At 58.1% G+C, this 57,671-nt stretch carries 49 protein-coding genes (1 of these 49 running past the window's edge); 24 read left to right on the forward strand and 25 right to left on the reverse strand.

Annotated features, from left to right (window positions below; all coding sequences use genetic code 11):
* Nucleotides 1-188 precede the first annotated feature (188 nt).
* On the forward strand, nucleotides 189-1,220 hold the full coding sequence (locus tag OKC40_RS10085; protein WP_270795035.1) for a DUF4917 family protein: 1,032 nt from the start codon (nucleotides 189-191) through the stop codon (nucleotides 1,218-1,220).
* Between the two features lie 72 nt (nucleotides 1,221-1,292).
* Here the strand turns inward: OKC40_RS10085 and OKC40_RS10090 are convergent, their stop codons facing one another.
* The 4 genes from OKC40_RS10090 to dapB form a co-directional block, all read right to left on the reverse strand.
* Entirely contained in the window at nucleotides 1,293-2,459 is a 1,167-nt protein-coding gene (locus OKC40_RS10090) for a DUF1615 domain-containing protein (protein WP_270795036.1), read from the reverse strand.
* 300 nt (nucleotides 2,460-2,759) lie between these two features.
* Nucleotides 2,760-5,984 carry a carbamoyl-phosphate synthase large subunit gene (gene carB / locus OKC40_RS10095; protein ID WP_270795037.1) on the reverse strand — a complete coding sequence of 1,075 codons (3,225 nt, stop codon included), beginning with the start codon at nucleotides 5,982-5,984 and terminating at the stop codon, nucleotides 2,760-2,762.
* A 20-nt stretch (nucleotides 5,985-6,004) separates the two neighbouring features.
* A complete protein-coding gene (carA, locus tag OKC40_RS10100; RefSeq protein WP_058054049.1) occupies nucleotides 6,005-7,141 on the reverse strand; it encodes a glutamine-hydrolyzing carbamoyl-phosphate synthase small subunit in 1,137 nt (378 codons plus the stop codon).
* Between the two features lie 669 nt (nucleotides 7,142-7,810).
* Nucleotides 7,811-8,623 (reverse strand): 4-hydroxy-tetrahydrodipicolinate reductase, encoded by an 813-nt coding sequence (gene dapB, locus OKC40_RS10105; RefSeq protein WP_042058198.1) that lies wholly within the window; start codon nucleotides 8,621-8,623, stop codon nucleotides 7,811-7,813.
* A 333-nt stretch (nucleotides 8,624-8,956) separates the two neighbouring features.
* Here dapB and OKC40_RS10110 point away from each other — a divergent pair, with 333 nt between their 5' ends.
* The 4 genes from OKC40_RS10110 (at nucleotide 8,957) to serA (ending at nucleotide 13,478) form a co-directional block, all read left to right on the forward strand.
* A complete protein-coding gene (locus OKC40_RS10110) occupies nucleotides 8,957-10,291 on the forward strand; it encodes a Na+/H+ antiporter NhaC family protein (RefSeq protein ID WP_270795040.1) in 1,335 nt (444 codons plus the stop codon).
* A gap of 217 nt (nucleotides 10,292-10,508) precedes the next feature.
* A complete protein-coding gene (locus OKC40_RS10115) occupies nucleotides 10,509-11,105 on the forward strand; it encodes a 5-formyltetrahydrofolate cyclo-ligase (protein WP_042057745.1) in 597 nt (198 codons plus the stop codon).
* Nucleotides 11,106-11,266: 161 nt separating this feature from the next.
* Nucleotides 11,267-11,920, forward strand: coding sequence for a ribose-5-phosphate isomerase RpiA (rpiA, locus tag OKC40_RS10120; protein ID WP_042656049.1), 654 nt, complete (start codon nucleotides 11,267-11,269; stop codon nucleotides 11,918-11,920).
* A gap of 325 nt (nucleotides 11,921-12,245) precedes the next feature.
* On the forward strand, nucleotides 12,246-13,478 hold the full coding sequence (gene serA / locus OKC40_RS10125; RefSeq protein WP_075113090.1) for a phosphoglycerate dehydrogenase: 1,233 nt from the start codon (nucleotides 12,246-12,248) through the stop codon (nucleotides 13,476-13,478).
* A gap of 204 nt (nucleotides 13,479-13,682) precedes the next feature.
* On the opposite strand, the gene OKC40_RS10130 is transcribed toward serA, so the two are convergent.
* The gene (locus OKC40_RS10130) at nucleotides 13,683-14,063 is read right to left on the reverse strand and encodes a diacylglycerol kinase (protein WP_075112066.1); all 381 of its coding nucleotides are present in this window, start codon (nucleotides 14,061-14,063) and stop codon (nucleotides 13,683-13,685) included.
* Nucleotides 14,064-14,207: 144 nt separating this feature from the next.
* Here OKC40_RS10130 and OKC40_RS10135 point away from each other — a divergent pair, with 144 nt between their 5' ends.
* The gene (locus OKC40_RS10135; protein ID WP_270795043.1) at nucleotides 14,208-15,275 is read left to right on the forward strand and encodes a 3-deoxy-7-phosphoheptulonate synthase; all 1,068 of its coding nucleotides are present in this window, start codon (nucleotides 14,208-14,210) and stop codon (nucleotides 15,273-15,275) included.
* A gap of 237 nt (nucleotides 15,276-15,512) precedes the next feature.
* On the opposite strand, the gene OKC40_RS10140 is transcribed toward OKC40_RS10135, so the two are convergent.
* From OKC40_RS10140 to OKC40_RS10150, 3 genes are all read right to left on the reverse strand, one after another.
* Entirely contained in the window at nucleotides 15,513-16,310 is a 798-nt protein-coding gene (locus OKC40_RS10140) for an ATP-binding cassette domain-containing protein (RefSeq protein ID WP_234604186.1), read from the reverse strand.
* Nucleotides 16,311-16,375: 65 nt separating this feature from the next.
* Entirely contained in the window at nucleotides 16,376-17,383 is a 1,008-nt protein-coding gene (btuC, locus tag OKC40_RS10145) for a vitamin B12 ABC transporter permease BtuC (protein WP_270795045.1), read from the reverse strand.
* A 99-nt stretch (nucleotides 17,384-17,482) separates the two neighbouring features.
* The gene (locus tag OKC40_RS10150; protein WP_234604176.1) at nucleotides 17,483-18,214 is read right to left on the reverse strand and encodes a substrate-binding periplasmic protein; all 732 of its coding nucleotides are present in this window, start codon (nucleotides 18,212-18,214) and stop codon (nucleotides 17,483-17,485) included.
* 113 nt (nucleotides 18,215-18,327) lie between these two features.
* Here OKC40_RS10150 and OKC40_RS10155 point away from each other — a divergent pair, with 113 nt between their 5' ends.
* Complete coding sequence (locus OKC40_RS10155; RefSeq protein ID WP_075112061.1) at nucleotides 18,328-18,684, forward strand: DMT family protein; 357 nt, start codon at nucleotides 18,328-18,330, stop codon at nucleotides 18,682-18,684.
* A gap of 58 nt (nucleotides 18,685-18,742) precedes the next feature.
* Nucleotides 18,743-19,882 carry a type IVa pilus ATPase TapW gene (gene tapW, locus OKC40_RS10160; protein ID WP_042057762.1) on the forward strand — a complete coding sequence of 380 codons (1,140 nt, stop codon included), beginning with the start codon at nucleotides 18,743-18,745 and terminating at the stop codon, nucleotides 19,880-19,882.
* Between the two features lie 97 nt (nucleotides 19,883-19,979).
* Here tapW and OKC40_RS10165 read toward each other — a convergent pair whose 3' ends face one another.
* Nucleotides 19,980-20,429 carry a methyltransferase family protein gene (locus tag OKC40_RS10165; RefSeq protein WP_234604178.1) on the reverse strand — a complete coding sequence of 150 codons (450 nt, stop codon included), beginning with the start codon at nucleotides 20,427-20,429 and terminating at the stop codon, nucleotides 19,980-19,982.
* A 173-nt stretch (nucleotides 20,430-20,602) separates the two neighbouring features.
* Here OKC40_RS10165 and alr point away from each other — a divergent pair, with 173 nt between their 5' ends.
* Entirely contained in the window at nucleotides 20,603-21,829 is a 1,227-nt protein-coding gene (gene alr / locus OKC40_RS10170; protein ID WP_270795048.1) for an alanine racemase, read from the forward strand.
* Between the two features lie 66 nt (nucleotides 21,830-21,895).
* On the opposite strand, the gene OKC40_RS10175 is transcribed toward alr, so the two are convergent.
* The 9 genes from OKC40_RS10175 to OKC40_RS10215 all read right to left on the reverse strand — a co-directional run bounded on the left by OKC40_RS10175 (nucleotide 21,896) and on the right by OKC40_RS10215 (nucleotide 29,915).
* Nucleotides 21,896-22,030, reverse strand: coding sequence for a hypothetical protein (locus OKC40_RS10175; RefSeq protein WP_270795076.1), 135 nt, complete (start codon nucleotides 22,028-22,030; stop codon nucleotides 21,896-21,898).
* Nucleotides 22,027-22,161 (reverse strand): hypothetical protein, encoded by a 135-nt coding sequence (locus tag OKC40_RS10180; protein ID WP_267967795.1) that lies wholly within the window; start codon nucleotides 22,159-22,161, stop codon nucleotides 22,027-22,029. Before OKC40_RS10180 ends, OKC40_RS10175 begins: the two co-directional genes overlap by 4 nt.
* Nucleotides 22,158-23,102: a TerC family protein gene (locus tag OKC40_RS10185; protein ID WP_005353134.1), complete on the reverse strand. Its 945-nt coding sequence runs from the start codon at nucleotides 23,100-23,102 to the stop codon at nucleotides 22,158-22,160. The genes OKC40_RS10180 and OKC40_RS10185 overlap by 4 nt, the downstream gene beginning before the upstream one ends.
* 302 nt (nucleotides 23,103-23,404) lie before the next feature.
* The gene (gene oppF, locus OKC40_RS10190; RefSeq protein ID WP_270795050.1) at nucleotides 23,405-24,400 is read right to left on the reverse strand and encodes a murein tripeptide/oligopeptide ABC transporter ATP binding protein OppF; all 996 of its coding nucleotides are present in this window, start codon (nucleotides 24,398-24,400) and stop codon (nucleotides 23,405-23,407) included.
* Nucleotides 24,401-25,381 (reverse strand): ABC transporter ATP-binding protein, encoded by a 981-nt coding sequence (locus tag OKC40_RS10195; protein ID WP_033137998.1) that lies wholly within the window; start codon nucleotides 25,379-25,381, stop codon nucleotides 24,401-24,403.
* Between the two features lie 54 nt (nucleotides 25,382-25,435).
* Nucleotides 25,436-26,347 carry an oligopeptide ABC transporter permease OppC gene (gene oppC / locus OKC40_RS10200; protein ID WP_005337670.1) on the reverse strand — a complete coding sequence of 304 codons (912 nt, stop codon included), beginning with the start codon at nucleotides 26,345-26,347 and terminating at the stop codon, nucleotides 25,436-25,438.
* Nucleotides 26,348-26,361: 14 nt separating this feature from the next.
* Complete coding sequence (gene oppB / locus OKC40_RS10205; RefSeq protein WP_042057779.1) at nucleotides 26,362-27,282, reverse strand: oligopeptide ABC transporter permease OppB; 921 nt, start codon at nucleotides 27,280-27,282, stop codon at nucleotides 26,362-26,364.
* Nucleotides 27,283-27,380: 98 nt separating this feature from the next.
* Nucleotides 27,381-29,000, reverse strand: a complete 1,620-nt coding sequence (locus OKC40_RS10210; RefSeq protein WP_042656042.1) for an ABC transporter substrate-binding protein — start codon at nucleotides 28,998-29,000, stop codon at nucleotides 27,381-27,383.
* Between the two features lie 279 nt (nucleotides 29,001-29,279).
* A complete protein-coding gene (locus tag OKC40_RS10215; protein ID WP_005337678.1) occupies nucleotides 29,280-29,915 on the reverse strand; it encodes a YchE family NAAT transporter in 636 nt (211 codons plus the stop codon).
* A gap of 840 nt (nucleotides 29,916-30,755) precedes the next feature.
* On the opposite strand from OKC40_RS10215, the gene adhE reads away from it, so the two are divergent.
* Nucleotides 30,756-33,428: a bifunctional acetaldehyde-CoA/alcohol dehydrogenase gene (adhE, locus tag OKC40_RS10220; RefSeq protein ID WP_270795054.1), complete on the forward strand. Its 2,673-nt coding sequence runs from the start codon at nucleotides 30,756-30,758 to the stop codon at nucleotides 33,426-33,428.
* Between the two features lie 590 nt (nucleotides 33,429-34,018).
* Here adhE and OKC40_RS10225 read toward each other — a convergent pair.
* From OKC40_RS10225 to OKC40_RS10235, 3 genes are all read right to left on the reverse strand, one after another.
* Nucleotides 34,019-34,759: a YebC/PmpR family DNA-binding transcriptional regulator gene (locus OKC40_RS10225; RefSeq protein ID WP_270795055.1), complete on the reverse strand. Its 741-nt coding sequence runs from the start codon at nucleotides 34,757-34,759 to the stop codon at nucleotides 34,019-34,021.
* A 102-nt stretch (nucleotides 34,760-34,861) separates the two neighbouring features.
* A complete protein-coding gene (aspS, locus tag OKC40_RS10230; RefSeq protein WP_270795056.1) occupies nucleotides 34,862-36,628 on the reverse strand; it encodes an aspartate--tRNA ligase in 1,767 nt (588 codons plus the stop codon).
* A gap of 32 nt (nucleotides 36,629-36,660) precedes the next feature.
* Nucleotides 36,661-36,912 carry an FmdB family zinc ribbon protein gene (locus OKC40_RS10235; RefSeq protein ID WP_005337686.1) on the reverse strand — a complete coding sequence of 84 codons (252 nt, stop codon included), beginning with the start codon at nucleotides 36,910-36,912 and terminating at the stop codon, nucleotides 36,661-36,663.
* A gap of 162 nt (nucleotides 36,913-37,074) precedes the next feature.
* On the opposite strand from OKC40_RS10235, the gene OKC40_RS10240 reads away from it, so the two are divergent.
* The 6 genes from OKC40_RS10240 to OKC40_RS10265 all read left to right on the forward strand — a co-directional run bounded on the left by OKC40_RS10240 (nucleotide 37,075) and on the right by OKC40_RS10265 (nucleotide 43,271).
* On the forward strand, nucleotides 37,075-37,923 hold the full coding sequence (locus OKC40_RS10240) for a DUF72 domain-containing protein (RefSeq protein ID WP_042656039.1): 849 nt from the start codon (nucleotides 37,075-37,077) through the stop codon (nucleotides 37,921-37,923).
* 275 nt (nucleotides 37,924-38,198) lie between these two features.
* A complete protein-coding gene (gene cmoA, locus OKC40_RS10245; RefSeq protein WP_042656038.1) occupies nucleotides 38,199-38,945 on the forward strand; it encodes a carboxy-S-adenosyl-L-methionine synthase CmoA in 747 nt (248 codons plus the stop codon).
* On the forward strand, nucleotides 38,942-39,919 hold the full coding sequence (gene cmoB / locus OKC40_RS10250) for a tRNA 5-methoxyuridine(34)/uridine 5-oxyacetic acid(34) synthase CmoB (RefSeq protein ID WP_042656037.1): 978 nt from the start codon (nucleotides 38,942-38,944) through the stop codon (nucleotides 39,917-39,919). Before cmoA ends, cmoB begins: the two co-directional genes overlap by 4 nt.
* A 52-nt stretch (nucleotides 39,920-39,971) precedes the next feature.
* Nucleotides 39,972-40,760 (forward strand): ATP-dependent zinc protease family protein, encoded by a 789-nt coding sequence (locus OKC40_RS10255; RefSeq protein ID WP_040067873.1) that lies wholly within the window; start codon nucleotides 39,972-39,974, stop codon nucleotides 40,758-40,760.
* A gap of 3 nt (nucleotides 40,761-40,763) precedes the next feature.
* Nucleotides 40,764-42,302 carry an inactive transglutaminase family protein gene (locus tag OKC40_RS10260; protein WP_040067874.1) on the forward strand — a complete coding sequence of 513 codons (1,539 nt, stop codon included), beginning with the start codon at nucleotides 40,764-40,766 and terminating at the stop codon, nucleotides 42,300-42,302.
* 3 nt (nucleotides 42,303-42,305) lie between these two features.
* A complete protein-coding gene (locus tag OKC40_RS10265; protein WP_040067876.1) occupies nucleotides 42,306-43,271 on the forward strand; it encodes an alpha-L-glutamate ligase-like protein in 966 nt (321 codons plus the stop codon).
* 402 nt (nucleotides 43,272-43,673) lie between these two features.
* Here the strand turns inward: OKC40_RS10265 and OKC40_RS10270 are convergent, their stop codons facing one another.
* Nucleotides 43,674-44,276: a peroxiredoxin C gene (locus tag OKC40_RS10270; protein WP_005337701.1), complete on the reverse strand. Its 603-nt coding sequence runs from the start codon at nucleotides 44,274-44,276 to the stop codon at nucleotides 43,674-43,676.
* 146 nt (nucleotides 44,277-44,422) lie between these two features.
* Here OKC40_RS10270 and OKC40_RS10275 point away from each other — a divergent pair, with 146 nt between their 5' ends.
* The 3 genes from OKC40_RS10275 to OKC40_RS10285 all read left to right on the forward strand — a co-directional run bounded on the left by OKC40_RS10275 (nucleotide 44,423) and on the right by OKC40_RS10285 (nucleotide 46,463).
* Nucleotides 44,423-45,331, forward strand: a complete 909-nt coding sequence (locus tag OKC40_RS10275) for a hydrogen peroxide-inducible genes activator (RefSeq protein ID WP_042057802.1) — start codon at nucleotides 44,423-44,425, stop codon at nucleotides 45,329-45,331.
* A gap of 195 nt (nucleotides 45,332-45,526) precedes the next feature.
* Complete coding sequence (locus tag OKC40_RS10280; protein WP_234604188.1) at nucleotides 45,527-45,976, forward strand: NlpC/P60 family protein; 450 nt, start codon at nucleotides 45,527-45,529, stop codon at nucleotides 45,974-45,976.
* Nucleotides 45,977-46,286: 310 nt separating this feature from the next.
* A complete protein-coding gene (locus OKC40_RS10285; protein ID WP_005337704.1) occupies nucleotides 46,287-46,463 on the forward strand; it encodes a hypothetical protein in 177 nt (58 codons plus the stop codon).
* Nucleotides 46,464-46,631: 168 nt separating this feature from the next.
* On the opposite strand, the gene dsdC is transcribed toward OKC40_RS10285, so the two are convergent.
* Nucleotides 46,632-47,576 (reverse strand): DNA-binding transcriptional regulator DsdC, encoded by a 945-nt coding sequence (dsdC, locus tag OKC40_RS10290; protein WP_042656035.1) that lies wholly within the window; start codon nucleotides 47,574-47,576, stop codon nucleotides 46,632-46,634.
* A gap of 223 nt (nucleotides 47,577-47,799) precedes the next feature.
* Between dsdC and dsdX the strand changes: the two genes are divergently transcribed.
* From dsdX to OKC40_RS10305, 3 genes are all read left to right on the forward strand, one after another.
* Nucleotides 47,800-49,137 (forward strand): D-serine transporter DsdX, encoded by a 1,338-nt coding sequence (gene dsdX, locus OKC40_RS10295; RefSeq protein ID WP_270795062.1) that lies wholly within the window; start codon nucleotides 47,800-47,802, stop codon nucleotides 49,135-49,137.
* A gap of 19 nt (nucleotides 49,138-49,156) precedes the next feature.
* On the forward strand, nucleotides 49,157-50,488 hold the full coding sequence (locus OKC40_RS10300) for a D-serine ammonia-lyase (RefSeq protein WP_270795064.1): 1,332 nt from the start codon (nucleotides 49,157-49,159) through the stop codon (nucleotides 50,486-50,488).
* 309 nt (nucleotides 50,489-50,797) lie between these two features.
* Complete coding sequence (locus OKC40_RS10305; RefSeq protein WP_111805851.1) at nucleotides 50,798-50,974, forward strand: hypothetical protein; 177 nt, start codon at nucleotides 50,798-50,800, stop codon at nucleotides 50,972-50,974.
* Nucleotides 50,975-51,048: 74 nt separating this feature from the next.
* Here OKC40_RS10305 and icd read toward each other — a convergent pair whose 3' ends face one another.
* Nucleotides 51,049-52,302: an NADP-dependent isocitrate dehydrogenase gene (gene icd, locus OKC40_RS10310; RefSeq protein WP_033135246.1), complete on the reverse strand. Its 1,254-nt coding sequence runs from the start codon at nucleotides 52,300-52,302 to the stop codon at nucleotides 51,049-51,051.
* 156 nt (nucleotides 52,303-52,458) lie between these two features.
* Entirely contained in the window at nucleotides 52,459-53,334 is an 876-nt protein-coding gene (locus OKC40_RS10315; protein ID WP_033135247.1) for an AraC family transcriptional regulator, read from the reverse strand.
* A gap of 117 nt (nucleotides 53,335-53,451) precedes the next feature.
* Between OKC40_RS10315 and manA the strand changes: the two genes are divergently transcribed.
* Both manA and OKC40_RS10325 read left to right on the forward strand, forming a co-directional pair.
* Entirely contained in the window at nucleotides 53,452-54,642 is a 1,191-nt protein-coding gene (gene manA, locus OKC40_RS10320) for a mannose-6-phosphate isomerase, class I (protein WP_270795068.1), read from the forward strand.
* A 640-nt stretch (nucleotides 54,643-55,282) separates the two neighbouring features.
* On the forward strand, nucleotides 55,283-57,671 hold the 5' portion of the coding sequence (locus OKC40_RS10325) for a GH92 family glycosyl hydrolase (protein ID WP_270795070.1). It continues 308 nt past the right edge of the window; the window shows 2,389 of its 2,697 coding nt (coding positions 1-2,389); its start codon is at nucleotides 55,283-55,285; the stop codon falls past the right edge of the window.

The raw sequence follows: 57,671 nt of genomic DNA on the forward strand, positions 1-57,671 counted from the left end.
GGATGATTTTGTGAATGCGGCGCCGTTGTGGTCGTGGCAGGGGTGGTAGGATAGGCATCAACTCAGTCCTTTGGGTGCGGCTTGTTTTGTTTGGCGACTAATGAGATTGCACAAACTGGACTGAGTTCCCTTCCTCCAGTGATCTACTATTCGGAACAGTTATTTAGAGAGTACAGGTGGAGAATAGTATGAGCCAGAACCTAAAAACATATCAGCAAATAACAAGCGAGCTGAAAGCCAAACAACGGCAAATCCACTTACTTCTGGGTAACGGATTCAGCATGGCTTACAACTCTGAAATTTTTTCATATAACGCACTACATAATTTTATAAGCTCTCAAGATAACTTAAAGATCAAGTCTCTGTTTGACATAGTCAAGACCAAGAACTTCGAACTTGTCATGCAACAACTAGATAACTTCATTGATCTAGCCCGTGTTTTTGGTTGTGACAAAAACTTAGAAAGTGACATATTACAAACCAGTCAACAGCTAAAAGAGAGCCTAATTGATGCTGTTGAAGCATTACATCCTGAGCATGTATTCAAACTTTCTGACGATGAAATCAATACGTGCGCTAGGTTTTTATCTCCATTTATATCTAACAATGGCAATATATTCAGTACGAACTATGACATATTGTTATATTGGGTATTGTTGCGAAAAGGTACGTTCCACCATATAGATGGTTTCGGTAGAGATATCGAGGATAGTTCAGCTGATGAACCTGAATTTTCTGAACTACGGTGGGGATTGCATAGAGATAAACAAAACATCCATTACCTTCATGGTTCCCTTCTAATATTTGACCAAGGAATTCACATAACCAAAGAACAATACACACCTAAGAAGTACATTCTTGAAAATATAAAAGATCGAATTCATAGTTCACAATACCCCATTTTTGTTGCATCAGGAAATGGCGACGAAAAGTTAAATCATATCCTTCACAATCGATATTTAACTTATTGCTATGATGCATTATGTGCTATTGAAGGCTCATTGATAACCTTTGGGTTTAACTTTGGCGAATATGATGAACACATTATAAATGCAATAAACATCGCAGCTAAGCCAGGTCGAAAAATGCCTGACAGATTATTAAGCATTTACATCGGCGTCTACTCGGAGGACGATAGGAAACATATTGAACGTATAAAAGGGAAGTTTAAGTGTAAAGTGAACTTGTTTGATGCAAAGACTGTCCCTGTTTGGCGTTAATATCCTGAGTGTTTTAGATAAACGATGAAATATATGGCGGCCAATTGGCCGCCCTTGATGCTTCTTAGCGAATTAGCGAATGGTCGCCATCTGCCGCACGCAGCGTTGTTCCCTGTCATCCACCCGCTTGGCAAACCAGGCGGTGGTGAGGTTGCGAGTGATTTTCGGGCTCTTTAGCACAATGCCGGGCAGGATGGCGCGGGGCTGCCGCTTGCCCGCTTGCTTGTCGGCCAGGGTAAAGATGCGATGGTAGAGGTCGGTCTCGGCAAACTCGGCGGTATCGCCAAGTTTGAGGCTCTGGTGGATCGCCTGTTTGCTCATATTGACCCGGTTGGCGAGGGTGTAGACGGCAAGCTCAGTGTTGCCCGGCAGATCCGAGTCATAGCGGATAAGATCCCCGTCCAGCGCCAGGGTTTTGCCACTCAAGCGGCTGACGGCGGCTTGAAAAGCGGCATTGCGACTGGCATACCAGCCGGCGTTGAAATCGGCGAAGCGGTAGAGGGTATCGGAGTACTCCGCCTCATAGCCGAAGATATGCTTGGTGCCAAACCAGATGCCGCCGCGACGGGTAAAGACTTCGTGGCGAATGGAGTCCTTGATTGAATAGGGGTAGCCACGGGTGTTGGCCTCGGCAAAGGCGATGCTCACCTGCATCGGGCCACCGGTATGCACCGGGTTCATGTTGCCAAACAGCGTCTTGCCCATCGGCAGCATGCTGATCATGTCTTCGAAAATTTCGCTCATCTCCCGCTCGGTACGCAACTTGTCGATCCGCTCGGCGTAGCTCTTGCCGGTCGGCGAGTTGATAGAGAGCGCGGCCCGCACCATAAATTCGGGGATCAGCAGCTTGGCCGCCCGCGAGTTGATTTCCTTCCAGGCGATCTTGCCAAGGCCAGGCACCACAGGGTCGGCCTGATAGGTCGCCTCCTGCTCCGCCACCGCCAGCACGGTACAGACGTTGTGGTCATTGACCGTCACCCCCTGGGTGGTGAGCGCCGTCACCACGTCGTTGGCCCACCCCTGTTTGTCAGGCACCTGACGGGGCAAGAAGCGCACGATGCGGCTCTTCATATCCGCCGGTTTGCGCGGCTGCATGGCCGGTGGTGTCGCTTTTTGGGCTGGAGTGGTTGTGCCCGTTGCGTCGCTCGGCGTAGGAGCAGAAGCAGGATCACTGGCACAACCGGCCAGCAGCAAGGCAGAGCAGAAGGCGAGAAGACGACAGGAAGGCAAAGCGGTCATAAGCATGTCCATTTTTGTAGGCCCTACAGGCAGTGCCTCGGCACTGCACTGACAAGCAAAGTGGCGCCATTGTAGAGGATTGCCTGCGGCAGTTGAAACCCGCGCTCGCGACATCCCCTCCCCTTGCCTGCTTTTGCCACCTCACGCGCAATCCGCTGTCTGCGATGCAGCACTCATCACCGTCATCAATGACTCACCCGGCCCGAACTGAACGGTTAGCGACAGATAAAAAGAAACCCCCGCCATCACTGGCGGGGGTTGGTCGTCTGGCGAGTCGGGCTGATACCCGATGCAAACCGCTTAGCGGTTTTTCACCTTCTGGTGCAGCTCCTGCACCGAGTTGACGTTGGCGGTGGCATCCACGCTGATGGCCATGCAGGTGGCAAACGCCTCATTCATGGTGGTGGTATAAGCCACCTTGTTCTGCAAGGCGGCGCGGCGCAGCTGCTTGGAGTCCTGGATCGCTACCCGCCCTTCGGCGGTGTTGACGATGTAGGTGTACTCGCCATTCTTGATGCGGTCGAGAATGTGCGGGCGACCTTCATGCACCTTGTTGACCAGGCGCGGGTTGATGCTCGCTTCACCCAGTGCGACTGCGGTGCCGTGAGTGGCATCCAGCTCGTAGCCCAGCTCCAGCAGCTTGGCGGCCAAGTCGACCACTTGCGCCTTGTCACTGTGACGCACCGACAGCAGGGCTCGCCCCTCTTTCGGTACGGCGTGGTTGGCACCCAGCTGCGCCTTGGCATAGGCCTCGGCAAAGCTGTTGCCCACCCCCATTACCTCACCGGTAGAGCGCATCTCTGGCCCCAGCAGCGGGTCAACCCCAGGGAACTTGGCGAACGGCAGTACCACCTCTTTCACCGAGTAGTAGGGCGGGATGATCTCTTTGGTAAAGCCCTGTGCTTGCAGCGACTGACCGGCCATCACGCGGGCGGCAATCTTGGCCAGCGGCGCACCGGTCGCCTTGGAAACGAACGGCACGGTACGGGCGGCACGCGGGTTCACCTCGATGAGGTAGATGTCATCGCCCTTGACCGCGAACTGCACGTTCATCAGGCCGATAACGCCGAGCTCCAGCGCCAACTTGCGCACTTGCTCGCGGATCTCGTCCTGAATTTTCCTGGACAAGGTATAGGGAGGCAAGGAGCAGCCGGAGTCACCGGAGTGGATACCGGCCTGCTCGATATGCTCCATGATGCCGCCGATGACCACATCGGTGCCGTCGCAGATGGCATCCACGTCCAGCTCGGTGGCATCGTCCAGGAAGCGGTCCAGCAGTACCGGCGATTCGTTGGAGACGCTCACCGCCTCGGCGAAGTAGCGACGCAGGTCGGTCTCGTCATAGACGATCTCCATGGCGCGGCCACCCAACACGTAGGAGGGACGCACCACCAGCGGGTAGGTGATCCGCTCGGCGGTCAGTACCGCCTGCTCCAGCGCGGTGACTGTGCCATTTTCCGGCTGCTTGAGGCCGAGGCGCTCAACGGCAGACTGGAAGCGCTCGCGGTCTTCGGCGCGGTCGATGGCATCCGGGCTGGTACCGATAATCGGCACGCCGTTGGCTTCCAGCGCGCGAGCCAGTTTCAGCGGGGTCTGGCCACCATACTGGACGATGACGCCCTTGGGTTTTTCGATGCGCACGATTTCCAGCACATCTTCCAGGGTCACCGGCTCGAAGTAGAGACGATCCGAGGTGTCGTAGTCGGTGGAGACGGTCTCGGGGTTGCAGTTGACCATGATGGTCTCGTAACCGTCTTCGCGCAGGGCCAGCGCCGCGTGTACGCAGCAGTAGTCGAACTCGATACCCTGACCGATACGGTTCGGGCCGCCGCCGATGATCATGATCTTGTCGCGGTTGCTCGGCGCCGCTTCGCACTCCTCGTCATAGCTGGAGTACATGTAGGCGGTGTTGGTGGCGAACTCGGCGGCGCAGGTATCGACCCGCTTGTAGACCGGGAAGATGTTGTGGCGGGCACGCAGCTTGCGCACTTCGCCTTCGGCCACACCGAGGATCTTGGCCAGACGCGCATCGGCAAAGCCTTTGCGCTTCAGGGCGCGCAGGAAGTCGGCATCGAGACCGGCCATGCCGCGCTCTTTCACCTCTTCTTCCAGCTTCACCAGATCTTCAATTTGCACCAGGAACCAGGGGTCAATCTTGGTCAGCTTGAAGATGCCATCCATGGAGAGACCGGCGCGGAACGCATCGGCGATGTACCAGATACGGTCGCAACCGGCGTCCTGCAGCTCGTGACGGATGCGGGTCAGGGAGTCCGGGGCATTGAGGTCAACCATGGGGTCGAAGCCGGTTTTGCCGGTCTCGAGGCTGCGCAGCGCCTTGTGCAGGGACTCCTGGAAGTTGCGGCCAATGGCCATCACTTCACCGACCGACTTCATCTGGGTAGTCAGACGGTCGTTGGCACCGGCGAACTTTTCAAAGTTGAAGCGCGGCACCTTGGTGACCACGTAGTCGATGGCCGGCTCGAAGGAGGCCGGGGTGCGGCCGCCGGTGATGTCGTTCATCAGCTCGTCGAGGGTGTAACCGATGGCGAGCTTGGCCGCAATCTTGGCGATGGGGAAGCCGGTCGCCTTGGAGGCCAGCGCAGAGGAGCGCGACACCCGCGGGTTCATCTCGATGATGACCATACGGCCATCTTTCGGGTTGATGCCGAACTGGACGTTGGAGCCGCCGGTCTCGACGCCGATCTCGCGCAGCACCGCCATCGAGGCGTTGCGCATCAGCTGGTACTCCTTGTCGGTCAGCGTCTGGGCTGGCGCGACCGTGATGGAGTCACCGGTGTGGATACCCATGGGGTCGAAGTTTTCGATGGCGCAGACGATGATGCAGTTGTCGTTGCGATCGCGCACCACCTCCATCTCGTACTCTTTCCAGCCGATCAGCGACTCATCGATGAGCAGCTCTTTGGTCGGCGACAAGTCCAGACCGCGCTCGCAGATCTCGACGAACTCTTCGGTGTTGTAGGCGATGCCGCCGCCCGAGCCGCCCATGGTAAAGGAGGGACGGATGATGCAGGGGAAACCGACCATCTGCTGCACGCCCCACGCCTCTTCCATGTTGTGGGCGATACCGGCGCGCGGGCACTCGAGGCCGATGCTCTTCATGGCGATGTCAAAGCGACGGCGATCTTCGGCCTTGTCGATGGCATCGGCAGTGGCGCCGATCATCTCGACACCGAACTCGGCCAGCACGCCGTGCTTCTCCAGATCCAGTGCGCAGTTGAGCGCAGTCTGGCCACCCATGGTGGGCAGGATGGCGTCCGGGCGCTCTTTCTTGATGATTTCGCGCACCACTTCCCAGGTAATGGGCTCGATGTAGGTGGCGTCCGCCATCTCCGGGTCGGTCATGATGGTGGCCGGGTTGGAGTTGACCAGAATGACGCGGTAGCCCTCCTCACGCAGGGCTTTGCACGCCTGGGCGCCGGAGTAGTCAAATTCGCAGGCCTGGCCGATGACGATGGGGCCGGCGCCGAGGATCAGGATGCTCTGAAGGTCGTTACGTTTTGGCATGAAACTCTTTCCTCTATTCCTTAGGCGCGATACTGCTTAATCAATTCAATAAAGTGGTCAAAGAGACCGGCACAATCGTGCGGGCCCGGGCTCGCTTCGGGGTGACCCTGGAAGCTGAAGGCCGGACGGTCGGTGCGATGGATGCCCTGCAGCGACCCGTCGAACAGGGAGACGTGGGTGGCACGCAGGCAATCCGGCAGGCTGTTCTCGTCTACCGCAAAGCCGTGGTTCTGGGCAGTGATCATCACGGTGTTGTCATCGAGGCTCTTCACCGGGTGGTTGGCACCGTGGTGGCCAAACTTCATCTTGACGGTCTTGGCACCGGAGGCCAGACCCAGCAGCTGGTGGCCCAGACAGATGCCAAATACCGGCGTGTTGGTATTGAGGAAAGCCTTGATGGCCTCGATGGCGTAGTCGCAGGGCTCGGGGTCGCCTGGGCCATTGGAGAGGAAGATGCCATCCGGGTTCATCGCCAGTACCTCGGCGGCCGGGGTCTTGGCGGGCACCACGGTCAGGCGGCAGCCACGGTCAACCAGCATCCGCAGGATGTTGCGCTTGACGCCAAAGTCATAGGCCACCACGTGGTATTTCAGCTGGTCGGCATCCGGGGTGACGTGCCCCTTGCCAAGCTGCCAGCTGCCTTCTGTCCAGTTGTACGCCTCACCAACCGTCACCTCTTTGGCCAAGTCCATCCCCTTCAGACCGGGGAAGGCGCGGGCCTGCTCGAGGGCGAACGCTTCATCTATCTGCTTGCCAGCCAGAATGCAGCCAGCCTGAGCGCCTTTCTCGCGCAGGATGCGGGTCAGTTTACGGGTGTCGATGTCGGCGATGCCAACGATGTTGTGAGACTTGAGGTATTCGGAGAGGGATTGCTGATTGCGGAAATTGGAGGCAAGTATCGGAAGGTCCCGGATGATCAATCCCTGAGCGTGGATTTGACTGGACTCTTCATCTTCGCTGTTGGTGCCGGTGTTGCCTATATGGGGGTAAGTGAGGGTGACTATCTGACGGGAATAAGAGGGATCGGTGAGGATTTCCTGATAGCCCGTCATCGACGTATTGAAAACCACTTCACCAACGGAACATCCCTCGGCGCCTATCGACACGCCTTTGAACACAGTTCCATCTTCCAGCACTAGCAATGCAGTGTGATTCAAGACAACCTCCAGTTATTTAGCTTTAAATTCAGCAATTTACCTGGGTGTTGCGGGCTCGGTTCCGGTCTTGGACAGGACTCGAACCCGGCAGATTTCTGGCAAATTGGGCGCATTCTACTTAAAAAAAGTGGCATTTCAACGTCTTTTCTCAGATGAAATGCATCTAAATTCAATAAACAAGCAACATTACCCATTATCTATGCACTCCATCGCTTTGCAACCCCCTCTCGCGAAAGAAAAGGAAAAACCACTACCAAAAGACGCGCCCAAGCCCGCAATAGCGACAAAAACCAACAAAAAACCCAATAAAAACAATTAGTTTATTTTTAAAATAAAAATGATTGTTGATGAATTTGACTTCTTTTTGGCGACAAAGCTGAACGGGAAAAATAGAAAACGTTTTTCTGTGTTTGAATTTTTAGTCTTTTTCGTGATGTGTAAAAAAATGGCTGCGCCAGCCATAAAGATGCTCAAATCCGTTACCTGGCGATGACATTCAGAAAGGAAAAATCTGGAGGATAAATCAATAATGCGATTTATAAGGCGTTTGGATGAAAAATTGCCACAAACCATCTTTTTACACAAACTCTGAACAGCAGACAGCAAAAACCCCGGCAAGCCGGGGTTCTTCACTGGATACAAGTCGCACAACCGTGCCGCACAGAGGCATCACTTGAGATTGAGCACGTCCTGCATGTCATAAAGACCGGCACCCTGCTGGCCAAGCCACTTGCCCGCCCGCACCGCACCGTTGGCGAAGGTCAGACGGCTGGAGGCCTTGTGGCTAATCTCCACCCGCTCGCCGATATCGGCAAACATGACGGTGTGCTCCCCCACCAGATCGCCGGCGCGGATGGTGGCAAAGCCGATGGTGTTGCGATCCCGCTCACCGGTGATCCCCTCGCGGCCATAGACGGCGCACTCCTTGAGATCGCGGCCCAGGGTTTTGGCGACCACTTCGCCCATGGAGAGCGCGGTGCCGGACGGCGCATCCACCTTGTGACGATGGTGCCCTTCGATGATCTCGATATCGGTATAGTCCCCCATCACCTTGGCAGCCTGCTCCAGCAGCTTGAACACCAGGTTGACCCCGACCGAGTAGTTGGAGGCGAACACGATACCGATCTGCTTGCCTGCCTCTTTCAGGGCGGCCTTGCCTGCCTCGTCAAAGCCGGTGGTGCCGATCACCATCTGCTTGTGGTGGGCCAGCGCAAAGGCCAGATTGGCCAGCGTCACCTCGGGGCGAGTGAAGTCGATGATAAGATCAAACTCATCGCGCACCTTGTCCAGGCTGTCGCTGATCGCCACCCCCAGATGGCCCAGCCCGTTGAGCTCACCGGCATCGAGACCGATCACCGCAGAGCCCGGCCGCTCCAGCGCTGCACCGACCACAACGCCATCGGCATGAGTAATGGCCTCCAGCAACACCTTGCCCATACGACCATTACAGCCCATCACGGCCACACGGATCGGATTGTCCATCTCCACCCTCTCATCTCTTTTATTATGGAAAGAGACCGTTTTACCAGCCCGCGCCCGCTTTGAAAAGCTCACTCTGCGCCACCACACCATCTCGACATATAAACGGAAATATTGGATAAATCAGAATATTTGACGGATTTAATCACACAGACAAAATCACCAAACAAAAACACCTATCCGTCTGGACGTCTATCTTGACCTTGCAGGGTTGACTCACTACTGTGGGCCCCCCAATGCGGCAGGATGCCCGCCCTGTTTTCCCCCCTATCTCTATCCGATACAGGTACAAAGCAGTTAATGACAGGAGGTCATTGTTCAATTTCAGAGGAACACATGATCCAGACTCAACCCAGTGCCAGGGCCTTGCTGCCACTTCTGGTTTTTCTCGCACTCTTTATCGGTACCGGTACCTGGCTGACCCTGCAGGGGGTCGAGTTCGCCTTCTATCAGCTGCCCGCCCCCGTGGCGGCACTGCCTGCCGTGATGCTCGCCCTGCTGCTTGGCAAAGAGGGCTTCAACAGCAATCTGGAGACCTTCTTCAAAGGGGTTGGCCACAGCAACATCATGGCGATGTGCCTTATCTATCTGCTGGCGGGCGCCTTTGCCAGCGTGGCCAAGGCCACCGGCGGGGTTGATGCCACCGTGGCGCTCGGTCTCTCCCTCATCCCCGGCTGGGCGCTGCTGCCCGGTCTGTTCCTTATCTCTGCCTTTATTGCTACCGCCATGGGTACCTCCATGGGCACCATAGGTGCCGTGGCCCCCGTTGCCCTGGGTGTGGCGCAGGCAGCCGGTATCGATCCGGTGCTGATGGCAGGTACCATTCTTTCTGGCGCCATGTTTGGCGATAACCTCTCCATCATCTCTGACACCACCATCGCTGCCACCCGCAGCCAGGGGTGCGAGATGAAGGACAAGTTCCGCGAGAACTTCAAGATTGCCGCCCCTGCTGCCATCGCGGTGATCCTGCTCTATCTGACCCTGGGGTCTGTGGGTGAAGCCCCTGCCAACGACACTGCCATCGAGCTGTTCAAGGTGATGCCTTACCTGCTCATTCTGGGGTTGGCGCTCGCTGGGGTGAATGTGTTCGTGGTGCTGGGGATCGGCATTCTGGCCGCCGGTGCGGTGGGCATGGTCAACGGCTACGCCATCGGTCAGTTCAGCAAGGATATCTATCAGGGCTTTACCGGCATGCAGGAGATCTTCCTGCTCTCCATGCTGATCGGCGGCCTCGGCGCCCTGATGGAGCGTCAGGGTGGTCTGGCCTGGATCAGCGAGCGCATCAGCGCCCTGATTGCACGTTTCACTCGAGAGCACAACGGCGAACAGAACGAGAAAGCGGCCGAGCTCGGCATCGCCGGGGTGGTGAGCCTCACCAACCTCTGCACCGCCAACAACACGGTAGCCATTATCGTCGCCAGCAAGGTGGCCCGGGATCTCGCCGAACACCACGGTGTAACCCCGCGCCGCGCCGCATCCATGCTGGATATCTTCTCCTGCGTGGTACAGGGTCTGATCCCCTGGGGCGCACAGGCGCTGCTGCTGGGCTCCATCTTCGCCCTGTCGCCGCTGGCGGTGGTGAGCATGAGTTTCTACCCGATGGCGCTCGCTGTGGCGGCACTGATTGCCGTGTTCGTGAAGCATCAGATGCGCAGCAAGGCTGACAAGTAACAGACCAGACGCTGGCGTGCTGAGATGCCATCAACAGGGGCCGCACCTTAGCCCTTGTTGATTCACTATCGGATACGCCAGCATTTATCCCACCGCCCCTTGGCATCAGCCGTTCGGGGCGAGTGTTCCCCTGTCACCCCCCCTTAACGTCCAGAGTGAATGTGCTAAGGTAGAGCGCGTTCAAGCCATCGATGCGCAGCTATACCAGAGGTTCCCCATGCATGAGTCCCAACCCGAACGTCAATCCCTGCGCCAACTGGTTCGTCAACGCCGCAAAAATCTGAGTCCGGCCGAGCAGCAAGCGGCGGCCCAACAGCTGCTGGCCCAGTTCAAGCAACACCCCGAGATCCTCGCCGCCAAGCGCATTGCCCTCTATCTGGCCAATGACGGGGAGATCAATCCCCTGCCCACCATCCACTGGCTGTGGGCCCAGCACAAAGAGGTCTACCTGCCGGTGCTCCACCCCTTTACCCCGGGTCACCTGCTCTTTTTGCGCTACACCGCCACCAGCCCCATGGTGCGCAACCGCTACGGCATCGAAGAGCCGGAGCTGGATATCCTGCAGGTGGTGCCCCACAGCACCCTTGACCTGATTTGCACCCCGCTGGTTGCCTTCGATGCCCAGGGCAATCGCCTTGGCATGGGCGGCGGCTACTACGATCGCACCCTCGCCATCTGGCATGAGCACAAACTGGGCCCCAAGCCACTCGGTATTGCCCACGACTGCCAGCAGGTGGATGCGGTCCCGCAAGAGGAGTGGGATGTGCCACTGCCCCAGATCATCACCCCGAGCTACTGCTGGCGCTTTGAATAGGCTGTTTTTGGCCGGCAACCCCGGCTTTGTGCGCGCAAACGCAGAATAAACAGGCAAACGATTTACCTATCACCGCTTTTTGCCCCGGAACGTGAGCAACAAGGTCGCGACGGGGTACAGGGTTGGATATAATGCGCCCGCTTTTTTCTTAAGGAACGATCATGACTCAAGATGAAATGAAGAAGGCGGCCGGTTGGGCTGCGCTCAAGTATGTGGTTCCCGGCACCATCGTCGGGGTGGGTACCGGCTCTACCGTCAACCACTTTATCGACGCGCTGGCGACCATGAAGGACGAGATCAAGGGGGCGGTATCCAGCTCCGTGGCCTCCACCGAGCGCCTCAAGGGCTTCGGCATCACCGTGTATGATCTCAACGAGATCGACGCCCTCTCCGTCTATGTGGATGGCGCCGACGAGATCAACGGCACCCGCGACATGATCAAGGGCGGTGGCGCGGCCCTGACCCGCGAGAAAATTGTTGCCGCCGTGGCTGACAAGTTCATCTGCATCATCGACAACACCAAAACCGTCGAGGTGCTGGGCCAGTTCCCGCTGCCGGTGGAAGTGATCCCGATGGCCCGCGAATACGTGGCCCGCGAAATCCGCAAACTGGGTGGCAACCCGGTCTGGCGTGAAGGGGTGGTCACCGACAACGGCAACCACATTCTGGATGTGAAAGGCATGGCCATTACCGACGCCAAGGCGCTGGAAGTGCAGCTCAACGCCATCGTAGGCACCGTCACCAACGGCCTGTTCGCCGCCCGTGGCGCCGATGTGGTCCTGATCGGTACGCCGGATGGCGTGATTACCCAGTAATCCCGACCCCGATGGCACAGTGCAGCGGCATAGTCCCTCGTCCGCCATCGCCACTCTGCCCGTTCTGGAGCAGCAGCGGCGTTGATTGGCCCCCGGGATGGGATACTGACCCAAACATTGCACTGTGAATAAATGACGGCGCCTGATGGCGCCGTTTTTATTTATCCCTCAACAAGTTGCATACGGATGTTTACAACAATCGTTGATAACTTCAAAGAATTTGACTTTCGTCACAAATATTCCCTCTCCCAAACGTTTTTGCTACTTTACGGTTTTCTTCGCACACCAAATCTGCACTTACGTTTGCACATACAGAGGGATCGTCATGACTGCCAAGTTTTCGTTGGACAAGGATAAAATCAAGGTTCTGCTGCTGGAGGGAGTCCATCCCAACACCGTAGAGACCTTTCGTGCCGCAGGTTACACCAGTGTGGAGTATCTGAAGACCTCTCTCTCCGAAGAGGAGCTGATCGAGCAGATCCGCGACGTTCATTTCATCGGGCTGCGCTCCCGCACCCAGATCACCGAGAAGGTACTCGACGCCGCCAACAAGCTGGTCGCCATCGGCTGCTTCTGCATCGGCACCAACCAGGTCGAGCTGGAAGCGGCCCAGATCCGCGGCATTCCGGTCTTCAACGCCCCCTTCTCCAACACCCGCTCGGTCGCCGAGCTGGTACTGGGTGAGATCCTGCTGCTGCTGCGCGGCATCCCCGAGAAAAACGCCAAGTGCCATCGCGGCGTGTGGGAAAAACTGGCCAATCGCTCGGTGGAAGCGCGCGGCAAGAAGCTTGGCATCATCGGCTATGGCCACATCGGTACCCAGCTTGGCATCATCGCCGAGAGCATCGGCATGAAGGTTTATTACTACGATATCGAGAACAAGCTCTCGCTGGGTAACGCCATTCAGGTGCCGAGCATGATCGAGCTGCTCAATATGTCTGACGTCATCAGCCTGCACGTGCCGGAGACCGCCTCCACCAAGAACATGATCGGTGCCGAGCAGCTGCGGATGATGAAACCGGGCGCCATCTTCATCAACGCCGCCCGCGGTACCGTGGTGGATATCGACGCGCTGGCAGACGTCATCAAGAGCGGCCATATCGCCGGCGCCGCCATCGACGTCTTCCCGGTCGAGCCCAAGTCCAATGACGAGGAGTTCCAAAGCCCGCTGCGTGGGCTGGAGAACGTCATCCTTACCCCGCACATCGGTGGCACCACCCATGAAGCGCAGGAGAACATCGGGCTGGAAGTGGCCAACAAGCTGGTCAAATACTCCGACAACGGCTCCACCCTCTCCGCCGTCAACTTCCCGGAGGTGTCGCTGCCGGGCCACAAGGGCTCCAGCCGCCTGCTGCACATTCACCGCAACCAGCCGGGCGTGATGAACAAGATCAACCAGATCTTCGCCGAAGAGGGGATCAACATCGCCGGTCAATACCTGCAGACCAGCAGTCATATCGGTTACGTGGTGATCGACGTGGAGACCGAGCACAGCGAGAAGGCGCTCGCCAAGCTCAAGGAGATCAGCGGCACCATCCGCGCCCGCATCCTGCACTGATTAACCTGCAGAGCCACCCAGCAAAAAGCCCGTCGTGATGACGGGCTTTTTTATGATGCGATGCTCAACGCACGTCCGCGTCTTGGCGCTTTTGCCCCCTTCTCCCCTCGCGGGAGAAGGGTTGGGGATGAGGGGCAGAAGATTCAACCCTCACCCTGCCCTCTCCCGGAGAGAGGGTGCAAACGCACCCGCAAGATATGTGATCTACCACCAGCCCAACAGATTGCGGCCTACCAGCGCGCCCCAAACCAGCGCATTGAGGGCCAGCGCGATAAACACCGCAGCAGAACCGAGATCCTTGGCGCGGCCGGAGAGCTCGTGATGCTCGGAGCCAACCCTGTCAACCACGGCTTCGATGGCGGAGTTGAGGATCTCGACGATCACCACCAGCCAGCTGATGACGATAAGCAGCAGGATCTGGTTGAGAGAATCCCCCAGCCAGAAGGCCAGTGGCATCAGCAACAGGATCAGCATCAGCTCCTGCCGAAACGCCGCCTCATTAATCCAGGCTGACTTGAGCCCCTTGATGCTGTAACCGGTTGCGTTGATGATGCGGGTGACCCCGGTTGCCCCTGGCTTTGCCACGCTATCTACCTCATTTGGAATCGATTTTGGCCTCACATCCTATCAGAGCCCCCCAAGGTTTCAATCAGGGGACTTTTGCTTTATTTTATCTCTTTGCTTTTTCGCCCCTTGCGGCTGACACCACCCACTCGAGACTTGAGTTGTATGTCCATTCACACAGATGAATTGCGCACCCGTCGCCTGGAGTCACTGATCACTCCGAGCGAGCTCGCACACGCGTTTCCGATCACCGATACCATTGCCCAGAATCTGCTGGATGCCCGTCGCGAAGTGGAAGCCATTCTGGCCGGAGACGATCAGCGCCTGCTGGTCATCGTCGGCCCCTGCTCTATCCATGATCCCGCTGCTGCTCGCGAGTATGCCCTGCGTCTCAATGCCCTGCGCGAGCAGTACAAAGAGAGCCTCTGCATCGTGATGCGCACCTACTTCGAGAAGCCGCGCACCATCGTCGGCTGGAAGGGGCTGATCAACGATCCACGCCTCGATGGCAGTTTCGACGTCAACGAAGGGCTGAAACTGGCGCGCAAGCTGCTGGTCGATATCAATGAGCTCGGCATGCCTACCGCCACCGAATTCCTCGATATGGTGACCGGCCAGTATATTGCCGACCTCATCACCTGGGGCGCCATCGGCGCGCGCACCACCGAATCCCAGGTACACCGCGAGATGGCTTCGGCCCTCTCCTGCCCGGTCGGCTTCAAGAACGGCACCGACGGCAATACCCGTATCGCCATCGATGCGGTGCGCGCCGCCCGCCACAGCCACATCTTCTATTCGCCGGACAAGGACGGCAAGATGACCATCTACCGCACCGCCGGTAACCCCTTTGGTCATGTGATCCTGCGTGGTGGCCACCGACCGAACTACGACACCGCCAGTGTCGATGAAGCGTGTGAAGCGTTGGCCGATGTGGGCCTGCCGGAGCGTCTGGTGGTCGATTTCAGCCACGGCAACAGCATGAAGGATCACCGCCGTCAGCTGCTGGTGGCGCAAGATATCTGCGATCAGCTGCGCCGCGGCCGCACCGGCATCGCCGGTATCATGGCCGAGAGCTTCCTGGTGGAAGGGCGTCAGGATGTGGAGAACGGCTGCGCCGCCACCTTTGGCCAGAGCATCACCGATGCCTGCCTGTCGTGGAACGACACCGAAACCCTGCTGGCCATGCTGGCAGAGGCGGCGCAGGTGCAGTTGAACAAAGCAAACCTGCGGTAACGGCTGCGTCATCACCCTTCGGCCAGAGCATCACAGATGCCTGCCTGTCAGGGAGCGACACCGAAACCCTGCTGGCCATGCTGGCAGAAGCAATGCCGGTACGTCTGAGCAAACAGGCTTGCACTGCGAAGAAAACCAAAAGGGGCCGGTATTGTTGATACCGGCCCCTTCTTCTTGCTGTCGGCCGATTACGCTTCGCTAATCGACCCTACACGCGCACTCTTTCCTATACCCCGCTTATAAACTGGGCATAAACCAGACTCGGCCAGCGGCTTCGATGCGGTCGGTGCGGATCTGGAATACCTGCGCCAGTAGCGCCTCATCCACCAGCTCGACGCCCCCTTCGCGCACCACGGCGCCCTGTTGCAGACAGAGGATGCGGTCGGCCCAGTCGATGGCCAGATTGATATCGTGGATGGCGAGCACTACCAACAAACCCTGAGCGGCGAGGGTTTTCAGCAACCGCAACAGCGCCAGCTGATGATGCAAGTCGAGCCCCGCCAGCGGCTCGTCCAGCAGCAGCACCTTGCCGGTCGGATTGAGGCTCGGCCACACCTGCAGCAGGGTGCGGGCAATCAGTACCCGCTGCTGCTCGCCTCCCGACAAGCGGCTGAAATCACGTGCCAGCAAAGCCTCCAGCTCCAGGGCCTCGCACAGCGCCCCGATCGCCTCGTTCTGTCTGGCGGACGCAACCCCCTGACCGAGCCCCAGGCTCAACACCTGAAACACCGGAATATGAAACAACTGAGGCTGGCGCTGGGGCAACATGGCACGCCGTTTGGCAAGCTCCGGCCAACTCAGGTCAGTGAGCACTTCCCCCCCCAGCAGCACGGCGCCATCGGCGGGCAAGATCCCCGCCAACGCGCCGAGCAGGGTCGACTTGCCACTGCCATTGGGGCCGAGCAGAGCCACCAGCTGGCCGCCATGCCAGCGCAGATCGAGGGGGGAGAGCCGCCCGGCAATGGCGAGTGCACGCGCCTCCAGCAACGTGTCAGCAGCAAGAGCAGCAACAGAGATGGGATCAGCAGGCGACATCGGCATCTAGCCTCAACAACGGGTAAATAAGGAGACTGCGCGCCCCGACCAAATCATGCAGATATTCATGCAGCACCATCGGCAGTTTGCCTCAATAGCAGGTAGATAAAGAGCGGCGCCCCCACCGAGGCGGTGATGACGCCGATGGGCAACTCACCGGCACTGAGTGCCGAGCGGGCTAACAGATCGGCCGCCAGCAGCAGGGCCCCGCCGCCGAGCGCCGAGGCGGGCAGCAGGAAGCGCTGATCGCTGCCGCCACAGAGCCGCAGCAGATGGGGCACCACCAGCCCGACAAAACCGATCACGCCGCACAGCGACACCGCCACACCGGTAAGCAGGCAGACCGCCAGCACCAGCCGCACCCGCATCCTGTCCACATCCATCCCCATCAGGCGGGCCTGGGTCTCCCCCAGCAGCAACTGTTGCAGCGCCTTGCCCTGCCAGCATAGCCAGCTCAGAGTGAGCGGCAGCACCAGCCACCACCAGCCGAACTGCTGGCTGCCGTAAGAGAGGCTGCCCATCATCCAGAACATGAATTCACGCAAGGAGCCGTCGTCGGCAAAGTACATCAGCCAGGTCATGGCGGCATTGGTGAGAATACCGATGGCCACGCCAAACAGCAGCAAGCGGGCATGGCCGAGACGAGCACGGCGAGCCAGCCGAATGAGCAGCATGGTGACCAGCAAGGCGCCACCAAAGGCCGCCAGCGACAGCCCCCAGCCTGGCAAATATAAGCCTAGGGATTTGGCCACCGCCATCGCCACCATAGCGGCCAGTCCTGCTCCGCTCGAAACGCCAAGTAGCCCGGGCTCCGCCACCGGATTGTGCAGCATCACCTGCAGCACGGCGCCGCCACAGGCGAGCGCTGCGCCTGCCAGCAGGGCCAGCAGGGCACGCGGCAGCCGCAGCTCCAGCAGGATGCGCTGTTCGAGATCGCCAAGGGGCTGCCAGGGCAGCAGCACAAACTCGCCCCAGATGAGGGAGAAGAGAAACAGCAACAGGGTCAACAGCGTCAGGCCACAGAGCCAGCGCCGCTGCCAGCGCTGCTGGCGGGCGATAAGGGAGAGGTACAAGGATGATCCCCGACAATAACTAGGCTTTATCCCCGGCCCTGTCGCAGAGCCGGGGGAAAGCAGGAAAAGGGCATGATAACAGCGGCTTGCCACCCAAGGTCAAGGCTGGTAACGCTTGGCCATCACGCTTATCTCGCCACTGGCCACCAGATTTTGCAGCGCCACCAACAAGGGCTGGCGCAGCGACTGGTGAGGTGAGTGCTTGCTCATCCCCAGATAGAGGGTCACCGGACTAGCGGGGCGGTAGTCCGCCTTACTCACCCGGTTGGCATTTCCCTGACTCAGGGCATAGTCCACCTGACAGTCGGTGCCAATCATCAACGGCAGGTGACCGCGCTGCACCATGCGCAGCAACTGCTCCTCGGTGGGCACCCCGTGCTTGTCGAGACGACTGTCAGAGTTGAAGGGCTCAAAGTAGGCGGAGTTGAGCACATAGCCCACCTTCACCCCCTGCAAATCGTTGTATTGGTGGATCCGGGCCACATTGACCGGCTGACCATAAAACGCGGGCCAGCACTGGTAGTAGGCAGGCAGCAGATAGTCGATGAACTGCGCCCGCTCGGTGGTATAGGCGAGGCCAATCATCAGATCGACCCGACCGGTCTGCATCTGCTTGAGCGCCCGTCCCCAGGGCATCCGTTTCACCTTGAAGCGAATGCCACTGCGGCTCTCCAGCTGTTGCAGAATATCCATGTCCAGTCCGTAAAACCGGCCATCCGGTTGCAGGATACGAAACGGCGGCCACAGATCGGTGGCCACCGTCAGCGTCGGGGTCGCTCGCACCGGCATGGCAAATAACAGTAACAACGCTATCCAACTTAACTTGCCCATCCCGTCGCATACCTCGCACGGCCCGATCCTGTTGGTTAAAAATACCCTTCCGCACCACGTATGAAAACCCGTAGTTCAGGGATAAAATGCGCCGGATTTTAAAGGAGAACCCTATGAACCCGATTTTCGCCAGTATCGGCCTGCTGCTATGCAGCAACGTCTTCATGACATTCGCCTGGTACGCTCATCTCAAGAGCATGAACCACAAACCCTGGATCATTGCCGCCCTGGTGAGCTGGGGCATCGCCCTGTTCGAATACCTGTTGCAGGTGCCCGCCAACCGCATCGGCCATACGGTGATGAGCGTGGGGCAACTGAAAATCCTGCAAGAGGTGATCACCCTCACCGTATTCGTCCCCTTCTCTATCTTCTATCTCAAGGAAGATCTGAAATGGGACTACCTCTGGGCAGGGCTCTGCATTATGGGTGCGGTCTTTTTTGTCTTTCGCGAGAAACTGACCGGCGCCTGACGCTGTACACTCAATATCATCCCGCTCATGGCATCTCATTGATAGACGAGGCAAAAAAATGGAATTGCGAGACATGTTACAGATCCTGGCCAAGCAGGATGGCTCAGACCTCTATCTGTCGACCGGCGCCCCTCCCTGCGCCAAGTTCAACGGCGGCCTGCGCCCCCTGAATGAAACGCCGCTGGAGCCGGGAGAAGTGGCACGGATCGCCGCCGAGATCATGGATGGCGAGCAGAAACTGCAGTTTGACAAGGAGCTGGAGATGAACCTCGCCATCTCCCTGCCCCAGATCGGCCGCTTTCGGGTCAACATCTTCAAGCAGCGCAACGAAGTCTCCCTGGTAGCGCGCAACATCAAGACTGAAATCCCCCGCTTTGAAGACCTGAAACTCCCGCCGGTGCTGCTCGACACCATCATGGAGAAACGGGGTCTGGTGCTGTTTGTCGGCGGCACTGGCTCGGGTAAATCGACCTCGCTGGCGGCCCTTATCGACCATCGCAACCGCAACAGCGGCGGCCACATCATCACCATCGAAGATCCGGTGGAGTTCGTCCACCGCCACCGCAAGAGCATCATCAACCAACGGGAGGTGGGGGTGGATACCCGCAGCTTCCACGCCGCGCTGAAAAACACCCTGCGTCAGGCACCGGACGTGATCCTTATCGGTGAAATTCGCGATCGCGAAACCATGGAGCATGCGCTGGCCTTCTCCGAAACCGGCCACCTTGCCATCTCCACCCTGCACGCCAACAACGCCAACCAGGCGCTGGATCGCATCATCAACTTCTTCCCCGAGGAGCGCCGCCCGCAGCTGCTCAACGATCTGGGCAACAACCTCAAGGCCTTTGTCTCCCAGCGGCTGGTGAAAACCACCGATGGCGGCCGCCGGGCCGCGGTGGAGATCATGCTCGGCACCCACACCATCCGCGACATGATCAAGCGCGGCGAGTTTGGTGGCCTCAAGGAGGTGATGGAGAAATCCAAGGCCCTTGGCATGGTCACCTTCGACAGTGCCCTGTTTGATCTGGTGGTGGAAGGGGTGATCGAGGAGGAAGAGGCGGTGAAGAACGCCGACTCGGCCAACAACCTGCGCCTCAAGATCAAGCTGTGGAAGGAGAAGGGACAGATTGCCAGCAGCAGCGATGCCACCGGCTGGAGCCTCGAACCCACCAAGGACGAGAAGGACGATATGTTCTAATCTGCCACCAGCGAGAACCCCGGGCCTGCCCGGGGTTCTCTTTTATCCGGCACACCCCATCCGGTTTATCCGCTCACCCCGCACAGATCACTGCCCTTCAGCACCAGCGGCGAACGCGCTGGCAATAATCCATATACTCGTCGCCGAAGTGAGCGCGCAGCAGCCGCTCCTCCGGCAGGATCTGGAAACGGGTCAACCAGGCCACCAGCACGATCGGCCCAGCCCACACCCAAACTCCACCGAGATAACAGCCCCAGGCGGACAGCCAGCAGAGCAGCCCCAGATACATGGGATTGCGGCTGAAGCGATAGACGCCACAGGTCACCAGACGACTGGTGTGCTGAGGCCTGGTGGGGCTGACCGTGGTCTGATGGTGGCGAAACCGTTGCAGGGCGCCAAAGCCCATGATGACCCCTACCACGACCAGCGCAGCCATCAGCACCATTGCCCAGATACCGGGCTGGCTCTCCCCTCTTAGCCACCACATGATTCCCGCACAGAGCAGGAAGATCAGCGGTGGTGGCAAACGTAACTCAAGATTGACCATTTTCTTCCCCTGACAAGTGTCAGCCGACCCCGTGTTGCGGTAGACTCCCAACCAGTCAGCGCCTGTTGAGAGTGACAAAGATCATAATAATAACAACAAGTTGTCGTTAGACCACAGCCAATGTTGACGCTCTCATCCAAACTATCCAACGCGAACAACAAAAAGGAATCACCATGCACAAGAAAACGCTATTGGCCACCCTGATCTTCGGCCTGCTCGCGGGCCAAGCCGTTGCGGCTCCCTATCAGCCCCTTGCGACGGATCATCGCAACGGTCAGGAGCAAACCGCCAGCAACGCCTGGTTGGAAGTGGATCTGGGCGCCTTCGAACACAATATCCAGACCCTCAAGGATCGCCTCGGCGACAAGGGTCCGCAGATCTGCGCCATCATGAAGGCCGACGCCTATGGTCATGGCATCGACCTGCTGGTCCCCTCCGTGGTCAAGGCCAATATCCCCTGCATCGGCATCGCCAGCAACGAAGAGGCCCGCGTCGCCCGCGAGAAGGGCTTTACCGGCCGTCTGATGCGGGTGCGTGCCGCCACCCCAGCCGAAGTGGAGCAGGCGCTGCCCTACAAGATGGAAGAGCTGATCGGCAGTCTGGTGAGTGCCCAGGGGATCGCCGACATCGCCCAGCGCCACCACACCAATATTCCGGTACACATAGGTCTCAACTCTGCCGGCATGAGCCGCAACGGCATCGACCTGCGTCTGGCCGATGCCAAGCAGGATGCGCTGGCCATGCTCAAGCTCAAGGGGATCACCCCTGTCGGCATCATGACCCACTTCCCGGTGGAGGAGAAAGAGGATGTCAAGATGGGGCTGGCCCAGTTCAAACTGGACTCCCAGTGGCTGCTGGAAGCGGGCAAGCTGGATCGCAGCAAGATCACCATCCACGCCGCCAACTCCTTCGCCACCCTGGAAGTGCCGGACGCCTACTTCGACATGGTGCGCCCGGGTGGCCTGCTCTACGGTGACTCCATCCCCTCCTACACCGAATACAAGCGGGTGATGGCATTCAAGACCCAGGTCGCCTCGGTCAACCACTACCCGGCCGGCAACACCGTCGGCTATGACCGCACCTTCACCCTCAAGCGCGACTCCTGGCTCGCCAACCTGCCGCTGGGCTACTCCGATGGCTACCGCCGTGCGCTCAGCAACAAGGCCTATGTGCTGATCCAGGGTCAAAAGGTGCCGGTGGTCGGCAAGACCTCCATGAACACCATCATGGTGGACGTCACTGATCTCAAAGGGGTGAAACCCGGTGATGAGGTGGTGCTGTTTGGCCGTCAGGGCGAGGCCGAAGTGAAACAGGCGGATCTGGAAGAGTACAACGGCGCCCTGTTGGCGGACATGTACACCATCTGGGGCTACACCAACCCCAAAAAGATCAAACGCTAATCACGCGATATGAAAAAAGGGCTCTCTATGGAGCCCTTTCTGTTACTACTTCATTGTCTGCCGCGCTCAAGCGGCTTTTTTACGGGTCACAAACAGACTCAGCCCCATGGATGCCAGCAGGATCAGCGCGACTACGCCCAGTGCGATGTCACTCAGGGGGATCTTGAACAGACCCCACCGAGATGATTGGAGTCGCTTCACGCCGCCTTTTTACGGGTCACAAACAGACTCAGCCCCATGGATGCCAGCAGGATCAGCGCAACTACACCCAGTGCAATGTCACTCAGGGGGATCTTGAACAGACCCCACCGAGATGATTGAGGCCGCTTCACGCCGCCTTTTTGCGGGTCACAAACAGACTCAACCCCATGGATGCCAGCAGGATCAACGCAACTACGCCCAATGCAATGCCGGTCGGGATCTTGAAGATATCCAGCAGCAGCATCTTGACCCCGATAAACATCAGGATCAGCGCCAGACCGTACTTCAGCAGGGCAAAGCGATCAGCCACACCGGCCAGCAGGAAGTACATGGCACGCAGACCCATGATGGCGAAGATGTTGGAGGTCAGCACGATGAAGGGATCCGTAGTCACCGCGAAGATGGCCGGGATACTGTCCACCGCGAAGATGAGGTCGCTCACCTCCACCAGCACCAGAATGAGCAGCAGCGGAGTGGCATAACGCACACCGTCGCGCCAGACGAAGAACTTCTCCCCTTCCAGGGTCTCGGTCACCTTGAAGCGACGGCGCATCCAGCCCAGCAGCGGGTTGTTGGCCAAGTCAGGCTCCTTGTCGGCCGCCCACAGCATCTTGGCACCGGTCAGCAGCAAGAAGGCGCCGAACAGATAGAGGATCCAGTGGAACTGCTCGATGAGCCAGCTGCCCGCGAACACCATACCGGCACGCATCACGATGGCACCCAGTACCCCGTACAGCAGCACCCGGCGCTGCAGCTCGGCCGGAATAGCAAAGTAGCCAAACAGCATCAGCCAGACGAAGACGTTGTCCACCGCCAGCGCTTTCTCGATAAGGTAGCCGGTAAGGAACTCCAGCCCTTTCTGGTTGGCGATTTCACGGCCTGCGCTGTGATCCAGCCAGAGCCAGATCGCGAGGTTGAAGAGCAGGGCCACACTGATCCAGATGAGGGACCAGACACCCGCCTCTTTGAGAGACACCTTGTGTGACTTGCCGCCACCAACAAAGCGTATGTCTATCCATAACAGGACCAGCACTATGCTGAAGAAACCGGTCCACATCCACCATTCACCCATTTTCACTTCTCCCAAAAACGACAAAACCCACGACCGAGAGGCGTGGGTTTGCGTTTGGAGCAGATACACCTTGCCTCTCGGCAAGGTCTCACTTACAGCTGATTTTCATCAACTGCCCGGCTGCCGGGTGCACTGCAGGATATGGGTGCACCGTAATGACGACAAACCGGCGAGAAGTTACTCCCCTTGTGCGGCGGATATTAACAGCGGGAAAAGATAACGCCAAGAGGCATCTTCACTGTCGTCAAAAATAAATCGGGGCTCCATCAAGGAGCCCCGTAAACAAGTTCAAGATATCCCCATCAGAGCGGATCGACCTTGAGGCAGGAGACCCCGTGATCGAAATTCCCCTCCAGCACGGGCCGGGTCTTGGCGCACTCGGGGCCTGCCACCGGGCAGCGAGTACGGAACACGCAACCGGACGGTGGATTCATCGGTGAGGGCAAGTCCCCCTCCAGGATCTGGATCACCTTGTTGCGCTCCAGCTCCGGGTCCGGGATCGGCACCGCTGACATCAGCGCCTTGGTGTAAGGGTGCAACGGATTGGCGAAGATCTCCTTGCGGGTTCCCAGCTCGACGGCGTTGCCCAGATACATCACCAGCACCCGATCGGAGATATGTTTGACCACCGACAGATCGTGAGCGATGAAGATGAGCGACAGCCCCATCTCCTTTTGCAGCGACTTGAGCAGGTTGACCACCTGCGCCTGAATGGAGACATCGAGCGCCGAGACCGGCTCGTCACAGATGATCATCTTGGGCTCGAGGATCAGCGCCCGGGCAATCCCGATCCGCTGGCACTGGCCGCCGGAGAACTCGTGCGGGTAGCGGTTGACCAAGTTGGGCAACAGCCCCACCTTGCTCATCATGGCGCGCACCTTCTCCTTCACCTCTTCCCGTGGCAGCTTCGGGTAGAAGGTGATGAGCGGCTCGGCGATGATGTCGCCGATGGTCATGCGCGGGTTCAACGAGGCCAGCGGGTCCTGGAAGATCATCTGGATCTCTTTGCGCTTCTCGCGCAGGGCATTCTGGTCAAGCTTGGTGAGGTCATCGCCGAGCCACACCACCTTGCCATCGGTGGCCGGTACCAGACCGATGATGGCGCGGGCAAAGGTCGACTTGCCGCAGCCGGACTCGCCTACGACTCCCAGGGTCTCCCCTTCGTAGAGACGCATGGTCACGCCATCGACTGCTTTCAGATCAGACGGCTTGGCCCAGGGCCACGCCTTGCCACTCTTGATACTGAAGTGGACCTTGAGGTCAGACACTTCCAACAGCAATTTTTTGTCGGCACCCATTTAGTTGGCCCCCTTGTTGATGGCATCCGAAACCCAGTGGCAAGCACGCTCCCGACCGTCGTTGAACGGGGTCAGGATCGGTGACTGCTGGCCGCAAATCTCGCTGACCCGGTGGCAACGCTCCTGGAAGGGGCAGCCGGTCGGCAGACGCAGCAGGTTGGGCGGATTGCCCGGGATGGTGGGCAGCACTTCCCCTTCGGTATCGAGACGGGGAATGGCGCGCAGCAAGCCTTCGGTGTAGGGGTGGCTCGGGCGATAGAAGATATCGTCTACCTTGCCGTACTCCATGGTACGACCGGCATACATCACCAGCACCTTGTTGCAGATACCGGCAACCACGCCAAGGTCGTGGGTGATCATGATGATGGCGGTGTTGAACTCGCGCTTGAGCTCGTTCATCAGGGTCATGATCTGGGCCTGTACAGTCACGTCGAGCGCTGTGGTCGGCTCATCGGCGATCAGCAATTGCGGCCGGCAGAGCAGCGCCATGGCGATCATCACCCGCTGACGCATGCCGCCGGAGAACTCGTGGGGATACATCCCCATCCGCTTGCGCGCTTCGGGAATTTTCACCGCATCGAGCATCCGCACCGACTCTTCGAACGCTTCCGCCTTGCTTACCCCTTTGTGCAGCATCAGCACTTCCATCAGCTGATCCTTCACCTTCATGTAGGGGTTCAGCGAGGTCATGGGGTCCTGAAAGATCATGGCGATCTTCTCGGAGCGGATCTTGTTGAGCTTGGACTCCGGCAGGTTGAGGATCTCCTCCCCCTGAAACTTGGCGGAACCGGTAATAATGCCGTTTTTGGCCAGCAGGCCCATGATGGCAAAGGCAGTCTGGGACTTGCCAGAGCCTGACTCACCCACGATCCCCAGGGTCTCGCCCGCGGCGAGGGAGAAGTTGAGGTCGTTGACCGCCACCACATTGCCGTCCGGGGTCTTGAACTCGACCCGCAGATCTTTCACATCCAGTAACTTCATATAAAAACTCCTTATCGATCTTTCGTGATGCTTTCCTGTCGATCCGATGCTCGATTAACGATCTTTCGGATCGAGGGCGTCACGCAGACCATCCCCGAGGAAGTTGAAGCAAAACAGGGTCACCACCATAAAGCAGGCGGGGAACAGCAGTTGCCAGATGGCCACTTCCATCGACTTGGAGCCTTCATCCAGCAGGGCACCCCAGCTGGTCATCGGTTCCTGAACACCAAGGCCCAGGAAACTCAGGAAGGATTCAAACATGATCATGCCCGGCACCAGCAAGGTGGCGTAAACGGCCACGATACCGAGTACGTTCGGTACGATGTGACGGGTGATGATCTTCCACTTGGAGACGCCACAGACGTGGGCCGCCTCGATAAACTCCTTGCTCTTGAGACTCAGGGTCTGGCCGCGCACGATCCGCGCCATGTCGAGCCAGCTCACCGCCCCGATGGCGATAAAGATGAGCGCCAGATTGCGACCAAAGAAGGTGACCAGCATGATGACGAAGAACATGAAGGGGAAGGCGTTGAGGATCTCCAGTACCCGCATCATCAGGCTGTCGACCCGACCACCGATAAAGCCGGAGGCCGCGCCATACAGGGTGCCGATGATGACCGCCACCATGGCGCCCATGATGCCGACCATCAGGGAGATACGGCCGCCCAAGAGGGTACGCACAAACAGATCGCGCCCCAGACTGTCGGTGCCGAAGTAGTGACCCGCTTCCATATCCGGCGGCGACTGCATCGCACCCCAGTCCGGATCGTCAAAGGTGTATTGGGACAGATGGGGGCCAAAGATGACCGCCAGACCGATGATGGTCAGAATGATCAGGCTGGTCAGTGCCGCCTTGTTGCGCAGGAAACGGCGACGGGCATCCTTCCACAGGGAGCGCCCCTCCACCACTTCTACTTTTTGCGCGAACGCCTCGACGGCATCGCGTTTTTCAGTTGAAACAACCATGATGAACTCCCGAATTAGTAACGGATCTTGGGATCGATAAAGGCGTAGAGAATATCGACCACAGCGTTAAAGGTGATGGTGAGGGCGCCGACCAGAATGGTCAGACCGAGCACCATGGAGTAATCACGGTTAAGGGCACCGTTGACGAACAGCTGACCGATCCCCGGCAGGCCGAAGATGGTCTCGATCACCACGGAACCTGTGATGATGCCGACAAAGGCCGGGCCCAGATAGGAGACCACCGGCAGCATGGCCGGACGCAGCGCGTGTTTCAGGATGATATGGCGCAGCGGCAAGCCCTTGGCACGGGCGGTACGGATGAAGTTGGAGTTCATGGTCTCGATCATGCTGCCCCGCATGATCCGCGAGATCGCGGAGATGTAGTACATCATCATGCCAAACACCGGCAGCACCATAAACTGCACACCGCCACCCTGCCAGCCACCGGCAGGGAACCAGCCCAGATGAATACTGAAAAACAGCACCAGCAAGGGCGCCAGCACAAAGCCCGGTATCACCACCCCGGCCATGGCCGACGACATCAGCAGATAGTCGATGATGGTGTTCTGTTTCAGGGCAGCAATGGTGCCGAAGGTGACCCCCAGCAGCACGGCGAAGAAGAAGGCCGCGGTCCCGATCTTGGCAGACACAGGCAACGCCTGACTCACCAGATCATTGACGGTGAAATCCTTGTATTTGAAAGAGGGCCCCAAATCACCCTGCACCAGGTTACCCAGGTAGGTGAGATATTGCATGCCAATGGGTTTGTCGAGCCCGTATTTGGCCTCGATGTTGGCGATGACTTCGGGGGGCAGTGAGCGCTCGCTGGTAAAGGGGTTACCCGGGGCGAAACGCATCATAAAGAAAGAGACGGTGATCAAGACCAGCAGAGTCGGGATCGCTTCCAATAGCCGTTTAAAAATGAATTTCAACATAGACATTACCTGTCCTGAACTGCTTCCAAATGGTCGCGGTTGTAATAAAGGCCCGCCGTCTGGCGGGCCCTGCTTGTTATGCGACTTGTTGCTTTAAATCAGTGAGCAATGATGTACATATCTTTGCTGTAGAGGTTATCCAGCGGGTTGGCCGGGTAGCCGCCTACATAGGGTTTGACCATACGGGCAGTCACGTACTGGTAGATGGGCGCAATCGGCATGTCCTTGGCCAGGATCTCTTCAGCCTGGACGTAGAGCTTGTTGCGGGCAGCCACATCGACCTGATCACGGGACGAATCCATCAGCTTGTCGAACTCCGGATTGGAGTACTTGCCGTCGTTGTTGCCGTGGGTGGTCTGCATCAGATCCAGCATGGACGAGGCTTCGTTGTAGTCGGCGATCCAGCCGGCACGACCTACGTCAAACTGACCCTGTTTCTTGGTTTCCAGGTAAGTTTTCCACTCCTGGTTGACCAGGCTCACCTGCACGCCCAGCTTCTTCCACATGGAGGCAACGGCCACAGCCACTTTCTTGTGGTTGTCGTCGGTGTTGTAGAGCAGCTCGAACTTCAGCGGCTTGCTGGCATCGAAACCGGCCTCTTCCAGCAGCGCCTTGGCCTTGGCATCACGCTCGGCCTGAGTCATCTTCGACCACTCGGGGGCGACCGGCTTGAAGCCATCGACGAAGTCCGGCACCAGGGTGTAACCCGGCGTCTGACCCTGACCCATCACCTTGTCGGCGATCACGTTACGATCGATGGCATAGGAGAGCGCGGTACGGACACGCACATCGTCAAACGGCTTCTTCTTGACGTTGTACTGGTAGTAGTAAGTGCCGACATAGCCAGTCACTTTCAGCTCGTCCGGCTTCTCTTTCTTCATCTGCTTGAAGCGCTCGATGGGCATCTGATAGGTGATGTCCACTTCGCCCGCCAGATAGCGGCTCAGATCGGCGTTGGTAGACTGGATCGGCAGATAGACCACCTTGTTGATAACGGTCTTGCCATCGTTCCAGTAGTGCTTGTTGCGTTCCACTTCAACGCGCTCGTTCACCACCCAGCTCTTCAGGGCATAGGCACCGTTGGATACCATATTTTCCGGCTGGGTCCACTTGTCACCAAACTTCTCGATCACCTTCTTCGGCACCGGGTAGGTGGTGGTGTGGGAGAGCATGCTGACGAAGTAAGGGATCGCTTTCTCAAGCTGCACTTCGAAGGTGTAGTCGTCGGTCGCCTTCACGCCCAGCGTATCGGACGGCTTCTTGCCAGCGATGATCTCGGATGCGTTGGCAATGGTCGGGATCTCCAGATACCAGGAGTAAGGAGAGGCGGTTTTCGGATCGACGGCGCGTTTGAAGGCAAATTCGAAGTCGTGCGCGGTGACCGGGTCACCGTTGGACCACTTGGCATCTTTGCGCAGGTGGAAGACGTAGTGCTTGTTATCCTTGGTTTCCCAGGATTCGGCCACCGCCGGGAGAATTTCCCCTTTCGGGCCGGAAGCAACCAGACCCTCGAACAGGTCGCGCAGGATATTGGATTCGACCGTTCCTTCGGTCTTGTGCGGGTCAAGGGTCGCAGGCTCCGAGCCGTTGCCTTTTACCAGTTGCTGGACTTCAGCCAGCTTGGTTCCCGCCGGGACATCGGCAGCCTGAGCCACATTGACGCCACCAAACAGTGCAGCCATCAGCAGTGTGTTAATCATTGTTTTTTTATGAGTCATTTCCCTACTCCAACAAGAACATTCCATGCGTTTTTTAAAGTGACGGGGTTAAAACCCGCTCCCAGCATAATTCCCTGCCAATTCCGATAATGCAACAGATATTGTCAGGGTAATCGGCATTTTCTGGTCAAAAAACCAGCAGCGGCGTGCTTTCTCAGTATTAAAACACCAGCGCCACGCTCATTTTTTACACAAACGACCGATTCTAGAAAAGCGCGGGCAAAAAGCAACCAATAAAAAGCCGGTCACGAGGACCGGCTTTCATAAAACAGACCTGGCTCACATCAGGCTGGGGAAAACCCCCTTGATGCCGGCCACCATGATCTCGATGCCAAGGGACATCATGATAAGGCCCATGATACGGGTCACCACGTTGATGCCGGTGTTGCCCATGATCTTGAACAGCAGCGGTGCGGCGCGGAAGATGAGCCAGGAGCAGAAGGAGAAAACAACGACAACGACTGACATGCCGAGCAGTTGCTGCCAGTGACTCTGGCTGGCATAGACGATGACCGAAGAGATGGCACCGGGGCCCGCCATCAGCGGCAGCGCCAGCGGCACCACGGCGATAGACTCGCGTACCGCCAGTTCACCCTTCTCCTGCTTGTTGTGTTTCACTTCACCGAGCTTGCCCTGCAGCATCGACCAGGCGATCAGGGTGATGAGCGAACCGCCGGCAATGCGGAACGACGCCAGCGAGATGCCAAACCCATCGAGGATCAGCTGCCCCATATACATGGAGACCAGCAGGATCACCATCACCGCGATATTGGCGGTGGTATTGGTTTTCATCCGCTCGGCCTGGGTATGGTGGCTGGTCAGGCTGACAAACACCGGCAACAGACCCAGCGGGTTGATAATTGCGAACAAACCGACAAAAAACTTCAGATACAGCGAGACGTCAATTGCTGCCATAGGCGCCTTCCAATAGAGTTTCGGGCCCACTGGGCCAGTCCATTAATTTCGTGCGTAAATTTACATCATAGCCAGAGCGGGCACCAATCAAATAATCTCACCATTTTTGGGGGTTTTTAGTTAGTTCATCTAATGCATCCGCGCTAACTGGCATAAACAAATGCCAAAAGCCCCTGCCACCGCCCGACCCGCGTCACAAGAGTGAACGCGAGCCTGTTTAATCAGGCCCTGCAGCGCTGACGGTGACTGACTGGATGGAAAGGCGACCCGAGAGACTCCACCTGCGACGTTCCCCATCTTTCAGGCCCGGCACCACTGACATGAATCGGCCGGAGAGCCGCAATGCCAAAACGGGTAAAGCGGGCAGAAATGGCTCCCTCGGGCAATAAAGCAGATTAGTCATGGATTAAAACAACAATCATTTTCGCAACAAATGCGGAAATAAAGCGCGTTTGTCGGTGGTTTTGAAACCGATTCACTCATATTTGCTAACCAATACCGCCAAAACAGCTCTTCATCCCGATCTCAAAATGCAATTAACCATTTGATAAATGTGGTTTATTACCATGTATTAACAAGTCACTCGCCTTCCCCTTGCCAGCACACTCCTGTAACATCAGTCAAACAAGGATTGTGAAATAAAATTTCTTTTGTTCTTTTGTTACACATGATCCAGATCAAGTTTTTCTGAGTCAGCCCCGCTCTATAATCGACTCAGAAAGCGATTTAGTAAGGCATGTGAAAAAGCTGTTGCAACGATACCGCCTTGACAGGGCGACTATAATTGCCGGGCATTGCCAACGTCTTACTAAACAGTTTTCAAATAATCAGGAGATAAACATGGCAGTAACCAATATGGCTGAACTGGATGCACTGGTCGCCCGCGTTAAGGAAGCCCAGCGTGAATTCGCCAGCTTCTCACAAGAGCAGGTAGACAAGATCTTCCGTGCCGCCGCCCTGGCCGCCAGCAATGCCCGTATCCCCCTGGCCCAAATGGCCGTGGAAGAGTCCGGTATGGGTATCATCGAAGACAAGGTTATCAAGAACCACTTCGCCTCCGAATACATCTACAACAAGTACAAAGAAGAGAAGACCTGCGGCATCCTCAGTGAAGATGACGAGATGGGTACCATCACCATCGCCGAGCCGGTAGGTATCATCTGCGGTATCGTACCGACCACCAACCCGACTTCCACTGCGATCTTCAAATCCCTGATCTCCCTGAAGACCCGCAACGCAATCATCTTCTCCCCGCACCCCCGTGCCAAGAACTCCACCAATACCGCTGCCAAGCTGGTACTGGATGCAGCCATTGCCGCCGGTGCACCGAAAGACATCATCGGCTGGATCGATCAACCGACTGTTGAACTGTCCAACGCCCTGATGAAGCACAACGACATCAACCTGATCCTGGCCACCGGTGGCCCGGGCATGGTGAAAGCTGCTTACTCCTCCGGTAAGCCGGCTATCGGTGTAGGTGCCGGTAACGTACCTGTTGTTATCGACGAAACTGCCGATGTGAAGCGTGCTGTTGCCTCCATCCTGATGTCCAAAACCTTCGACAACGGCGTAGTCTGTGCCTCCGAGCAAGCCGTTATCGTGGTTGACTCCATCTATGACCAGGTGAAAGAGCGTTTCGCGACTCACAACGGTTATGTACTGACCAAAGAAGAAGCTGACAAGGTCCGTAAGGTCATCCTGATCAACGGTGCCATGAACGCCAACATCGTGGGCCAGCCTGCTACCAAGATCGCCGAAATGTCTGGCGTGACCGTACCTGCTACCACCAAGATCCTCATCGGTGAAGGTCTGGAAGTGTGTGAAGAGGAAGAGTTCGCTCACGAGAAGCTCTCCCCGACTCTGGGTATGTTCCGTGCCAAGAACTTCGAAGAAGCCGTCGAAATGGCCTGCAAAATGGTCAACCTGGGTGGTATCGGCCACACCTCCGGTCTGTACACCGACCAGGATCGCAACGCCGACCGCATCAAGTACTTCGGCGACAAGATGAAAACCGCCCGTATCCTGATCAACACCCCGACCACTCAGGGTGGTATCGGTGACCTGTACAACTTTGCCATTGCTCCGTCTTTGACGCTGGGTTGCGGTTCCTGGGGTGGTAACTCCATCTCCGAAAACGTGGGTCCCAAGCACCTGATCAACAAGAAGACAGTCGCAAAACGGGCAGAAAATATGCTGTGGCACAAACTTCCGAAATCCATCTACTTCCGTCGTGGTTCCCTGCCGATCGCTCTGGGCGACCTGGAAGGTAAAAAGCGCGCTCTGGTCGTGACCGACCGCTTCCTGTTCAACAACGGCTACGCCGACGAAGTGGTTCGTCTGCTCAAGGGCCTGAAGATGGAAGTGGAAGTGTTCTACGAAGTAGAAGCTGACCCGACTCTGTCCGTGGTTCGCAAAGGCGCCGAGATGGCCAACTCCTTCAAGCCTGACGTTATCGTTGCGCTGGGTGGTGGTTCACCGATGGATGCGGCCAAGATCATGTGGGTCATGTACGAGCACCCGGAAACTGCGTTCGAAGACTTGGCCATGCGCTTCATGGACATCCGCAAGCGTATCTACAAGTTCCCGAAAATGGGCGTGAAGGCCGAACTGGTCTGTATCACCACCACTTCCGGTACCGGTTCTGAAGTGACTCCGTTTGCGGTCGTAACCGACGACGCCACTGGCATGAAGTACCCGCTGGCTGACTACGAGCTGACCCCGAACATGGCCATCGTTGATGCCAACCTGGTCATGGGTATGCCGAAGTCTCTGTGTGCCTTCGGTGGTATCGATGCCGTGACTCACGCCATGGAAGCCTACGTGTCCGTACTGGCCAACGAGTACTCCGACGGTCAGGCGCTGCAAGCGCTGAAACTGCTGAAAGAGTACCTGCCGTCCAGCTACCTGAACGGTGCCAACGACCCGGTTGCTCGCGAGAAAGTACACAACGCCGCCACCATCGCCGGCATCGCGTTCGCCAACGCCTTCCTGGGTGTGTGCCACTCCATGGCTCACAAACTGGGTGCTGAATTCCACATTCCGCACGGTCTGGCCAACGCCCTGCTGATCAGCAACGTGATCCGCTACAACGCCAACGACAACCCGACCAAGCAGACTGCGTTCTCCCAGTACGACCGTCCGCAAGCTCGCCGTCGTTACGCCGAAGTGGCTGACCATCTGGGTCTGAGCGCTGCCGGTGACCGCACCGCTGCCAAGATCGAGAAGCTGCTGGTATGGCTGGACGACCTGAAAGCCACTCTGGGCATCCCGGCCTCCATCCGTGAAGCTGGCGTGTCTGAAGCTGACTTCCTGGCCAAGGTTGACCAGCTGGCCATCGAAGCCTTCGATGACCAGTGCACCGGCGCCAACCCGCGCTACCCGCTGATCAGCGAGCTGAAAGCCATCCTGATGGACACCTACTACGGCCGTCCGTTCACCGAAGGCGTTGCTGCTCCAGCTGCTGCTGCCCCGGTTGAAGCCAAGGTTGAAGGCAAGAAGAAATCCAAGGCCTGATAACCAGCCCTGAGATAACAAGCCCGCGCATTGCGCGGGCTTTTTTTATCTGCCACTTATCACCGCCCTCCTCTCCCTGCCGATTGCGGTATCTTCCCAACCAACCAACCAACCAACCAACCAACCAACCAACCAACCAACCAACCAACCAACCAACCAACCAACCAACCAACCAGCAAACTCGGCCCCGGCTAATCCGTTATCAGCATCCCAACCCGTGACCGGCATTGATGGCCACTCTGTGATAACAAGAGCACGCTCCATCACCTCGTCTCCCCTACCCGTAACACAATTTGCCTGACTGGCAGGCACGAGCAGTCAACTCCACCCAAAGAGCCGCACGCGTAATAAACAGGATCAGAGAAGCCGCGCCATCACCACGCAACGCAGCAGAACGCCAACCAGCGTACGTGCGGGGCTAACCGCCCCACAGGAACAGTGCAATGACCATGCACAGAGAAAGCGGGAAAAGCAGTGAGCGCAGAGAAGGGTTGCACCGGCGGATCACCTGACTCGTCAGCGGTGTCACCCATGCAAAGATAAAAAAATGGCAGCCATCTGGCTGCCATCGGGAGAGCACGACTAAGCGATCAGAGGGTCGCAGCAACTTCATCGGAGATGGAGCCGTTGTGATAGACCTCTTGCACGTCGTCCAGATCTTCCAGCATATCGATCAGACGCATCAGCTTGGGCGCAGTTTCTGCATCCAGCTCGGCTTCGGTCGAGGGGATCATGGTCACTTCGGCGTTCTCGGGCTTGAAGCCCGCAGCTTCCAGACCATCCAGCACGGTGCCGAAGTCGTTCGGGGTGGTATACACCTCGATGGAGCCATCCTCTTCGGTGACCACGTCATCGGCGCCCGCTTCCAGCGCCGCGTCCATCAGGGCATCTTCGTCCACGCCCACGAAGGTCAGCAGACCTTTCTTGCTGAACAGATAGGCGACGGAGCCGTCGGTGCCCAGGTTGCCACCGCACTTGCTGAAGGCGTGACGCACTTCGGCTACGGTACGGTTACGGTTGTCGGTCAGGCACTCCACCATCACGGCAGAGCCAGCCGGGCCGTAGCCTTCATACACGATGGTCTCGAGCTGTTCGCCATCGCCACCACCGGCGCCACGCGCAATGGCGCGGTTGATGGTGTCGCGGGTCATGTTGTTGGTCAGGGCGGCAGTCACCGCGGCACGCAGGCGTGGGTTGTTGGCCGGATCCGGATCACCAAGACGCGCGGAAGTGGTGATTTCGCGGATCAGCTTGGTGAAGATCTTGCCACGCTTGGCGTCCTGAGCGGCCTTGCGGTGTTTGATGTTGGCCCATTTACTGTGACCTGCCATAGAGACTCTCCGTTATTTTTTAAATGTCAGTAACACTGATCATGACTAACCCAAGGGAAACACAGAGGCCGCACGGCGGCGGCCTCCGGTGCCGGTATCGGCTTACTCGTCGCCCTTGACGGTGGTTGCAATCGCCAGCTCACCCAGTTGGGCGGCGTTGGCAAGGCTGGGGGCGTCTGTCATCAGACAGGCGGCCGCGGTCGTTTTCGGGAAGGCGATGACGTCCCGAATGTTTTCGGTGCCGGTCAGCAGCATGCTCAGACGATCCAGACCGAAGGCCAGACCGGCGTGCGGCGGGGTACCGTACTTCAGGGCATCCAGCAGGAAGCCGAACTTCAGGCGCTGCTCGGCCGGGGTGATGCCGAGGATGTCGAACACGGTGGACTGCATGTCGCTGTTGTGGATACGGACAGAACCGCCACCCACTTCGTAACCGTTGATCACCATGTCGTAGGCGTTGGCGTAAGCCGCCACCGGGTTGGCTTTCAGCTCGCTCGGGCCCATGTTGCTCGGTGCGGTAAACGGGTGGTGCATGGCAGCCAGACCGCCTTCGCCATCTTCCTCGAACATCGGGAAGTCGATGACCCACAGCGGCTTCCAGCTGTTCTCCAGCAGACCCAGATCGCGGCCCACTTTCAGACGCAGGGCGCCCATGGCATCGCAGACCACTTTCTTGGAATCAGCGCCGAAGAAGATGATGTCGCCGTCAGCAGCGCCGGTACGGGCCAGGATCTCGCGCACGATCTCGTCGGAGAGGAACTTGGCAACCGGAGACTGTACGCCTTCGAGGCCGTTGGCGGCTTCGTTGACCTTCATCCAGGCCAGGCCCTTGGCACCGTAGATGCCGACAAACTTGGTGTACTCGTCGATCTGCTTGCGAGAAAGCTCGGCGCCGCCCGGGACTTTCAGGGCTGCCACGCGGCCTTTCGGATCGTTGGCGGGACCCGCGAACACGGCGAACTCGACGGAGGTCAAGAGGTCTGCCACATCGACCAGCTCCATCGGCAGACGCAGGTCTGGCTTGTCGGAGCCGAAGCGACGCATCGCTTCGTCGAAGGTCATGATCGGGAAGTCGCCCAGATCCACGTTCAGGATGTGCATCCACAGTTTGCGGATCATCTCTTCCATGATCTCACGCACTTGCGGCGCGGTCATGAAGGAGGTCTCCACGTCGATCTGGGTGAATTCCGGCTGGCGGTCGGCACGCAGGTCTTCGTCACGGAAGCACTTGACGATCTGGTAGTAGCGGTCGAAGCCGGACATCATCAGCAACTGCTTGAACAGCTGCGGAGATTGCGGCAGCGCGTAGAACTTGCCCTTGTGCACGCGGCTCGGCACCAAATAGTCACGAGCACCTTCCGGGGTGGCCTTGGTGAGCATCGGGGTCTCGATATCGAGGAAGCCGTGCTCGTCCATGAAGCGGCGTACGAAGGCGCTGGCCTTGGCACGGGTCTTCAGGTACTTGGCCATCTCGGGGCGACGCAGATCCAGGTAGCGATACTTGAGGCTGATCTCTTCGCTGTTGACCTGGTTGAAGTCAAGGGGCAGCGGCTCGGCACGGTTGATGATGTTGAGTTCGTGGGCGAACACTTCGATGGCGCCAGTGGCCATGTCGCTGTTGCGCTGGGAGTCCGGACGGGTACGCACCACACCGGTAACCTGGATGCAGAACTCACCGCGCAGCTCGGAGGCCAGCGCGAACGCGTCCGGCTTGTCCGGATCGAAGAACACCTGAACGATCCCTTCCCGGTCGCGCATATCGATAAAGATCAGACCGCCGAGATCACGACGACGATGAACCCAACCGCACAATGTAATGGTCTGCCCTGCATGGGCCTCATTGACCTGTCCGCAATAGATAGAGCGCATGGACTTCTTCCTTCGAAATTGTAGAGAGACGGTTAACCTTGGGCCGCCGGGCACGACTGGCAAGCACCGTCTGTCTCACAGCTGGCCAGATTCTTTTTCTTACCCGGTTTGAAATCAGTCTCGTACCATCCGGTTCCCTTGAGCCGGAAGCCTGCCGCCGATATCAGCTTGACCAGATTCGGCTTGCTACAGGCCGGACAGTCGGTCAGGGGGGCATCGGAAAGCTTTTGCAGTTTTGCCAATTCATGGCCACAGACGTCGCAACGATATTCGTAGATAGGCATGGGTCACAAGAAATTGAAAAACAAAAGGGCTGGCATTATAGAGGAAAACCCCCTTTTGGGTAAAATGGCCAGCAGCCTCCTTTCGCCAGTTTTTTGCACTCGATGGCAAAAAGCGGGCAAAAAATCGGCACGAATGCACCAAAAGCGAAGAGAATAGCCACCATGAGCCTCTATTTGGGCCTGCCACAGTGGTCCCACCCCAGCTGGCCCGGCCAGCTACTGGGCCTTGGCGCCAAGCCTGCCGAGCACCTCGCCCACTACGCCACCGTGTTCAATTCGGTGGAGGGCAACACCACTTTCTACGCCCTGCCGACCCCCGATACGGTGCAGCGCTGGGCCGATGCAGTTCCCGATCACTTTCGTTTCAACTTCAAGTTTCCGCAAACCATCAGTCACCAGAGCGATCTGGTGAGCGCAGATAAACAGGTGACCGACTTTATTCGGCTGCTTGCGCCGCTACACGACAAGCTGGGGCTGCTCACCCTGCAACTGCCTGCCCGCTTCGGCCCGGAGGGGTTGGCCAGACTGGCGGCCTTTCTCGAGCGGCTGCCGCGGGCGTTTCGCTACGCCCTCGAGGTGCGCCACCCCGACTTCTTCGCCAAGGGGGAGGCCGAGCGGGCATTGAACCGACTGCTGATGGAACAAGGGGTCAACCGGGTGATGCTCGATAGCCGCCCGCTCTTCTCGGTGCCAGCAACCACGGCGACCCTTGTCGATGCCCAGGGCAAGAAGCCGCGCCTGCCGGTGCATCTGCTGGCCACCGCCAGTGCCCCCATGGTGCGCTTTATCGGCCTGCCGGATCCGGCGGCGAACCACCCCTTCCTGCCAAGCTGGCTCCCTCACTGGCGTCAGTGGCTCGCGGAGGGGAAAGATCTCTACCTCTATATACATACTGCCGACAACGCCCGGGCACCGGAATTGGCCCGCCAAATCACCCGCTTGCTGGAGCAGGAGATGGCCCCCTGGCCGGGGGAAAACGATCGCGCGCGTCAGGGAGTGCTGCGCTTTTAGCCAACCCATTCTGCGGCCATCGTTTCGCTGCAAAAAAAGCGCTTTTTTGTGGCGAGGCAAGCCCTGGCGTCAAGACAAACGGCCATCAATCCTCTACACTACCGCCCCAAGTAAGGGTCCGGAACATGGCCCGTACGAACAGGACAGGTCCAAAGGATTTCATGACCAGCCACCCCGTTCGTAAACAGATGATTGACCTACTCTGATGGGTATCATCCAACGACTCAATTGAACAATACAGCCGGGTGATGTCCCGACTGTCAGGTTGCGCCAGCATGCAGACCAAAGACCAAATTTTTGCCGCCCCGATCGCCCGATTGGGCGACTTCTGTTTTGACGAACAGGTCGTCGACGTATTTCCCGATATGATCCAGCGCTCGGTGCCGGGTTACAGCAACATCATCTCCGCCATCGGCATGATGGCCGCCCGCTACGCCCAACCCGAGAGCCGACTCTATGATCTCGGCTGCTCACTGGGCGCCGCCACCCAGGCGATGCGTCGCCATATCAGCCAGCCCGGTTGCCGCATCACCGCGGTGGATCTCTCCCACCCGATGATCGAGCGCGCCCGCGCCCACCTCTCCGGTTTCAAATCCGAGGTGCCGGTGGAGTTGGTGGAAGCGGATATCTGCGACATCGAGATCGAGAACGCCTCCGTGGTGGTGCTCAACTTCACCCTGCAATTTGTCGAGCCAGAGAAACGGGCCGCCCTGATCCAGCGCATTCACGATGGTCTGCGCCCGGGCGGGATCCTGATCCTGAGCGAGAAGTTCCGCTTCGAAGATGAGCCGGTCAACGAGCTGCTTATCGAGCTGCACCTGGATTTCAAGCGGGCCAATGGCTACAGCGAGCTGGAGATCAGCCAGAAACGCACCGCCCTTGAGAACGTGATGCGCACCGACAGCCTGGAGACCCACCGTGCCCGCCTGCGGGATGCCGGTTTCACCCATCAGGATCTCTGGTTCCAGTGCTTCAACTTCGGCTCCATGATTGCCATCAAATCCAGCGACGCCCAGCCATGATCGACTTTGCCAATTTCTATCAACTGATTGCCAAAAACCGGCTGAGCCACTGGCTGCATACCCTGCCCGCCCAGCTGCATGCCTGGCAACATGACAACCAGCATGGCGATCTGCCGCGCTGGAATCGTGCCCTCAACAAGCTGCCGGTGGTATCCCCCGGCAACATCGAGCTGAAAAGCCGGGTCGAGATAGGCTCGGCCGAGAGCCTTGGCGAAGGGGAGCGAAAGAAGGTCGAGAGCCTGCTGCGCCACTTTATGCCATGGCGCAAGGGGCCATTCACCGTGCACGGCATCCACATAGATACCGAGTGGCGCTCTGACTGGAAGTGGGATCGGGTGTTGCCCCATATCAGCCCGCTCGAGGGACGCTACGTGCTGGATGTAGGCTGTGGCAGCGGCTACCACCTCTGGCGCATGGTGGGTGAAGGGGCCAAGCTGGCAGTCGGCATCGACCCGAGCCCACTGTTCCTCTGCCAGTTCGAGGCTATTCGTCACTTCGCGGGCAATGATCAACGCGCCCACCTGTTGCCGCTCGGTATTCAGGAGTTGCCGGAGCTACGCGCCTTTGACACCGTCTTCTCCATGGGGGTGCTCTATCACCGCAAATCCCCCATCGAGCACATCGAACAGCTGCGCAATCAATTGAAAGACGATGGCGAGCTGGTGCTGGAGACCCTGGTGATCGATGGTGGCGTCAACGATGTGCTGGTGCCGACCGACCGATACGGCAAGATGCGCAACGTCTGGTTTATTCCCTCCAGTGCCGCCCTCAAGCTGTGGGTCGAGCGCTGCGGCTTCACCGACGTGCGGATAGTAGACGAGAATATGACCAGCACCGACGAACAGCGTCGTACCGACTGGATGATTAATGAATCCCTGAGTGACTATCTGGATCCAGACAATCCGGCACTCACGGTAGAAGGACACCCGGCGCCGAAACGTGCCGTACTGATTGCCCGCAAGGCCAAAGACTAGCCGGTGGCGCTTGTGGAAGTTACACTGACCCCATTCCAGGAAGCACAGTTAAATGAATGACATGAAAAGCAAATTAAAAGGAATGACCCTGCTCTCCCTGCTTAGTCTCGGCGGGTGTGTCAATATGGAAAAAGCGCCTCAGGTTCCAGCTCTGACGCTGGCCGAGCTTCGTAGCGAGCTGAGCCAGAGCGAGCAGCGCCTGCAAACATCCATGGAACAGCAACAGAAGCAGTATGTGCAGCAACAGCACCTGCTGGTTCAGCTCAACACAGATGTCACCAATATGAAAGAGTCCGTCAAGCAAGTAGACCACAAGCTCGCCACCCTCCCGTCCGAGCCGCCCAAGCCGATGGCCATCCCCACCGAGAAGTGCCCGGCCCCCAATCAGGGTCACACCATCGATGGCAAGCTGATGGTCGGTGAAGCAGAGTGGATCTGGGTTGATGCCGCCAACGACGCCTTCCAGGCACGGGTCGATACCGGTGCGACCACCTCCTCCATCAGTGCGCAGGAGATCACCATTTTCGAGCGCAACGGCAAAAACTGGGTGCGCTTCTTCCTGAGCCATCAGGATGTGGACGACAAGATCCAGATCGAAGCGCCGCTGGTACGTCACGTGCGGGTGCGTCAGGCCTCTGCCGACGATCTTGACCGCCGTCCGGTGGTGCGTCTGGCCGTGCGCATTGGCGACATGACCGAGAAAGCCGAATTTACCCTGAAAGACCGTAGCGACATGACCTTCCCTGTGCTGCTGGGTCGCGAATTTTTGAAAGACATCGCCGTGGTTGATGTGGCCCGCGAATATATCCAACCCAAACCCAAGCTCAAGGATGTGAAATAATCCATGGTTTCCCGTAAGCCGTTCTATTTGCTGGTAGCCCTGCTGTACATTGTCGGCCTGGGGATGACGATCTATCACCATATCGCGTTGGATGTGCCGCTGACGCCCGGTGAAAAGCGCCAGATCTGGTCCATCGAAGCCAAGCTGGAGTTCGAGGCGACCGGTGATCCGGTGATCGCCTCCCTGGCCATTCCGGGCACCCAGCCCGGTTTCACCCTGATGAACGAGAACGCCGCCAGCCCCGGCTACGGTCTCTCCTTTGTCGAGAAAGATGGCGATGCCCGCGCCGAGTGGTCCATCCGCACCGCCTCTGGCCGTCAGGAGCTCTACTACCGCGTCGACATGATGGCGGATGCCCATGCCAAACCGGCGGCCAATCCGCAGCCGCCCGCCATCGAGAAGCAGATCGAGAGTGAGCCTTATGCCACCGCGATGAAGCAGATCCTCGAGCGGGCGCAGGAGCGCTCTGCCGATGGCTACACCCTGACTCGCGAGATCATCAAGGAGATCGAGAAGCAGGAGCAGAACGCCGAGCTGCTGAAAAAGCACAAGAGCCGCGCCAACCTGATCGCCGAGCTGCTCAACAATGCTGACGTGCCGACCCGCGTGGTACATGCCCTGAATCTGGAAGATGGCCGCCGTCGTCAGGAGCTGGTGGATTACCTGCAGGTGTTCAACAGCCCGACCGACTACAAGTTGTTCAACCCGCAAACCGGTGAGCAGGGCCGTCCGGCCAACCTGCTGCTGTGGGAATACAACTCCGGCGCCCTGCTGGACGTGACCGGTGGTCATAACTCCCGAGTCAGCTTCTCGATGATCGAGCAGGAGCAGCCAGTCAGCGTGGCGCTGGCGCAGAAGTTCGAGAAATCAGAGATGATGAACTTCTCCATCCACAGCCTGCCGCTGGAAGAGCAGACCCTGTTCAAGGGCTTGCTGCTGATCCCGATCGGCGTGCTGATGGTGGTGTTCCTGCGGGTGCTGGTGGGGATCAAGACCTCCGGTACCTTCATGCCGGTGCTGATCGCGGTCGCCTTTATCCAGACCTCGCTGGTCACCGGTCTGATCGGCTTCCTGCTGATCGTCGGTACCGGTCTTGTTATCCGTTCCTATCTGTCGCGGCTTAACCTGCTGCTGGTCGCCCGAATATCGGCCATCATCATCATGGTTATCTCGATGATCGGTATCTTCTCCGCGTTCGCCTTCAAGCTGGGGCTGACCGACGGGATGAAGATCACCTTCTTCCCGATGATCATCCTCTCCTGGACCATCGAACGGATGTCCATCCTGTGGGAAGAAGAGGGCCCGAAAGAGGTGTTCCGCCAGGGTGGTGGCTCTCTGCTGGTTGCCGTCATCGCCTATCTGGCCATGGATAACGAGCTGATCCGTCACCTCACCTTCAACTTCCTCGGCCTGCAGCTGGTGCTGATGGCGACCGTACTGTTGATGGGTAACTACACCGGCTACAAGCTGAGCGAACTGAAGCGCTTCAAGCCGCTGGTGGACGAGATGAAATCTGGCGTCACCCCGGGTAAGGACAAGTAACCGATGTGGTTCTGGGAAAAATACACCACCCCGTGGAGCCTGTCCCAATCAGGCATCCTCGGCATGAACAAGCGCAACCACTCCTACATCAGCCGCTACAATCCGCGCAGCCTCTACCCGCTGGTGGATGACAAGCTGCAGACCAAGCGGATTGCGCTGGATGCAGGGGTCACCGTGCCGGAGCTTATCGGCACCATCCGTGCCCAGCACGATGTGGGTCGCATCACCGAGCTGGTCAAAGATTGGCCGGGCTTCTGCATCAAGCCGGCCCGTGGCTCGGGCGGCAAGGGGATCCTGGTGATCCTGCGTCAGGAAAATGGCCTCTTCTACAAGCCCAATGGCAGCGCCTCTACCGGTCAGGATCTGGAACGCCATGTCTCCAACATTCTGGCGGGGCTCTATTCGCTGGGCGGCAAGCCAGACGTGGCGCTGGTCGAAGGCCTCATCAACTTTGATGATGTGTTCGACGGTTACTCCTTCGAAGGGGTACCCGATGCCCGGGTCATCATCTTCAAGGGGTTCCCGGTGATGGCGATGATGCGCCTCTCCACCGCCGCCTCGGACGGCAAGGCGAACCTGCACCAGGGCGCCGTGGGGGTGGGTCTGTGCCTGCGTACCGGTCGTGCCCTGCGGGCGGTGCAGTTTGGCAATCCGCTGCGTCACCACCCGGATACCGGCCTCGATCTCTATGAGCTCAAGGTGCCCCACTGGGATACCCTGCTCACCCTGGCTGCCTCCTGCTACGAGATGTCGGGTCTGGGCTATATCGGAACAGACATGGTGCTGGACAAGTTCCGCGGCCCCATGCTGCTGGAGCTCAACGCCCGCCCGGGTCTGGCCATTCAAATCGCCAACGGTCGCGGCCTGGTGCCCAATCTCAAGACCATCGAGAAGCTGGGCCAGGTGAAGATGAACGTGGAGCAGCGGGTCAATTTCGCCAAGGATCACTTCGGGATCTTTGAGGAGTAACGCCTCTGCTTGTGAACTGAGCGCGCCTATGGCGCGCTTTTTTTTTATGGCTCATGTTTGTCTGTCGGCCCATCCCGTTCCCAACCATAGGGTCAGCATCTCATCCCGAAACGGCGAGTGCGCCAGCGAACAGCAGCTTGGAATAGCGTGGAGCGAAGGAGCGAAGGAGCGAAGGAGCGAAGGAGCGAAGGAGCGAAGGAGCGAAGGAGCGAAGGAGCGAAGGAGCGAAGGAGCGAAGGAGCGAAGGAGCGAAGGAGCGAAGGAGCGAAGGAGCGAAGGAGCGAAGGAGCGAAGGAGCGAAGGAGCGAGAAGAGTGTGACCGCTATGTCAGGGGATAGGTAAATCGCAGGTATAAAAAAACCGGCGCCAAGGCGCCGGTTCTTCACGCAGAGTGCGACCCGATTACAGGGAGTCAGCATTCTCGGACAGGTACTTGGCAACGCCATCCGGAGAGGCTTGCATACCTTTTTTGCCTTTTTCCCACTGAGCCGGGCACACTTCGCCGTGCTCTTCGTGGAATTGCAGGGCATCGACCATGCGCAGCATCTCATCGATGTTGCGGCCCAGCGGCAGATCGTTGACAACCTGATGACGAACGACACCGTTCTTGTCGATCAGGAAGGAGCCACGGAACGCCACACCAGCTTCCGGATGTTCAACGTCATAGGCTTTGCAGATTTCGTGTTTCACGTCGGCGATCAGCGGGTACTTGACCTGACCGATACCGCCATCTTCCACTTTGGTATTGCGCCATGCGTTGTGGGAGAACTGGGAATCGATGGAAACACCGATCACTTCCACGCCACGCTTCTGGAACTCTTCATAACGGTGATCGAAGGCAATCAGCTCGGACGGGCAGACGAAGGTGAAATCGAGCGGATAGAAGAAGACAACGGCAGCTTTGCCTTTGATGTGGGATGACAGGTTGAATGAATCAACGATCTCGCCATTACCCAGAACAGCAGCGGCGGTAAAATCGGGTGCGGGACGGCCTACCAATACCATATTCAATTCCTCTTTATGTGAAGTGAACAATCCGGTGAGGATTGGGCTACCTAGAGCCAAGTCCATCTAATTCAAGCGACAAACTATAGACCCGGTGGTAGATTAGTTAAATCAAATTAAATAGATAGCATTAATCGGGTTTTTCTATGCAACGTTGGCCCAGCCTCAAACAGCTGCAATATCTGGTCGCTCTCGATGAGCACAAGAACTTCAACCGCGCCGCCAAGGCCTGTCATGTCAGCCAGTCGACCCTGAGTACCGGGATCCAGACGCTGGAGGACATGATGAACCTGCAACTGGTGGAGCGGGACCACAAGAGCTTCATTATGACCCCGGTCGGCATGGAAATCGTCGAGCGCGCTCGCAATTTGCTCTCCGATGCGCGGGATCTGATGGAGCTCGGACAACATCAGGGTGGCGTGATGCAGGGGACTGTGCGTCTGGGCTGCATTCCCACCATCGCCCCCTTCCTGCTCAGCAAGCTGCTCAAAGAGTGCAGCAAAACCTATCCTGACCTCGAATTGTTGCTGCGTGAAGACACTACCAGCAATCTGCTCAAGCAGCTGGAACAGGGTCAGCTCGATCTGCTGATCCTCGCCCTGCCCATCGAGATCGGTGGATTTCACTGCAAGACGGTCGGTCAGGATCCGTTCCATATGGTGATGCCCGCCAGCATGGCAGCCGGTCTGCATACCCCGTTCGACTACAAGGAGCTGCCCAACCAGAGCATCTTCCTGCTGGAGCGGGAGCACTGCCTCACCGAACACGCAGTGAGCGCCTGCCGCCTGCGGGACAAGAGCAAGATCAACCCGTTCGCCGCCACCAGCCTGCACACCCTGGTACAGATGGTGGAAGCGGGTCTCGGGACCACCTTCCTGCCGCAGATGGCCATCGATGCCGGCATTCTCGCCAACTCCGATCTGGTGGCCATCCCGCTGCCGGGAGAGACCCCCTATCGCGAGATAGGGCTGGTCTGGCGCCCCAGTACCACCCGGGTGCAGACCTTCTACAAGCTGGCCGAGCTGCTGACCCCGCTGGTCAGCCACTGCGAGTGACAGCAAACGCCAGCCCCCGGGCTGGCGTTTTTCAATCCCCCACCACATTTTTCCCTCCAGAGACTAGGTATGAAGCCAGATCCCTGTTTATGATGGAAAAGTTGTCGCGCCAGCGCCTGTAGCCAAAACGCTGTGGCAGAAACTGGCGCGCGATGAATGTCTCGTTTGGTAGATCCGTCCGTGGAGAGAGCCCCGATGTATCGCACGCTGCTGCTATCCCTGCTGACTCTGTTGCTGGCCGCCTGCTCCAGCACGCCGGAGCCGCCTCCGGCCCTCCGGCAGAGCAGTGCCTTTGATGGCTTCTACCAGCAGTGGCGAGGTGTCCCTTACCGGATGGGTGGCGCCAGCCGCGCCGGGCTCGACTGCTCCGCTTTTACCCAGCTCGCCTACAGTCAGGTGCTGGGCTTCAACCTGCCAAGAACCACCGAATCCCAGGCCAGCATTGGCAAACCGGTGGATCGCTACCGGCTGCAACACGGGGATCTGGTCTTCTTCAAGACCGGCTGGCAGCAGTACCATGTGGGGGTCTACACCGGTGCCGGCGAGTTTATTCACGCCTCCACCAGCAAGGGAGTGATCCGCTCGCGCCTCGACAACGTCTACTGGAACAGCCGCTACTGGCAGGCACGTCGGGTGACCCAGTAACGGCTCATACCCCTGCTCGTGGCACAAGTTGCGCGCCGACACCCTCCGTCAATCCCTGTCGTTATATCGAGGCACTCAGCCCACGCTTATAACTCAATTGGCCCCAAAGCCTGCATATCACACCATTTTGTGATAAGGTGGTGGCCAATTTTTAACACTTTCGCTGATTTCTCATACGCTCTCTGTCCTGATTGACAACAAGCGAGGCGATAACAAGCAGCGCGCGGCGAAGGTGGAGTGTGGTGCAACACTGCCGGACAGGTGGCCCACAGCAGCAGTATCAAGGGTTAAATAGATAAGGAGATCTGCAATGAAACAGTATCAAAGCTGGCTGGGGCAATACCTGATGAGTCGCCGTGACGGTGACCACGCCATGGCATGCGAGATGGCGAGTTCCATCTGCGAGTTCTGGCAGCAACAGGGTGATGAAAACGAACTGGACAAGTGGCAGCAGATTTACCAGAACCATCTGGAAAAGACCACCTGATCCCAACCGTTGCCTTGCTGCCAGCCTTCCGGTGTTGGCAGCAAGGCAACTCGCAACCAACCACCATCAGCCAACCTCTCTCCCCCAATATTCCCGCCATGTTAAACCGCTACCTTCGTTCACCCGCGCTTTACCGTCTTCATTTTGCGCTTGCGCACCGGCCTCTGTTCATTCCATCTCGGCAGCCATCCCCTGTGCCCAGTCGATAAAGGCCTGGATCTTGGGGCACTCGCGGTTGGGCAGGGTCGCCATGTAATAACGCTGCTCGCACTTGACCTCCAGCCCGGCAAAAGGGGCCACCAGCTCGTTGCGCGCCAGCCGCTTGCTCACCAGATTCTTGCGCCCCATGGCGATACCTGCGTGATTCATGGCGGCGATAATGGCGAGATCCGAGCGATCAAAGCCCATGCTCAGCTGACATGCCTCGAGGCTAACCCCCGTCTGGCGAGCCCAGCAGCTCCACTCGTCGGTGTCCGAGTCAAATCCCCATGCCTGCCGATCATGGAGCAGACGACACAGGGACAAGTTGGCGGGATTGCCGACAAGCCCGTGCTGCTCGGCATATTCCGGGCTGCAAACCGGCAGCATGAACTCATCCATCAGCGGGTGGATGGCGAGCCGATCCGGGCTCTTCTCATCGAAATAGAGGGTCAAATCGATGCCATAACCGTGCAGGTTGATGTTCTCGTTGCCGGTGATGATATTGAGCTCGATCTGCGGGTAGAGACGAGAGAAATCCGCCAGCCTGGGCACCAGCCAGCACTGGGCGATGGAGGGGCGCGAATAGATGGTCAGGGTGCCGGAGAGCTCCTGATTCTTGATCTCCAGGATCTCCTGATTGATGAACTCCAGCGAGGATTTGAGCGCCCAGAAGACTCGCTGCCCCTCCGCCGTCAGTACCACCTTGCGGTGGAAACGCTCAAAAAGCTTAAAACCCAGCTCCTCTTCAAGCGCGCTGATCCGGTGGCTCACGGCACTGGGGCTCAGCGACAGCTCATCGGCCGCCATGGCAAACGATCCGTAGCGGGCGGCCGCCTCGAAGGTGTGCAACTTGGCTAACTGGTAGCCGCTCAGCAGCTTGTTGCGCGATATGTAATTATCCCCGTTATACATTCATCCCCCTCTTCGCAATGGCCGCCGATGATACACCCGAAGACCCACCTTCAGGATGATCAGAGAAGAACCAAAAAATGTAGTTTCGAGAAAATGTGATGAATGTGGCGAATTAGCATCATCTCAATTCACCCAAGAGCCGAATTTCATCATTTGTCAGCGACCCGCCATTTTCATTCAATAGCGCATAAACAATCACACATAACAGATGTCGAGGCGCAGTATGAGTTCAGAATTGTGGGTCATCGCAACATTGCTAAGCAGCATCATTCTTATCGTGGTTACCATAGTGAAGGGCAAGGTACACCCTTTCCTCGCCCTGCTGCTGGCAAGCTTCTATGTCGGCACCATGATGGGGATGAACCCTCTCAAGATGGTCAGCGCCATGGAAGAGGGCATTGGTGGCACCCTGGGCTTTCTCGCTGCCGTCATCGGCCTTGGCACCATACTCGGCAAGATGATGGAGGTGTCAGGGGCGGCGGAGCGTATCGGTCTCGCCCTGCAGCAATGCCGCTGGCTCTCGCCCCAGGTCATCATGGTGCTGGTGGGTCTGGTGTGCGGCATCACCCTGTTCGTCGAAGTGGGGGTGGTACTGCTCATTCCGCTCGCCTTCTCCATCGCCCGTAAAACCAGAACCTCGCTGCTGACCCTGGCCATTCCGCTCTGCACCGCCCTGATGGCCGTGCACTGCATAGTGCCGCCTCACCCTGCCGCCCTCTATGTCACCAATCAGCTGGGTGCCGACATCGGTTCAGTCATCGTCTATGGTCTGGCGGTGGGACTGTTTGCCTCTCTGGTGGGCGGCCCGCTGTTCCTGAAACTGCTGGGCAAACGGGTACCGTTCAAGGAGGTGCCCGCCGCCTTTGCCGACATCAAGGCCCGCGATGAGGCAACTCTCCCGACCTTAAGCGCCTCACTCTTTACCGTGCTGCTACCCATCCTGCTGATGCTGGCCAAAACGGTGGCCGAGCTCAACATGGATCACGCAAGCCACCTCTATGTCGTGCTGGAGTTTATCGGCAACCCCATCACCGCCATGTTTATCGCCGCCTTCACCGCCTACTACGTGCTGGGGATCCGCCAGCAGATGAAGATGGAAGGGCTGCTCAACAAGACCGAGGAGTGCTTCTCCTCCATCGCCAACATTCTGCTCATCATCGGGGCGGGGGGCGCCTTCAACGGGGTGCTCAAGGCAAGCGGGCTGGGCGACTCTCTGGCCACCATCCTCTCCCAGCTGGACATGCACCCCATACTGCTGGCCTGGCTGGTGGCCATCGTGCTGCACGCCGCCGTGGGTTCGGCCACCGTGGCCATGATGGGCGCCACCGCTATCGTCTCCCCCATCATGGTGCACTACCCGGATATCAGCCCCGAGATCATGACGCTGGCCATCGGATCCGGCGCCATCGGCTGCACCATGGTGACCGACTCCCTGTTCTGGCTGGTCAAGCAGTATTGCGGCGCCACCCTGAACGAAACGCTCAAGTACTACACCACCGCCACCTTTGTTGCCTCCCTGATGGCGCTGGCCGGTACTTTCCTGCTCTCCTATATCGTGTAACAAGAAGACCGAGAACCCCATGAAAAACATCGACGTACAACAGCTCACACGCCAATTTCCGCTGGTGCAATCCCTGATCTCGCTCGAGCAGGTCACTTGGTTCAACCCCAACGCCACCACCCTGGCAGTCGGTCTGCCCTATGTCGGGCTCGATAGCCGCAATGTGGCGGATGCCTCAGCCCGCCTGGCACGCTTTGCCCCCTACATGTGCGAAGCCTTCCCGGAGACCCGCGCCAGCAACGGCATTCTGGAGTCAGAGATCGCCGCCATTCCGGCGATGCAACGCACCCTCAATGAACGCTACGGGGTCGAAGTGACCGGTAAGTTGCTGCTGAAAAAAGACAGTCACCTGCCCATCTCCGGCTCCATCAAGGCGCGCGGCGGTATCTACGAGGTACTGACCCATGCCGAGCAACTGGCCATCAAGGCCGGTCTGCTGCGGGAAGAAGATGACTACCGCAAACTGTTCAGCGACGAGTTTCGCCAATTCTTCAGCCAGTACAGCATTGCGGTGGGCTCCACCGGCAACCTCGGCATGTCCATCGGCATCATGAGTGCCAAACTCGGCTTCACCGTCACCGTCCACATGTCGGCCGATGCGCGAGAGTGGAAAAAGCGCAAGCTGCGCGAGCACGGGGTGATCGTGGTCGAATATGCCGAAGATTACGGGGTGGCGGTGGAACAGGGGCGCAAAGAGGCCGAACGCGACCCCAACTGTTTCTTTATCGATGACGAGAACTCCCGCACCCTGTTCCTCGGCTACTCGGTCGCGGGCGAGCGGGTGAAAAAGCAGTTCGACGAGATGGGCATCAAGGTGGATGCAGAGCACCCGCTGTTCGTCTATCTGCCCTGCGGTGTCGGCGGCGGCCCGGGCGGCGTGGCCTTTGGCCTCAAGCTCGCGTTCGGGGATAACGTTCACTGCTTCTTCGCAGAACCCACCCACTCCCCCTGCATGCTGTTGGGAGTCCATACCGGCCTGCACGATGCCATTGCGGTGCAGGATCTGGGCATCGACAACCTCACCGCCGCCGATGGTCTGGCGGTAGGACGCGCCTCCGGCTTCGTCGGCCGCGCCATGGAGCGGCTGCTCGATGGCTTCTACACCCTGAGCGATCAGGAGATGTATGACCTGCTGGGGCTGCTGGCGCGCGATGAGCAGATCAAACTCGAACCTTCCGCCCTGGTGGGTATGGCAGGCCCGTGGCGCGTGGCGGCCAACCCGGAGTGGCAGGCGGCGCTTGGTTTCGATGCGACCACCATGGCACAGGCCACCCATCTGGTATGGGCCACCGGTGGTGGCATGGTGCCCGCCGAGGAGATGGCAAAGTACCTGGCCAGCGCCAAGATCTAGGCTGTTTCGCCACATTTATCTGCAAACAAACCCGCCATCACGGCGGGTTTTCTGTTTTGGGAACAAGGGGATGCGGCCGATCCATTGCAATCCGTGGCGACAATTTCCCCAAGTTGCTCAGTTTGTGCTAAAATGGCGCTCGTTTTTTGACATCTCGCGTCACGTTCGCCGCCAGATTGCCCATCGGGCACTCTGCCCGGGTCGTGACTCTGCACCATCATGTCTGGTGATGTCACCCCTCATGGCGAGCCATCCGGTTCCCATCAGAGAGGACACCATCAAGGGCACATGAGATAAGGAGATCGGGTAATGAAACAATATCAAGGCTGGCTGGGTGATTATCTGATGAGTCGCCGTGACGGAGATCACGCGATGGCCTCGGAACTTGCCAACACCATCTGCGCCTTCTGGAAGGCACAGGGCGATGAAGCAGAAACCAGCAAATGGCAACAACGCTATCAGCAACACGTAGAGCAGGCGCAATAAGCCCCTTCGCTCTTCACCGATAAAAAAACCGGCGCTCATGGCGCCGGTTTTGCATTTCTGACCATCAACCGACATTACATCTGGTCGATCATGTCCTGAGCAAACTGGGAGCAGGAGCGCAGGGTGGCCCCTTCCATCAGCCGCTCGAAGTCATAGGTGACGGTCTTGTTGGCGATGGCCGCTTCCATCCCCTTGATGATGAGATCGGCCGCTTCGACCCAGCCCATGTGGCGCAGCATCATCTCGGCAGAGAGGATCAGTGAGCCCGGGTTGACCTTGTCCTGACCGGCATATTTCGGCGCAGTACCGTGGGTCGCTTCGAACAGGGCCACGCCGTCACCGATATTGGCGCCCGGCGCGATACCGATACCGCCAACCTGAGCGGCCAGCGCATCGGAGATGTAGTCGCCGTTGAGGTTCATACAGGCGATGACGTCATACTCGGCCGGACGCAGCAGGATCTGCTGCAGGAAGGCGTCAGCGATGACATCCTTGACCACGATGGTCTTGCCGGTTTTCGGGTTCTTGAAGGAGCACCAGGGGCCGCCGTCGATCAGCTGGGCACCGTACTCGTTCTGGGCCAGGGCATAACCCCAATCCTTGAAGGCACCTTCGGTGAACTTCATGATGTTGCCCTTGTGTACCAGGGTCACGGAGTCGCGATCGTTGTCGATGGCATACTCGATGGCGGCACGCACCAGACGCTCGGTACCGGCTTTGGACATCGGCTTGATGCCGATACCGCAAGACTCGGGGAAGCGAATTTTCTTCACGCCCATCTCGTTTTGCAGGAAGGCGATCACCTTGTTCGCTTCAGCGCTGTCGGCCTTCCACTCGATACCGGCATAGATGTCTTCGGCATTTTCGCGGAAGATCACCATGTCAGTCAGATCCGGACGCTTGACCGGGCTCGGGGTCCCTTCGTAGTAACGGACCGGGCGCAGGCAGATGTAGAGATCCAGCTCCTGACGCAGGGCCACGTTGAGGGAGCGAATACCGCCGCCGACCGGAGTAGTCAGCGGGCCCTTGATGGCCACGCAATATTCACGAATGAAATCCAGGGTTTCGGCCGGCAGCCAGGCCCCTTCGCCATAGACATGAGTCGACTTCTCGCCGGTGTAGATCTCCATCCAGGCGATCTTGCGCTCGCCCTTGTAGGCTTTCTCGACCGCAGCATTCACCACATTCAACATGGCCGGGGTTACGTCAACACCGATGCCATCCCCTTCGATAAACGGAATGATCGGATGGTTGGGAACCTGCAGCTTGCCGTTGGCATCGACTGTGATTTTCTGACCCTGGGTCGGGATTACTACTTTGCTTTCCATCGGCATCTCCTAACTTCCGTTTGTTATCAACTTGTTTGTTGCGCGCGGCCATCTTAGCCCATTCATTTTCATAATAAAACGACAAGCAAGCATGTCAGACCAAAGAGGTAGCCACCCACCAGTGCGCCGTTACAACGCCTCCCAGACCCCGCCCCGTTATCCCTCCAGCTCGCTGGCCGCCGCCTGCGGCTGGCTCAGGGAGCGGTACTGGGAAGGGGTCAACCCGGTCTTCTGTTTGAACACCCGACAGAAGTAGTTCACGTCGGTAAACCCGCAGCGATTGGCCACCTCTTCGAGGCGGAAGCGATACTTCTTGAGCATGAACTTGGCCCGCTCCAGCCGTACCCAGCTGATGTAATCCGCCAGCCGCATATGCCCCTGCTGGCGGAACAAGCGGGAGAGGTGGCTGGGGGAGAGATTGAAGCGGGCGGCGATGCATTCACGGCTGATGGGGCGGTGAAAGTTTTCCTGAATGTAGATACAGATACCGTGGAAGAGATCAGAGCCGCGCGGACGACCGCTCTCCGACTCCACCAGCAGTTGCCGCGAGTAACTAAGCAGCGCCTGCAGCAGGTGATTGTCCATCGGCGCCCTTACCTGCTCCTGCGCCAGGGTGTTGAGGGAGAGCAGGATATGATCGAGCGCCCGCCCCGCCCCAGCCTGAATACTGTGCTTTTGCACATCAAAAAAGCCGGTGTCCCCCTTGTGCTTGCTCACCAGACTGAACCCTATCTGGCGCTTGCCAAACAACAGGCTGAGCACGGAACAGTCGTTGTCCCAGTCCGGCTTGTTCCAGCCGTTGGGGGGAATGTACATCGCCTCCCGCTGCCCCATCTGTACCGACTGTACATCCCCCTCCGGGGACCAGATCTGGTTGAGATAGTGGCCACTGAATACCAGCTCGAGACGCGGAAAATTGACCTGATAACTGAAGCAGGGAGGCACCCCTTTGTCAGAGGCAAACAACACCTTCTCAAAGCCTTCCCCCTCACTTAGAAAGCCATCCAACAGCTGGGTAAAGATGATACTCATGAATGATCCTGATCAAGATGCAGAGAGCAACCGATTGCGGTGCGCTGCCCCTGCCATGCTATAGTCCGCGCCAGACTGAAATTCCCAAAAAAATCGTTCTGATACAAGGAGCCATCCATGAGCTACCCGCCGTTTTTTCTAATGTGCAACCCGATCCAGGATTATGTCTGGGGCAGTCGTGACTCCCTGACCAAGCTGTTTGGCATCGCCAATTCCGAGGGCAAACCACAAGCAGAACTGTGGATGGGCGCTCACCCCAATGGCTGCTCCGAAGTGACGCTGGCGGGCGAGAGCGTGAAGCTTTCCAGCCTGATTGAAGCCAACCCCGTCGCCATGCTGGGCGAAGCCACCCAGGCGCGCTTCGGCTCACTCCCCTTCCTGTTCAAGGTGCTCTGCGCCGAGCAAGCACTCTCCATTCAGGTGCACCCGAGCAAGGCCCAGGCCGAAGCTGGCTTTGCCAAAGAAGAGGCCGCAGGCATCGATATCAAGGCGAGCAACCGCAACTACAAGGACCCGAACCACAAGCCGGAGCTGGTCTTTGCCCTCACCCGCTATCAGGCGATGAACGGCTTTCGCGCCATCCCGGCCATCCTGGCCCTGTTCGATCGGATGGCGCTGCCTGCACTGACCGACCTGACCACGGCGCTGCGCCAGTCACAGGATGAGGCTGGCTTGCAGCACTTCTTCCACCAGCTGCTGATCCTCTGCGGTGCGCGCAAGGATGAGGCGCTGGCTGGCCTGTTGGCCTATGCCGCCGCCCATCAGGATGAAGAGACCTTCGCCACCATCAGCAATCTGGCCAACCAGTACCCGGGGGATGTGGGGCTCTTCTCGCCGCTGCTGCTCAACGTGGTGACGCTTGAGCCAGGTCAGGCGATGTTCCTCGATGCCCAGACCCCTCACGCCTACATTCACGGCACTGGCCTCGAGATCATGGCCAACTCCGACAACGTGCTGCGCGCAGGGCTCACCCCCAAATACATGGATGTGCCGGAGCTGCTGGCCTGCACCCGCTGCGTCGCCAAACCGGATGACCAGATCCTGCTTAGCCCGCGCATGGAAGGCGCAGTACAGCACTTCGACGTGCCGGTACCGGACTTCACCTTCAGCGTCTATGGTGCAGGGGAACATGCCCTGACCACCGGCAATGCCGAGATCCTGTTCGCTATCGATGGGCCCATCACCCTGATTGGCCAACATGATGAGCATCTGACACTGACCGTCGGGCAATCTGCTTTTGTGCCCGCCAGCACCGGCGATTATCGCGTGATGGCTGAAGGGCGTTTTGCCCGCGCCAGCAACCGCTGATCCTGGTGGGCCATAGGCTCACCACCGTCTGTTCAGAGGGCCCTTCAGGGCCCTTTTTTCCAGCTCATCTGACCACATGGATGCGGGTACGGCTCACAAAGTTGGTCATTTAACCCAACGCCGAAGAATAACACGTTGACTTATAATGATTAATATCATTTGGCCTCCGTGGTCACGCCACCCTGCGGTTATGCGAGCCAGCTCACACCCTTCCGCAACAGTCATAAAAATCCAGTTAATGCCATTTTTTTCCTCTGTCCCCGGATATTAATCAAAGAAATAATAGAAACCGTTAATTTACAGGCAGCAGGAATAAAGCTTCAGACTATTTATATATGCAAGGTGTAACGACAGTTCCGATATTAATTTAAGTCGTGGAAGGTCGATTATTTTCAAATCAGGCCATTGCTGCCTGTTATTTTCCTGCGCTTTTATTTTCCGCCTGTATGGCCAGATCGTTTTCATTATCCATTTTATCTGGCTGATATTTGCCCCTGTCACCCTGTATATCCAGTGATAGCCGGGGCAATGCATGCAGATGGCCCTCTCGTCCGGCAGATATTCATTGGCTGAACCGGCAACTGCATTATCGGTTTTTATACGTTCGATACCCTACATCCATTAACCTGTGGCGACAAATATGAAACTGAAACGTTCTCTACTTGCGTGTGCCGTACTGGCTGGTCTGGTTGGTATATCCGGTTGTCAAAATGACTCAGATACCGCTGGCGATAACAATAACGAGACCAGCGTCTCCCGTTACGTCAATCCGTTTATCGGCACAGGGAATCTGGGCAACACCTACCCCGGTGCCACCACCCCGCACGGCATGGTGCAGCTTTCGCCCAACAACGGCGCCAATGGCTGGGAATACATCTCCGGCTATTACTACCACGACAACCGCCTCGCCGGATTTTCTCACACCCACCTCTCGGGGGCCGGAGCCGGAGATCTCAACGATATTCTGGTGATGCCGATCAACTCCCGCTCCAATTTCATGCTGAACGAGGGGTCGGCCTCCCTCAATCTGGAGGCCTCCCGTTACAGCCACAAGGATGAAGAGGCGACGGCGGGCTACTACAAGGTCACTCTGAAGGATTACGGCATCAAGGCCGAGCTGACCGCCTCGGATCGGGTGGGTGTCCATCGCTACACATTCCCGCAGGATAAAAAATCACAAATCGTGGTCAACCTCGGCTTCAAGGTCAACTGGGACTACACCTCAGACTCCTATCTGAAATGGGACAAAACCCACAACCGGATCGAGGGCCATCGCTTCTCTGACGGCTGGGCCCCCAGCCAGAAAGAGTTCTTCGTGATGGAGTTCGACCAGCCCATCAAAAATATCCGCTTCGCCTACTTCGACAAAGAGCAGAACCGCTATCTGGATCTGCCGGAAGGCACCACCGAGATCGGCAACGAGACCCGTGGCAAATATCAGTACGCTCGCGCCTATGTGGAGTTTGATACCGCAGATAAGGGTCTGGCAGTGGAGGCCAAGGTGGCCCTCTCCAACGTCGAGATCGGCCGGGATGGCAACGCTGGCGCCTCCCTCAACATGACCGAAGTGGCCAACATGTCGTTTAACGATGTCCGTCAGGCCGCCACTAAAAAATGGGAAGAGGAGCTGGGCAAGATCCGGGTCAGCGGGGATGAGGAGTACAAGCAGACCTTCTATACCGCGCTCTACCACACCTATCTGGGCCAGACCATCCACTCCGATCTGGACGGGCGCTACCGCCAGGTGCATCAGGGGCGCAATGCCTATCCGGATGGCAACACGCCGTGGGGCGAGCAGATCGACACCCTCAAGGAGTCGGTACGCACCGCCGATGCCAACCGGGATGGCAAAGCGGACTTTACCCGTTACGACACCTTCTCCCTGTGGGACACCTACCGCGCAGTACAACCCCTCTCGTCACTGCTGGAGCCGGATCGCCTCGCCGATGTGGTGCTCTCCATGCTCTCTTACGCCGAAGAGGAGTGGATGGACGATCAGGGCAACCTGCGCAAGGGCAGATTGCCGGAGTGGACCTTCAAGGGTAACGAGACCGGCATGATGATGGGGATGCACTCCACCCCGGTGATCCACGATGTGCTCTCCAAAGGCTCGCTGGACAGACGGATGATCGCCCTGGGCTTCAGCGATGCGGAGCGTCAGGAGATCAAGGAGCGACTGGTGACCGCCATGATCACCGATGCCCGCGCATCCACCAGCCAGGGGGTCGCCTGGATCAAGGAGTACGAACAGCAGGGCTATGTGCCAGCCCAGTTGCACGACACGCCGCCGACCAATGACTGGGAATCACACTCCCCCTTCAAGGATGCCTGGACCTCCTCCTACTCGCTGGAGTACTCCATGGATGACTGGGCGATCGCCCAATCGATCAAGGCGGTGTTTGGCGAAAGTGACCCCCGCTATCAGGAGTTTGCCGATCGCTCCAAGAACTGGCAGGCGCAGTTTGACTTTGGTGGCAAGCAGTACAAGGGGTGGTTCAAGGCCCGCGACTACGATGGCAAGTTCATCGATGCCGGTTGGGTCGACCCGAAAACCGGGCGGGCAGTGGGCAAGGATTGGCGCCCGGACATGTTTAACTGGTCATTCGCCGAGTCCAACGGCTGGCAATACGCCTTCAGCGTGCAGCATGACATCCACGGTCTGGTCGATCTGATGACCCGTTTCGATCAGACCCAGAATCCTCAGGCCAAACGAGGCAAACTGTTTGCCAAGCGGCTGGACGAGTACTGGACCACCTACCCGGATCGCAACGCCGGCGACAACCAGTTCCCGGTGTTCAACACCGGTAACGTGGGTCAGCATGTGCAGGGCAACGAACCGGATATCCATGTTCCCTACCTTTACAACTACGTAGGGCAACCCTGGAAGGGACAGGCGGCCATCGCGGCAGCCACCAACGTCTGCTACAAGAACACCCCGGACGGCATCTGTGGCAACGATGACTTTGGCACCCTCTCTGCTTGGTTCGTGTTCCGGGCGCTGGGCTTCTTCCCGGTCAATGCCTCCTCCG

The organism is Aeromonas sp. QDB11 (assembly GCF_027705265.1).
GTDB lineage: Bacteria > Pseudomonadota > Gammaproteobacteria > Enterobacterales > Aeromonadaceae > Aeromonas > Aeromonas allosaccharophila.

Excerpts from the sequence above, each read along its gene's own strand:
- aspS (WP_270795056.1), bottom strand. The coding sequence starts at position 36,628 with ATGCGCTCTATCTATTGCGGACAGGTCAATGAGGCCCATGCAGGGCAG.
- OKC40_RS10270 (WP_005337701.1), bottom strand. The coding sequence starts at position 44,276 with ATGGTATTGGTAGGCCGTCCCGCACCCGATTTTACCGCCGCTGCTGTT.
- oppC (WP_005337670.1), bottom strand. The coding sequence starts at position 26,347 with ATGGTTGTTTCAACTGAAAAACGCGATGCCGTCGAGGCGTTCGCGCAA.
- OKC40_RS10155 (WP_075112061.1), top strand. The coding sequence starts at position 18,328 with ATGAACCCGATTTTCGCCAGTATCGGCCTGCTGCTATGCAGCAACGTC.
- OKC40_RS10280 (WP_234604188.1), top strand. The coding sequence starts at position 45,527 with ATGTATCGCACGCTGCTGCTATCCCTGCTGACTCTGTTGCTGGCCGCC.
- OKC40_RS10235 (WP_005337686.1), bottom strand. The coding sequence starts at position 36,912 with ATGCCTATCTACGAATATCGTTGCGACGTCTGTGGCCATGAATTGGCA.
- oppF (WP_270795050.1), bottom strand. The coding sequence starts at position 24,400 with ATGGGTGCCGACAAAAAATTGCTGTTGGAAGTGTCTGACCTCAAGGTC.
- dsdX (WP_270795062.1), top strand. The coding sequence starts at position 47,800 with ATGAGTTCAGAATTGTGGGTCATCGCAACATTGCTAAGCAGCATCATT.
- OKC40_RS10185 (WP_005353134.1), bottom strand. The coding sequence starts at position 23,102 with ATGGGTGAATGGTGGATGTGGACCGGTTTCTTCAGCATAGTGCTGGTC.
- cmoA (WP_042656038.1), top strand. The coding sequence starts at position 38,199 with ATGCAGACCAAAGACCAAATTTTTGCCGCCCCGATCGCCCGATTGGGC.
- OKC40_RS10195 (WP_033137998.1), bottom strand. The coding sequence starts at position 25,381 with ATGAAGTTACTGGATGTGAAAGATCTGCGGGTCGAGTTCAAGACCCCG.
- OKC40_RS10285 (WP_005337704.1), top strand. The coding sequence starts at position 46,287 with ATGAAACAGTATCAAAGCTGGCTGGGGCAATACCTGATGAGTCGCCGT.
- serA (WP_075113090.1), top strand. The coding sequence starts at position 12,246 with ATGACTGCCAAGTTTTCGTTGGACAAGGATAAAATCAAGGTTCTGCTG.
- OKC40_RS10110 (WP_270795040.1), top strand. The coding sequence starts at position 8,957 with ATGATCCAGACTCAACCCAGTGCCAGGGCCTTGCTGCCACTTCTGGTT.
- OKC40_RS10215 (WP_005337678.1), bottom strand. The coding sequence starts at position 29,915 with ATGGCAGCAATTGACGTCTCGCTGTATCTGAAGTTTTTTGTCGGTTTG.
- OKC40_RS10300 (WP_270795064.1), top strand. The coding sequence starts at position 49,157 with ATGAAAAACATCGACGTACAACAGCTCACACGCCAATTTCCGCTGGTG.
- dapB (WP_042058198.1), bottom strand. The coding sequence starts at position 8,623 with ATGGACAATCCGATCCGTGTGGCCGTGATGGGCTGTAATGGTCGTATG.
- OKC40_RS10225 (WP_270795055.1), bottom strand. The coding sequence starts at position 34,759 with ATGGCAGGTCACAGTAAATGGGCCAACATCAAACACCGCAAGGCCGCT.
- oppB (WP_042057779.1), bottom strand. The coding sequence starts at position 27,282 with ATGTTGAAATTCATTTTTAAACGGCTATTGGAAGCGATCCCGACTCTG.
- OKC40_RS10315 (WP_033135247.1), bottom strand. The coding sequence starts at position 53,334 with ATGAGTATCATCTTTACCCAGCTGTTGGATGGCTTTCTAAGTGAGGGG.
- OKC40_RS10265 (WP_040067876.1), top strand. The coding sequence starts at position 42,306 with ATGTGGTTCTGGGAAAAATACACCACCCCGTGGAGCCTGTCCCAATCA.
- OKC40_RS10150 (WP_234604176.1), bottom strand. The coding sequence starts at position 18,214 with ATGGGCAAGTTAAGTTGGATAGCGTTGTTACTGTTATTTGCCATGCCG.
- OKC40_RS10090 (WP_270795036.1), bottom strand. The coding sequence starts at position 2,459 with ATGACCGCTTTGCCTTCCTGTCGTCTTCTCGCCTTCTGCTCTGCCTTG.
- cmoB (WP_042656037.1), top strand. The coding sequence starts at position 38,942 with ATGATCGACTTTGCCAATTTCTATCAACTGATTGCCAAAAACCGGCTG.
- alr (WP_270795048.1), top strand. The coding sequence starts at position 20,603 with ATGCACAAGAAAACGCTATTGGCCACCCTGATCTTCGGCCTGCTCGCG.
- OKC40_RS10115 (WP_042057745.1), top strand. The coding sequence starts at position 10,509 with ATGCATGAGTCCCAACCCGAACGTCAATCCCTGCGCCAACTGGTTCGT.
- OKC40_RS10135 (WP_270795043.1), top strand. The coding sequence starts at position 14,208 with ATGTCCATTCACACAGATGAATTGCGCACCCGTCGCCTGGAGTCACTG.
- tapW (WP_042057762.1), top strand. The coding sequence starts at position 18,743 with ATGGAATTGCGAGACATGTTACAGATCCTGGCCAAGCAGGATGGCTCA.
- OKC40_RS10240 (WP_042656039.1), top strand. The coding sequence starts at position 37,075 with ATGAGCCTCTATTTGGGCCTGCCACAGTGGTCCCACCCCAGCTGGCCC.
- dsdC (WP_042656035.1), bottom strand. The coding sequence starts at position 47,576 with ATGTATAACGGGGATAATTACATATCGCGCAACAAGCTGCTGAGCGGC.
- manA (WP_270795068.1), top strand. The coding sequence starts at position 53,452 with ATGAGCTACCCGCCGTTTTTTCTAATGTGCAACCCGATCCAGGATTAT.
- OKC40_RS10140 (WP_234604186.1), bottom strand. The coding sequence starts at position 16,310 with ATGTCGCCTGCTGATCCCATCTCTGTTGCTGCTCTTGCTGCTGACACG.
- OKC40_RS10255 (WP_040067873.1), top strand. The coding sequence starts at position 39,972 with ATGAATGACATGAAAAGCAAATTAAAAGGAATGACCCTGCTCTCCCTG.
- OKC40_RS10085 (WP_270795035.1), top strand. The coding sequence starts at position 189 with ATGAGCCAGAACCTAAAAACATATCAGCAAATAACAAGCGAGCTGAAA.
- OKC40_RS10275 (WP_042057802.1), top strand. The coding sequence starts at position 44,423 with ATGCAACGTTGGCCCAGCCTCAAACAGCTGCAATATCTGGTCGCTCTC.
- OKC40_RS10305 (WP_111805851.1), top strand. The coding sequence starts at position 50,798 with ATGAAACAATATCAAGGCTGGCTGGGTGATTATCTGATGAGTCGCCGT.
- icd (WP_033135246.1), bottom strand. The coding sequence starts at position 52,302 with ATGGAAAGCAAAGTAGTAATCCCGACCCAGGGTCAGAAAATCACAGTC.
- OKC40_RS10260 (WP_040067874.1), top strand. The coding sequence starts at position 40,764 with ATGGTTTCCCGTAAGCCGTTCTATTTGCTGGTAGCCCTGCTGTACATT.
- carB (WP_270795037.1), bottom strand. The coding sequence starts at position 5,984 with ATGCCAAAACGTAACGACCTTCAGAGCATCCTGATCCTCGGCGCCGGC.
- OKC40_RS10165 (WP_234604178.1), bottom strand. The coding sequence starts at position 20,429 with ATGGTCAATCTTGAGTTACGTTTGCCACCACCGCTGATCTTCCTGCTC.
- adhE (WP_270795054.1), top strand. The coding sequence starts at position 30,756 with ATGGCAGTAACCAATATGGCTGAACTGGATGCACTGGTCGCCCGCGTT.
- rpiA (WP_042656049.1), top strand. The coding sequence starts at position 11,267 with ATGACTCAAGATGAAATGAAGAAGGCGGCCGGTTGGGCTGCGCTCAAG.
- OKC40_RS10210 (WP_042656042.1), bottom strand. The coding sequence starts at position 29,000 with ATGACTCATAAAAAAACAATGATTAACACACTGCTGATGGCTGCACTG.